The 57671-nt window shown below is 66.6% G+C and carries 48 protein-coding genes and 1 pseudogene (2 of these 49 running past the window's edge); 30 read left to right on the plus strand and 19 right to left on the minus strand.

Annotated elements, in window-relative coordinates:
* The 11 genes and pseudogenes from EJP67_RS11145 to EJP67_RS34200 all read left to right on the plus strand — a co-directional run.
* Positions 1 to 386, plus strand: partial view of an oxepin-CoA hydrolase, alternative type gene (locus tag EJP67_RS11145; protein ID WP_126021779.1) — the final stretch only. Its footprint begins 463 nt before the window's first position; 386 of the gene's 849 nt are visible here — the last part of the coding sequence; its start codon lies beyond the left edge, outside the window; its stop codon occupies positions 384 to 386.
* 98 nt (positions 387 to 484) lie between these two features.
* Positions 485 to 1981, plus strand: coding sequence for a circularly permuted type 2 ATP-grasp protein (locus EJP67_RS11150; protein WP_126021780.1), 1497 nt, complete (start codon positions 485 to 487; stop codon positions 1979 to 1981).
* An 11-nt stretch (positions 1982 to 1992) separates the two neighbouring features.
* Complete coding sequence (locus EJP67_RS11155) at positions 1993 to 2949, plus strand: alpha-E domain-containing protein (protein WP_019656032.1); 957 nt, start codon at positions 1993 to 1995, stop codon at positions 2947 to 2949.
* Positions 2950 to 3233: 284 nt separating this feature from the next.
* Positions 3234 to 13217: a two-partner secretion domain-containing protein gene (locus tag EJP67_RS11160; RefSeq protein WP_240650635.1), complete on the plus strand. Its 9984-nt coding sequence runs from the start codon at positions 3234 to 3236 to the stop codon at positions 13215 to 13217.
* On the plus strand, positions 13214 to 13678 hold the full coding sequence (locus tag EJP67_RS33805; RefSeq protein ID WP_206169488.1) for a hypothetical protein: 465 nt from the start codon (positions 13214 to 13216) through the stop codon (positions 13676 to 13678). Before EJP67_RS11160 ends, EJP67_RS33805 begins: the two co-directional genes overlap by 4 nt.
* Positions 13679 to 13851: 173 nt before the next feature.
* Positions 13852 to 14460 carry a hypothetical protein gene (locus tag EJP67_RS11170; protein WP_126021782.1) on the plus strand — a complete coding sequence of 203 codons (609 nt, stop codon included), beginning with the start codon at positions 13852 to 13854 and terminating at the stop codon, positions 14458 to 14460.
* A gap of 11 nt (positions 14461 to 14471) precedes the next feature.
* Positions 14472 to 16202, plus strand: coding sequence for a ShlB/FhaC/HecB family hemolysin secretion/activation protein (locus tag EJP67_RS11175; protein ID WP_126021783.1), 1731 nt, complete (start codon positions 14472 to 14474; stop codon positions 16200 to 16202).
* A gap of 23 nt (positions 16203 to 16225) precedes the next feature.
* Positions 16226 to 16828, plus strand: coding sequence for a hypothetical protein (locus tag EJP67_RS11180; protein ID WP_126021784.1), 603 nt, complete (start codon positions 16226 to 16228; stop codon positions 16826 to 16828).
* Positions 16825 to 17268, plus strand: a complete 444-nt coding sequence (locus EJP67_RS11185) for a hypothetical protein (protein WP_126021785.1) — start codon at positions 16825 to 16827, stop codon at positions 17266 to 17268. Before EJP67_RS11180 ends, EJP67_RS11185 begins: the two co-directional genes overlap by 4 nt.
* A gap of 59 nt (positions 17269 to 17327) precedes the next feature.
* Positions 17328 to 17918, plus strand: coding sequence for a hypothetical protein (locus EJP67_RS11190; RefSeq protein ID WP_126021786.1), 591 nt, complete (start codon positions 17328 to 17330; stop codon positions 17916 to 17918).
* 85 nt (positions 17919 to 18003) lie between these two features.
* Positions 18004 to 18105 (plus strand): annotated as a pseudogene (locus EJP67_RS34200) (peptide transporter); the annotation flags it as partial.
* Positions 18106 to 18112: 7 nt separating this feature from the next.
* Here the strand turns inward: EJP67_RS34200 and EJP67_RS11195 are convergent.
* Positions 18113 to 19756, minus strand: a complete 1644-nt coding sequence (locus EJP67_RS11195; protein ID WP_165909615.1) for a phosphoethanolamine transferase — start codon at positions 19754 to 19756, stop codon at positions 18113 to 18115.
* Positions 19757 to 19955: 199 nt separating this feature from the next.
* Here EJP67_RS11195 and EJP67_RS11200 point away from each other — a divergent pair, with 199 nt between their 5' ends.
* Positions 19956 to 20417, plus strand: coding sequence for an SH3 domain-containing protein (locus EJP67_RS11200; protein WP_126021787.1), 462 nt, complete (start codon positions 19956 to 19958; stop codon positions 20415 to 20417).
* Positions 20418 to 20432: 15 nt separating this feature from the next.
* On the opposite strand, the gene glpK is transcribed toward EJP67_RS11200, so the two are convergent.
* Together glpK and EJP67_RS11210 are read right to left on the minus strand one after the other, a co-directional pair.
* Positions 20433 to 21932, minus strand: a complete 1500-nt coding sequence (gene glpK, locus EJP67_RS11205) for a glycerol kinase GlpK (protein ID WP_126021788.1) — start codon at positions 21930 to 21932, stop codon at positions 20433 to 20435.
* A gap of 25 nt (positions 21933 to 21957) precedes the next feature.
* Complete coding sequence (locus EJP67_RS11210; protein WP_126021789.1) at positions 21958 to 22728, minus strand: DeoR/GlpR family DNA-binding transcription regulator; 771 nt, start codon at positions 22726 to 22728, stop codon at positions 21958 to 21960.
* 122 nt (positions 22729 to 22850) lie between these two features.
* Here EJP67_RS11210 and glpD point away from each other — a divergent pair, with 122 nt between their 5' ends.
* The 16 genes from glpD to EJP67_RS11290 all read left to right on the plus strand — a co-directional run bounded on the left by glpD (position 22851) and on the right by EJP67_RS11290 (position 38294).
* Positions 22851 to 24515 carry a glycerol-3-phosphate dehydrogenase gene (gene glpD / locus EJP67_RS11215; protein WP_126021790.1) on the plus strand — a complete coding sequence of 555 codons (1665 nt, stop codon included), beginning with the start codon at positions 22851 to 22853 and terminating at the stop codon, positions 24513 to 24515.
* 35 nt (positions 24516 to 24550) lie between these two features.
* Positions 24551 to 25624, plus strand: coding sequence for an ABC transporter ATP-binding protein (locus tag EJP67_RS11220; protein ID WP_126021791.1), 1074 nt, complete (start codon positions 24551 to 24553; stop codon positions 25622 to 25624).
* Positions 25625 to 25626: 2 nt separating this feature from the next.
* Entirely contained in the window at positions 25627 to 26697 is a 1071-nt protein-coding gene (locus EJP67_RS11225; protein WP_126021792.1) for an ABC transporter ATP-binding protein, read from the plus strand.
* Positions 26694 to 27584: a carbohydrate ABC transporter permease gene (locus EJP67_RS11230; RefSeq protein ID WP_126021793.1), complete on the plus strand. Its 891-nt coding sequence runs from the start codon at positions 26694 to 26696 to the stop codon at positions 27582 to 27584. Before EJP67_RS11225 ends, EJP67_RS11230 begins: the two co-directional genes overlap by 4 nt.
* Positions 27581 to 28393, plus strand: a complete 813-nt coding sequence (locus EJP67_RS11235; RefSeq protein WP_093203041.1) for a carbohydrate ABC transporter permease — start codon at positions 27581 to 27583, stop codon at positions 28391 to 28393. Before EJP67_RS11230 ends, EJP67_RS11235 begins: the two co-directional genes overlap by 4 nt.
* A 12-nt stretch (positions 28394 to 28405) precedes the next feature.
* Positions 28406 to 28714: a DUF2160 domain-containing protein gene (locus EJP67_RS11240; RefSeq protein WP_126021794.1), complete on the plus strand. Its 309-nt coding sequence runs from the start codon at positions 28406 to 28408 to the stop codon at positions 28712 to 28714.
* Positions 28715 to 28821: 107 nt separating this feature from the next.
* Positions 28822 to 30555 (plus strand): ABC transporter substrate-binding protein, encoded by a 1734-nt coding sequence (locus EJP67_RS11245; RefSeq protein WP_126021795.1) that lies wholly within the window; start codon positions 28822 to 28824, stop codon positions 30553 to 30555.
* Positions 30556 to 30758: 203 nt separating this feature from the next.
* Positions 30759 to 31760, plus strand: coding sequence for a dialkylrecorsinol condensing enzyme (locus EJP67_RS11250; RefSeq protein ID WP_126021796.1), 1002 nt, complete (start codon positions 30759 to 30761; stop codon positions 31758 to 31760).
* Positions 31750 to 32886 (plus strand): beta-ketoacyl-ACP synthase III, encoded by a 1137-nt coding sequence (locus EJP67_RS11255; protein WP_126021797.1) that lies wholly within the window; start codon positions 31750 to 31752, stop codon positions 32884 to 32886. Before EJP67_RS11250 ends, EJP67_RS11255 begins: the two co-directional genes overlap by 11 nt.
* Positions 32887 to 33018: 132 nt before the next feature.
* Complete coding sequence (locus EJP67_RS11260) at positions 33019 to 33414, plus strand: DarG family dialkylresorcinol biosynthesis protein (RefSeq protein WP_126021798.1); 396 nt, start codon at positions 33019 to 33021, stop codon at positions 33412 to 33414.
* A complete protein-coding gene (gene darH, locus EJP67_RS11265) occupies positions 33411 to 34391 on the plus strand; it encodes a BtrH-related acyltransferase DarH (protein WP_126021799.1) in 981 nt (326 codons plus the stop codon). Before EJP67_RS11260 ends, darH begins: the two co-directional genes overlap by 4 nt.
* On the plus strand, positions 34391 to 35299 hold the full coding sequence (locus EJP67_RS11270; RefSeq protein ID WP_126021800.1) for an ABC transporter ATP-binding protein: 909 nt from the start codon (positions 34391 to 34393) through the stop codon (positions 35297 to 35299). Before darH ends, EJP67_RS11270 begins: the two co-directional genes overlap by 1 nt.
* 13 nt (positions 35300 to 35312) lie before the next feature.
* Complete coding sequence (locus EJP67_RS11275) at positions 35313 to 36470, plus strand: ABC transporter permease (protein ID WP_126021801.1); 1158 nt, start codon at positions 35313 to 35315, stop codon at positions 36468 to 36470.
* Positions 36467 to 36742, plus strand: a complete 276-nt coding sequence (locus tag EJP67_RS11280; protein ID WP_240650604.1) for an acyl carrier protein — start codon at positions 36467 to 36469, stop codon at positions 36740 to 36742. The genes EJP67_RS11275 and EJP67_RS11280 overlap by 4 nt, the downstream gene beginning before the upstream one ends.
* Positions 36739 to 37809 carry a beta-ketoacyl synthase N-terminal-like domain-containing protein gene (locus EJP67_RS11285; RefSeq protein WP_126021802.1) on the plus strand — a complete coding sequence of 357 codons (1071 nt, stop codon included), beginning with the start codon at positions 36739 to 36741 and terminating at the stop codon, positions 37807 to 37809. Before EJP67_RS11280 ends, EJP67_RS11285 begins: the two co-directional genes overlap by 4 nt.
* Positions 37806 to 38294, plus strand: coding sequence for a hypothetical protein (locus EJP67_RS11290; RefSeq protein ID WP_126021803.1), 489 nt, complete (start codon positions 37806 to 37808; stop codon positions 38292 to 38294). Before EJP67_RS11285 ends, EJP67_RS11290 begins: the two co-directional genes overlap by 4 nt.
* 4 nt (positions 38295 to 38298) lie before the next feature.
* Here EJP67_RS11290 and EJP67_RS11295 read toward each other — a convergent pair whose 3' ends face one another.
* Genes EJP67_RS11295 through EJP67_RS11315 form a run of 5 tightly spaced genes read right to left on the minus strand, consistent with a single transcriptional unit; the run spans position 38299 to position 44026 of the window.
* Positions 38299 to 38919, minus strand: a complete 621-nt coding sequence (locus EJP67_RS11295; RefSeq protein WP_126021804.1) for an HD domain-containing protein — start codon at positions 38917 to 38919, stop codon at positions 38299 to 38301.
* The gene (mltB, locus tag EJP67_RS11300) at positions 38916 to 40040 is read right to left on the minus strand and encodes a lytic murein transglycosylase B (RefSeq protein WP_126021805.1); all 1125 of its coding nucleotides are present in this window, start codon (positions 40038 to 40040) and stop codon (positions 38916 to 38918) included. The genes EJP67_RS11295 and mltB overlap by 4 nt, the downstream gene beginning before the upstream one ends.
* Positions 40041 to 40093: 53 nt before the next feature.
* The gene (locus EJP67_RS11305) at positions 40094 to 42118 is read right to left on the minus strand and encodes a transglutaminase TgpA family protein (RefSeq protein ID WP_126021806.1); all 2025 of its coding nucleotides are present in this window, start codon (positions 42116 to 42118) and stop codon (positions 40094 to 40096) included.
* A gap of 13 nt (positions 42119 to 42131) precedes the next feature.
* Entirely contained in the window at positions 42132 to 43109 is a 978-nt protein-coding gene (locus EJP67_RS11310; RefSeq protein WP_126021807.1) for a DUF58 domain-containing protein, read from the minus strand.
* A complete protein-coding gene (locus tag EJP67_RS11315; protein WP_126021808.1) occupies positions 43106 to 44026 on the minus strand; it encodes an AAA family ATPase in 921 nt (306 codons plus the stop codon). Before EJP67_RS11315 ends, EJP67_RS11310 begins: the two co-directional genes overlap by 4 nt.
* Before the next feature lie 80 nt (positions 44027 to 44106).
* On the opposite strand from EJP67_RS11315, the gene EJP67_RS11320 reads away from it, so the two are divergent.
* Together EJP67_RS11320 and EJP67_RS11325 are read left to right on the plus strand one after the other, a co-directional pair.
* Positions 44107 to 45060, plus strand: a complete 954-nt coding sequence (locus EJP67_RS11320; protein WP_126021809.1) for a histone deacetylase family protein — start codon at positions 44107 to 44109, stop codon at positions 45058 to 45060.
* Between the two features lie 40 nt (positions 45061 to 45100).
* Positions 45101 to 46384 (plus strand): mechanosensitive ion channel family protein, encoded by a 1284-nt coding sequence (locus tag EJP67_RS11325; protein WP_126021810.1) that lies wholly within the window; start codon positions 45101 to 45103, stop codon positions 46382 to 46384.
* A 15-nt stretch (positions 46385 to 46399) separates the two neighbouring features.
* Here EJP67_RS11325 and EJP67_RS11330 read toward each other — a convergent pair whose 3' ends face one another.
* The 11 genes in view from EJP67_RS11330 to EJP67_RS11380 are tightly spaced (at most 58 nt apart) and all read right to left on the minus strand, a layout consistent with a single transcriptional unit that may run on beyond the window.
* Positions 46400 to 47674, minus strand: coding sequence for an aspartate aminotransferase family protein (locus EJP67_RS11330; protein ID WP_126021811.1), 1275 nt, complete (start codon positions 47672 to 47674; stop codon positions 46400 to 46402).
* Complete coding sequence (locus EJP67_RS11335; protein ID WP_126021812.1) at positions 47667 to 48761, minus strand: phosphotransferase; 1095 nt, start codon at positions 48759 to 48761, stop codon at positions 47667 to 47669. Before EJP67_RS11335 ends, EJP67_RS11330 begins: the two co-directional genes overlap by 8 nt.
* Positions 48761 to 49789: a histone deacetylase family protein gene (locus EJP67_RS11340; protein WP_126021813.1), complete on the minus strand. Its 1029-nt coding sequence runs from the start codon at positions 49787 to 49789 to the stop codon at positions 48761 to 48763. Before EJP67_RS11340 ends, EJP67_RS11335 begins: the two co-directional genes overlap by 1 nt.
* Before the next feature lie 9 nt (positions 49790 to 49798).
* On the minus strand, positions 49799 to 50503 hold the full coding sequence (locus EJP67_RS11345) for an SDR family NAD(P)-dependent oxidoreductase (RefSeq protein ID WP_126021814.1): 705 nt from the start codon (positions 50501 to 50503) through the stop codon (positions 49799 to 49801).
* 1 nt (position 50504) lies between these two features.
* Entirely contained in the window at positions 50505 to 51197 is a 693-nt protein-coding gene (locus EJP67_RS11350; protein ID WP_126021815.1) for a GntR family transcriptional regulator, read from the minus strand.
* Positions 51198 to 51211: 14 nt separating this feature from the next.
* Positions 51212 to 52150 carry a DMT family transporter gene (locus tag EJP67_RS11355; protein ID WP_126021816.1) on the minus strand — a complete coding sequence of 313 codons (939 nt, stop codon included), beginning with the start codon at positions 52148 to 52150 and terminating at the stop codon, positions 51212 to 51214.
* A gap of 58 nt (positions 52151 to 52208) precedes the next feature.
* The gene (locus tag EJP67_RS11360; protein ID WP_126021817.1) at positions 52209 to 53246 is read right to left on the minus strand and encodes a histone deacetylase family protein; all 1038 of its coding nucleotides are present in this window, start codon (positions 53244 to 53246) and stop codon (positions 52209 to 52211) included.
* Position 53247: 1 nt separating this feature from the next.
* Positions 53248 to 54621: an aspartate aminotransferase family protein gene (locus tag EJP67_RS11365; RefSeq protein WP_126021818.1), complete on the minus strand. Its 1374-nt coding sequence runs from the start codon at positions 54619 to 54621 to the stop codon at positions 53248 to 53250.
* Positions 54622 to 54651: 30 nt separating this feature from the next.
* Complete coding sequence (locus EJP67_RS11370) at positions 54652 to 55560, minus strand: 2-hydroxyacid dehydrogenase (RefSeq protein WP_126021819.1); 909 nt, start codon at positions 55558 to 55560, stop codon at positions 54652 to 54654.
* The gene (locus tag EJP67_RS11375; RefSeq protein ID WP_126022135.1) at positions 55557 to 57194 is read right to left on the minus strand and encodes an ABC transporter ATP-binding protein; all 1638 of its coding nucleotides are present in this window, start codon (positions 57192 to 57194) and stop codon (positions 55557 to 55559) included. The genes EJP67_RS11370 and EJP67_RS11375 overlap by 4 nt, the downstream gene beginning before the upstream one ends.
* 2 nt (positions 57195 to 57196) lie before the next feature.
* Positions 57197 to 57671: the 3' portion of an ABC transporter permease gene (locus EJP67_RS11380; protein ID WP_126021820.1), read on the minus strand. The gene runs 368 nt beyond the window's last position; only the last 475 of its 843 coding nucleotides appear in the window; its start codon lies off the right edge, out of view — the gene reads right to left on this strand; its stop codon occupies positions 57197 to 57199.

Below are 57671 nucleotides of genomic sequence, written 5' to 3' on the forward strand. Positions count from 1 at the left end.
GCCTCTCGCCCGACGGCGGCGGCACCGATTCGCTGGCCCGTTCGCTGCCGCCGCAGGCCGCACTCGAAATGCTGCTCGACGGCACGCCCTGCACCGCGAAGCGGCTGCATGAGCTGGGCGTGGTCAACAAGGTGGTGCCGCACGGCGAAGCCGGCGCCGCCGCGCTCGCCTGGGCGCAGCAACTCGCGCGCGGACCGTTCGAAGTGCAGGCGCGCATCAAGCAACTGGTTTATGCGGCGCGCGGACGCAGCCGCCGCGAGCAGCTGGAGGCCGAGCGCGAGTCCTTTCTGGCCAGCCTCTACAGCGACGAGAGCGGGGAGCGCATCAAGGAATTTCTCTCGCCCCGCAAGAAGCCGGAAACGACCGGGGAGGGCCCCCCGACCTGAGCGCGGAAAGATCATCCGACCCGTCTCCGGCCTTGGCATCAGGGGTTCTACTGGCCCTGAACTTGCTAAGCTACGAGCTCAAGGAGATTGGTCGTTCCATGCACAAATTTGACGAGATGTACGAGCAGCTTCCCTATGCTGGAGCTGCGATCCGACAGCATTACAAGCGCTACGACCAATGGCTCGCGAAGCAACCCGGTGAGGTGATGCGTTCGCGACGCGAAGAGGCGGAAATGATCTTCCGCCGGGTCGGCATCACCTTCGCGGTGTACGGCGCCAAGGACGAGGACGGCTCCGGCACCGAGCGGCTCATACCGTTCGACCTGCTGCCTCGCATCATTCCCGCCCACGAGTGGGACAGCATGGAAAAAGGGCTGGTGCAGCGCGTGACAGCGCTCAACCGCTTCCTGCATGACGTCTATCACGACCAGGAAATCATCAAGGCCGGCATCATCCCGGCCGAGCAGATCCTGAACAACGCCCAGTTCCGCCCCGAGATGATGGGCGTGAACGTGCCGCACAACGTCTACTCGAACATCTCGGGCATCGACATCGTGCGCGCCCCCGACGCACAGGGCAACGGCGAGTACTACGTGCTCGAAGACAACCTGCGCGTGCCCAGCGGCGTGAGCTACATGCTCGAGAACCGCAAGATGATGATGCGGCTCTTTCCAGAGCTCTTCAACCAGAACCGCATCGCGCCGGTCGCGCACTACCCCGACCTGCTGCTCGAAACGCTTCGCGCCAGCGCGCCGCCGGCCACGGCCGAGCCCACGGTGGTGGTGCTCACGCCCGGCATGTACAACAGCGCCTACTTCGAGCACGCCTTCCTCGCGCAGCAGATGGGCGTGGAGCTGGTCGAGGGGCAGGACCTGTTCGTCAAGGACAACTTCGTCTACATGCGCACCACGCGCGGGCCGAGGCGCGTGGACGTCATCTACCGCCGCGTGGACGACGACTTCCTCGACCCCGAGGTATTCCGTCCCACGTCGACGCTGGGCTGCTCGGGCCTGATGCGCGCCTACCGCGAAGGCAACGTCGTCATCTGCAATGCGGTGGGCACCGGCGTGGCCGACGACAAGTCGATCTACCCCTACGTGCCGAAGATGGTGGAGTTCTACCTCGGCGAGAAGCCGATTCTGAAGAACGTGCCCACCTACATGTGCCGCAACAAGGACGAGCTGCAATACACGCTCGACAACATGAAGGACCTGGTCGTCAAGGAAGTGCACGGCGCCGGCGGCTACGGCATGCTGATCGGCCCGGCCGCCACGCAGGCCGAGATCGAGGACTTCAAGAAGGCCGTGATCGCCAAGCCCGACGGCTACATCGCCCAGCCCACGCTGAGCCTGTCGACCTCGCCCACCTTCGTCGACGCCGGCATCGCGCCGCGCCACATCGACCTGCGCCCCTTCGTGCTCTCGGGCAGCGAGGTGCAGATGGTGCCGGGCGGCCTCACGCGCGTGGCGCTCAAGGAAGGCTCGCTGGTGGTGAATTCGTCGCAGGGCGGCGGCACCAAGGACACCTGGATTCTCGAAGCCGACCGTGTGCCCAAGTCCAAGGCTCCCGCACAGTCGCAAAGCCAATCGCAGTAGGAGCACGAACGATGCTGTCCCGCACCGCAGACCACCTCTATTGGATGTCCCGCTACACCGAGCGCGCCGAGAACACGGCGCGCATGCTGGACGTCAACTACCAGACCTCGCTCCTGCCGCAGTCCGCCGAAGTCGCCAAGTACGGCTGGCAGGGCGTGCTCTCCATCAGCGAGCTGCTGCCCTGGTACAACCAGAAGTACGACCAGATCGCGCCCAAGGAGGTGATGGAGTTCATGGTCAAGGACGAGAGCAACGCCTCGTCCATCGTCTCCTGCCTCAAGGCCGCCCGCGAGAACGCACGCGCCGTTCGCGGCGCCCTCACCACCGAAGCCTGGGAAACGCAGAACACCACCTGGCTCGAAGTCAACCGCATGCTGCGCTCGGGCGACTTCGAGCGCGACCCCGGCCAGTTCTTCGAATGGGTCAAGTTCCGCTCGCACCTGTCGCGCGGCGTCACGCTGGGCACCATGCTGCAGGACGAGGCCTTCTACTTCTCGCGCCTGGGCACCTTCCTTGAACGCGCCGACAACACAGCGCGCCTGGTCGACGTGAAGTTCCACGCGCTCAACAGCGAGTTCTTCGGCGCTGCCACCGAGGAAGACCAAGAATACGACTTCTACCACTGGAGCGCGATCCTGCGCAGCGTCTCGGCCTTCGAGGTCTACCGCAAGGTGTACCGCGACGTGATCAAGCCCGAGCGCGTGGCCGAACTGCTCATTCTCCGGGCCGACATGCCGCGCTCGCTGCATGCGAGCCTGGTCGAGGTGGTCAACAACCTGGCGAAGGTTCAGAACGAGCAGAGCGCAGAAACGCAGCGCCGTGCCGGGAAGCTCCTGGCCGATCTGCAATACGCGCGCGTCGACGAAATTCTGGCGACGGGGCTGCATGCATATCTCACGCAATTCCTCGATCGGGTGAATGAGTTGGGGGTGCGGATCAGCCAGGATTTTCTGGTTCCGGCGCATTGAAATGCGAAAGCGTCATCTCTCTTGCGGGAGATGACGCCCGCTCCACTCAGCGCGAAATTTTGACAATTGTTGACGCAACTAAATTAGCAAGATCAAAAGTAAACAATAAGAATTAACTTGCCGGAATTGAATGTTTTCAGACGTTTAAAAGCGTGAATTAATACCTTGTAAGCAAGCGCCGCGCTCCCATAATCGCGCTCCTCAGTTTTCATTTGGTCACAAATGAAGCTGCGGCATGACAACTGTGAGGGAGCGTAAGAGCGATGAATCGGCACTTGCACCGCGTGGTCTTCAACGCGGCCAGAGGGATGCGCATGGTGGTCCAGGAAACGGCCGCCAGCACTGGAAAGGGCGCCAGCAGGGCGACGACCGCCGCAGGTGCTGCAGCCCTCGCGGGTGTGCTGATCGCAGGAGCCGCACACGCCCAGATCGTCGGTGCCCCCAACGTTCCCGGCAATCTCCGCCCGACCGTGCTGACAGCGCCCAATGGCGTGCCGCTGGTCAACATCCAGACGCCTTCCGCCGCGGGCGTCTCGCGCAACGTCTACAACCAGTTCAGCGTCGGTTCGAACGGCGCCATCCTGAACAACAGCCGGGTGAATGTGCAGACCCAACTGGGTGGGTTCGTTCAGGGCAACCCCAATCTGGCCACAGGCCCGGCACGCATCATCCTCAACGAGGTCAACGGCGGAACGCCCAGCCAGCTTCGCGGCTACATCGAAGTGGGCGGCCAGCGCGCAGAAGTGATCATCGCGAACCCGGCGGGCATCAGCGTCGACGGCGGCGGCTTCATCAATGCCAGCCGCGCCACGCTCACTACCGGCACGCCGCAGTTCAACGCCGTCGGCGGTCTCGACAGTTTCCTGGTTCGTGGCGGAACCATCACCATCGACGGCGCGGGCCTCGATGCCAGCAAGACCGACTACGCTGCCATCCTTGCGCGTGCTGTGCAGGCCAACGCGAGCATCTGGGCCAGCGAACTCAAGGTGGTGACCGGTGCGAATCAGGTCAGTGCCGACCATACGCAGATCACCCCCACGACAGGAACGGGCGCAGCACCGACCTTCACTCTCGATGTGGCGGCCCTCGGCGGCATGTATGCAGGAAAAATCACGCTTGTGGGCAATGAGGCCGGCTTGGGCGTACGCAATGCCGGCAACATCGGCGCGAGCAACGGCAATCTCATCGTCACAGGAGCGGGGCGTCTTGAAAATACTGGCACCCTCGAAGGCACACGCGTCGAAATCTCCAGTGCCAGCGACATAGACAACCGGGGCGGTACGATCCGCCAGACCAGCAGCGTGGGCCTCGGCATCACTGCACCGGTCCTTTCGAACACCAACAGCGGAATCATCGGTATCGAGCCGGCACCAGCGCCGATCGCTGGCACGGAAGGTAGCACGAGCAACGGGAGCGACACCGGCACAAGTGGCACCGCCAGTCCAAGCGTTTCCCCCACGGGAACCAGCTCCGGAACGGGTTCAGGCTCCAGTAATGCGGCTTCCCCGGCACCGGCACCGTTTGTCCCTACATCGCCTGGCACCATCACCGCGGCGGCAACGATTCTGAACGACGGTGGCCGCATCTACACTGGTGGTCCGATCGCGCTGCAAACACCGCAGATCAACAACGCGGGTGGCACGTTGTCGGTCGCCAGCATGGCGGTCACCGGGCCCAATTTCTCGAATGCTGGTGGCACTCTGAACGTCAGCCAGAGCTTCGGCGCAAACGTCGGCACCTTCGACAACACGGGCGGCAAGCTCAATGCGGGCAGTCTGACCATTGCCACCAGCGGCGACCTGATCAACACCGACGGCGTGCTGACAAGCGCTTCCGATGCCAACCTCACGGTGGGTGGGAGGGCTGAGAACACTCGCGGCACGATCTCGGCCACTGGTGTACTGACTGCGAACGTTGTAGGCGCCACCACCAACAACGGCGGCACGCTGACTTCAAATCAGACGCTGAGCCTGAACACCGGCTCGCTGGAGAATACTGGCGGTAGCGTTCAGTCTGCACAAGCCGGTGTACAGCTTGGCGTAGCCAACGCGCTGACCAACGGCAGTGGCGGCAGTATCAGCGCGGCTACCGATCTCAGTATCCAGACCGGTTCGCTCACCAACGGTGGCAGCCTGCGCGGGAGCAACGATGCCAACATTGCGGTTGGTGGCGCATTGACCAACGACGGCAGTGTCACGGCGGGCCGCAACACGACGATCACTGCTGGCAGCGTGCACAGCGGTACGTCCAGCGTGCTCGGAGCTGGCGCCCAGGGCGACGGCAAGCTTGGCGGTGTGGGTGACCTGCGTGTGACCTCCTCCGGCGCCTTGGTCGCCAACGGCTCCAACATCGCGGCGGGTAATGCCGCGCTGCAAGGTGCGAGCATCGATCTGTCGACCAGCCAGACCAGTGCGATCAATATCGCAGTCACGGCCACTCAGGGCAATGTGACCACCAGCAACGCCACGGTCGTCACGCCAGGCACTTTGAGCATCACGGCCAATAGTCACGCGGCGCAGACCCTCGTGAACGACGCTGGCAAGCTCAATGCTAGTCAGTTGCAAATCGATGCCTCGAACCTCGCCAATACGAACAAGGGCGAGATCGTGCAGACCGGCACAGGTGCGACGACCATCGCGACCAGCGGCACGCTGAACAACGACGGTGGCCGCATCGCCAGCAATGGGCAAGACCTCACGCTGCAGGGCATGGCGATCACCAGCAACGTGGGCAAGATCGAGCACGCGGGTCCCGGAACTCTGACCATCACAGGTGGCAGCTTCAACGGTGCCGACGGTCAGATCACAGCGAACAACGCTTTGGTGGTCGCCGTGTCGGGGGCATTCAACCAGGACGGCGGTAAGGCGACAACCAGCGCCAAGCAAATCTCCATCGACGCAGGCTCGCTGAGCAATCGTGGTGGTCAGATTGTGCAGACCGGCTCTGACGCCACCCGTATCACTGTCGTGGGAGCGATCGACAATACATCCGGCACCATCGCGAGCAACGGCAACACGACCATCGCAACCGGCAGCCTGACCAACCAAGGCGGCTCCGTTCGTGCCGCAGAAACTTCCAGCCTCGGTCTGACCGTTGGCGGCCTGCTTGACAACAGCAACAAAGGATCGATTGGCGCGGGTGGTAACACCACCGCCACGGCGGGCAGTCTCAACAACGATGCCGGCAGTGTGACGGCAGTGGGCGACTTGAGCGCCACCATTGGTGGAGCTGCAATGAACGTCGGCGGGACATTGGCTGCCAATGGCAGCACAACCCTTCTTGTAGACGGAATGCTGGACAACAGCGGTGGGACTGCCGCTGCGGTCAAGGGGAATTTGAGCGTCACCACATCCGGAGCGACTACCAACACCGGAGGAACGCTGCAAGCGGGCGCCAACGTGGCCTTGACGAACGGGGGCTTGATCAACAGGGGCGGCACCGTCTTTGGCGAAAGCCTGAGCGTGGATACCCACAAGAATGCTCTGGACAACAGCAAGCAGGGAACATTGGCGGCGGCTACCACCGTCGACATCAAGTCGGGCGCCCTCAACAACGACACCGGCCTGATTCAGTCCAATGGCGGTGCAATGACCATTGATACCGATGGCCAGAAACTCACCAACTCCAACGCCGCGAACTACACCACCAAACAGGGCGGCATCACCAGCGCTGATACGTTGACCCTCAAGAATGTCGGCGACGTGGACAATGCGGCGGGCTTCATCGGCGCGAAGAATGCGCTCAACGCCGACACCCGGTTGTTCACGAACACAGGCAATGGCCAAGTGATCGGGCAGTCTGCGGTTGTGATCAACACCAACGGTGCGCGCTACGACAACGGCGGCGGTCAGACGCTGGCTGTGGGCAACTTGGATATCAATGCCGGCAGCATCGCCAATACGAGCGGTTTGGTCCGCTCGGCAGCGACAACAACGCTAAACGCCGGCAGCATTGGCAACAAAGACACTCTCGGCGCCAACCAGGGCATTGAAGGAAAGTCCGTTGCCATCGGCACTGGCGAGCTGGACAACACCTCTGGTGCTATCCGTGCCGATGTCGATACGACCATCACCAGCGGTGGCACCGTGACCAACACCAATGGTCTGATCTCAGCTGGGAATGAGCTGAGCATTCGCGACCCCAATCGCGCGAATCCCGGTGCCAAGACGCTGAACCTGGTCAATACCAATGGCACGCTGGTAGCAGACAAGAGCCTCAAGATCGACGCAGCGACGTTCAGCGGCGACGGCAAAGCTGTTTCGGGGCAGGACCTGAGCCTCGCGCTCACACAGAACGTCACCAACAACGGCGAGGTGGCCGCCAACGGGAACCTGAGCTACACCACCACTGGCAACTTCACGAATAACGGCAAGCTGCTGGCGGGCCAGACGCTCACGGTCGGTGGCAACAACGTCGACAACTCGGCCAATGCGGAGATGTCGGGCACGAACACTACGATCAACACCAGCGGCACGTTGACCAACCGTGGCCTGATCGACAGCAAGAACGACACGCAGATCAATGCAGGAACAGGGACCCTGAAAAACATCGGCACGGGTCGCATCTACGGCAATGCGATCTCCATTGCCACCGGTACGCTCGAGAATGACGCAGAGACTGTCGGCGGCTTGACCAAGGCAGGGACCATTGCCGCGCGCAGCACCCTCAACATTGGTGCGACCACCATCACAAACCGCGAGCATGCATTGATCTTCAGCGGCGGAATGGGCGCGGGTGCGATGAGCATCGGCGGCTCGCTTGACGCCAACCGCAAGGCCACGGCGCAGGGCTCCGTGCTCAACAACCTAAGCGCAGACATCGAGTCGCTGGGCGACATGTCCATTTCGATGGCGAACGTCAACAACCGCGACGTACACATTCAGAGAGGGCCCCAGACGGTCACATTCGGCCTTCAGATTGGTATTGCGCCCAACACTCCCCTAGGAAGCGGGATCGGCAGGACCACCACCTACCGCATGGACGAAGTCACCCTCGACGCCGCCAATGGCCTGGTCTTCCTCCAGAAGACCGGTGAACTCGTCGGCATGGGAGGCTACGGCGTCTGGAACAACCTCATCACGACCACGGAAGATACGGCAATCAACATCGATCCTGCCCATCTTGTTGCGGGCGGAAGCATGAGCGTCAACGGTCGTCTGTACAACGAGAACAGCCAGGTGCTGGCAGGCGGGACTATCACTTCCACTGAGTATGTGTCCTCCCAGTTGTCGGGTACGCGAACGGTCACAGGGTCGGCAACAGTGGTCAATAACGAAGGGCAGTCGCAGACACCCATTCCGATACCGATCATCACTGCGCCGGAGACGATCACACTGGGCGCCTACAAGTACCAGGAGAACATCAACGCCACCACTGGCTACGATGCAGGATCTGCACCGGTCGGTAGCGCGGCGGGGAGCGCGGGCGCTGCCGGTGGGACGAATGGCGGTAACCGCCCGGACACCATCGTGCAAGTAACGGCCAATGTCGGTGCCGTCATCAAAACTTCGGGAAGTGCCGCAGGTTCAGCCGATGCTGCCGCTGGCGCCGGAGACACCGATGCGAGCCAGACCGTACCGATGGTCGTGCGTACCAGTGGCCCGAATACGCGCATCCCTACCGCCAGCTTGTTCAGCATCCGTGCGGGCGGCGGCTACCTGATCGAGACCGATCCGCGCTTTGCCAACTACCGCAACTGGCTCAGCAGCGACTACCTGCTGAACAGCCTCGGCCTGGACCCCAACAACATCCTCAAGCGCTTGGGCGACGGCTTCTACGAGCAGAAACTCATTCGCGAGCAGGTCGCCCAGCTCACGGGGTATCGCTATCTGGATGGGTACAGCAACGACGACGATCAGTACGCTGCGTTGATGGACGCGGGAGCGACCTTTGCGAAACAGTACGGTCTGCGCCCAGGCATAGCTTTGAGCGCGGCGCAGATGGCGCAGTTGACCAGCGACATCGTTTGGCTCGTGGAGCAGACGGTGACGTTGCCAGATGGCAGCACCCAGCGTGTCCTCGTGCCTCAGGTCTATGTGCGTGTACGCCCTGGCGACATCGATGGCTCCGGGGCGCTCCTGAGTGCCGATGCGACTGTCATCAAGAGTTCGGGGGATGTCGTCAACACCGGCACCATTGCTGGGCGCTCTCTGGTGTCTATCACCGCCGACAACGTCAACAATCTCGATGGTGGGCGGATTGCGGGAGGCAGCGTCGGGATCAATGCACGCAACAACATCAACAACATCGGTGCGAGCATCACGGCCAGGGATGCCGCTGTTCTGACGGCCGGCGGGGACATCAACGTGGAGACAACCACGCGCTCCCGTGGCACGAGTACTGGTATCGACCGCGTGGCAGGGGTCTACGTCACCGACCCGGGCGGCACGTTGATCGCCTCCGCCGGCCACGACGTCAATCTGATCGGTGCGGCCCTGGTCAGCGCGGGATCTGCGGCCGTTGGCGCCGGGCGCAATATCAACCTTGGCACCGTGTCCGAAGGGCATACGCTCGTGTTCAACGCACCGGGCGCGGCGGGGATTTCAACGAAGAGCCGTGAGGTGGGCTCCGTCATCCAGGGACAGGACAGCGTGCGCATGGTGGCTGGTCATGATGTCAACGTGCGTGCGAGTGCCGTGCAGAGCGTGAATGGCGCATTGATCGTCACTGCAGGCAATGACATCAATGTCACCTCGGGCGAGGCCACGAGGAATTCTGCGTCAGCTACGCAGACATCCTCCAAGAACCTGTTCAGGAAGAGCAGTTCCAGCACGGCGGACACCAGCGCTACCACCGAAGTCCTCTCCAGCAGCCTGAGCGGCAAGAGTGTCGCGCTGGTGGCGAACAATGACATCAACCTGCAGGCCGCACAGCTTCGCTCTGCCGACGCGATGAGCCTGTCGGCAGGTCGTGACATCAACCTCACGACAGCCAACCAGACCGACCTGGAACTCCATGCTGCGCAAAGCAAAACCAGCGGCACTGCGTTTGGCATGGGCTTGGCAGCAGCCACGTTCATGGGCGATGTCACGGCGGTCGCCATCGCGGGCAACAAGAAATCCTCCAATCACGCCGACGCCAGCATTTCCACCCAAGCGATCGGGACTAGTATTTCGGCCGGAAGGCTGCAAACATTGAGCGGGCGGGACACCACGTTGAAGGCGGCCACTGTGGTCGCAGACAGCGACATCATCATGATGGCGGGACGCAACCTGACCATCGAGAGCGCTCAGAATCAGCGGATTTCGAGCAGGTACGACGCCAACAGCAAGTCGGGGATGGTGGGTGAGTGGTACAACCCGGCCATCGGCAACGTCAAGGGCTCACAGGCCAATGCCGAGATCCGCACGACGCAGCAGGCCAGCCAGGTCGCCAGCCTTGCGGGCAATGTGACGATGATTGCGGGCAACGAGTACCGCCAGACGGCCAGCAGCATCATGGCTGCAGGCCAGGCCGGCCCGGAGTTGGGTGGGAACGTCAACATCCTCGCCAAGAACGCCCTCATCAACGAGGCATACAACACCACGCAGTCGATCTCTCTCGACAAGAGTTCCAGCACCATCGTAGGCGGCAGCGCGAACTTCATGGGGGTTGGCACTGATACCCTCAAGGGAGGCTCCAGCACGATCAAGGCCATGGGCGACATCGGCGGCGACGGCCGTATGCAGGCCCTCGGTGCCATCAATTTGGCCATGAGCGGCAAGCAAGCCTATGACGCCGTGCAGGCGATCGGCGGCACGGGGCCGCTGAGCTATGGCGTCAGCGTGAACGTGAGCCGCAACAGCAGTCAGAGCACAAGCTTCACCAACACCAGCGCGGCGGTAGGTTCCAGCGTGGTAGGTGCGAACAACGTCAACATCGTGGCCACGGGCGGCAGCAAGGATTCGAACATTCGCGCCGTGGGCTCCACTATCGCGGCGGGCAATACCGTCAACATGGCGGCGGACAACGATGTCACTCTGGAGGCCAGCAAGAACACGAGCGTGACGGTAGGCCAGAACTCCAGCCGTGGTGCCAATGTGGGCGTGACCTTCGGTGCAGGTGCCCAGAACGGCTTCAGCATCCAGTTGGGCGTGCAAAGCGGCAAGGGCAGCAACAACCAGAACGACACCACGTACAACGCCACCCAGGTCTCCGGTGGCAAGGCGGTGAACGTGTCCACGGGTCGCAACCTCACGCTCGATGGAGCGACGATCGAAGGCAACCGCGTGACGGCGGATGTTGGAGGTGACCTGAAGATCACCACCTTGCAGGATGTGAGCGTGGGCCAGAGCCGGCAGTCCAGCGGCGGTTTTGGAGTGAGCTTGTGCATTCCGCCGATCTGCTACGGCGCGGTGGCCTCTGTCAGCGGCAGCGCGGCAGGAGCGAAAGCGGACGGGATCTTCATCAGCCCGGCCGTGCAATCGGGCATCAAGGCCGGAGATGGCGGCTTTGATGTGAAGGTTGCCGGCAACACCGACCTGAAGGGGGCGGTGATCGAGAGCACGCAGGCAGCCATCGACGGCAAGAAGAACAACTTCAGCACGGGCGGTACGCTCACCATGACCGACTTGCAGAACGTGAGTCAGTCAAGCGGCAGCAGCTACTCGGTCAGTGGAGGCCTGAGCGTGGGCTATACCACGGCGCCGACCGCGGCCACGGAGACGGCACCCGCCAGAGACATGACTGCATCGTGGACAGGACCAAGCAATCGGCCCAGCGGGGCTGCGGGTGTGGGCAGCTACAGCGGCAACAACCAGGCCAGCGTCACGAAATCCGGCATCTCGGGCATTGCGGGCGATCAGAGTGTGCGAACGGGGGACAACAGCAGCGCCGGCACGTTGATCAAGGACTGGAACACCCAGACCATCATCAAGGATGTGCAGGCGCAGGCGCAACTCTCGGCGCAGTTCGGACAGAACGCCAGCAAGGCAGTCGGCGACTATGCAAATGGCAAGCTGAAAGAGGCCAACGATCTGTACAACTTGGCGGCCGCCGAAACCGACCCGACCAAGAAGGCTGCACTGTATTCGCAGGCCGACCAGTTGGAAAACGACTGGAAAGAAGGTGGTGCCTATCGCATTGCAGCCCATGCCGCTGTCGGCGGCCTGACGGGCGGTGCCGGGGGCGCCGCTGGGGCGGCTGCCTCCAGCGTGGCCATTCCCGCGATTGGAGAACAGATCGCAAACCTCGATATGCCTGTTCCAGTCAAGCAGGCATTGGTGATGGCAATGGGGACTGCGATCGGTGCCGCAACTGGAGGAGCAGCAGGTGCAGCGGGCGCCTTCAATGAAACTTCGAACAACTACCTGACGGCGACCGATCTGCGCAATCGGCAGCAGAAGCTTGAGGGCTGCCGTGCGAGGAAGGATCCTGCCTGCGAAGTTGACGTCTTGCGGGCTTACGACCTCAAGAGTGCCAATAACACCGGTGAGTTGAAGGGGTCATCGCTCATTGAAAAGATGGGTCTGGAGAGTGTTCGTGCCGGTTTGGAGCAATTGCTGTCCGACCCTACAACAAGCGAGGAGACTAAAGCGCAGGCTCGCAAGAGCATCAAAGAAATCAACACAGCGATCAACGTAATTGACCGGGCTCCTGTCATCAAGGAGGCCCTGCAGCTAGGATTGATGGCGGCAGATATCTATACGTTGGGAGAACTCACGGCAGCCAGGTTGCTGACGACCTCAATCGTCAAAGAGACGGTTCTTGCTCGCACCGGAAAATCACTATCCGATGATGCAGCAGAACGAATTGCCGGAAATTTTTATGCCGACAATGCTGCCGCCACGGCCGCAAAAAATCCATTGCTTGTTGATTCAATACCAAGAAATGGAAATAGATTGGTATTGGATCAAGGGATGGCGCCAACTTGTGGGCACAATTCCTGCGGCATGGTGCTCGATACGCTCGGAAATTCAGTCGATGTCGCCAAGCTCATCGAAAAAGTACCTCCGGGCGATTTGGGTATTTTTCCTAAGCAGGTTGAGGCTCTGATGAAGGCGGAAGGGGTCGATGCTGTTGCCTTGGGGAGACGAAATGTTGATGATCTTGCACGTTACACTGCTGACGGAGTTCCTGTGGTTGTGCGCATTGTTGATAAAACAGGGGGCACAGATTTTTCGCACTTCGTCGTGGTGGATGGGGTTACGACAAGAAATGGTGTTCGAGTGGTGGCTATACGCGATCCGCAGGGAAAACAATATTTCAGTCAACAATATTTCAGTCCAGCTGGCACATTTCAAACTAATTTTACCGGTGATGTGATTTTGCCTAAACCTAAGAAGCCATGAAACTAGATTTAAGAATCTCTCTCCCGCGCAATCTCACTGTGACGAGTTTGCTTGAACAAAGAAATATTCCTTGTTTTTGCAAGATCGGCGGCAGTTTTTTTGAGTTGGCATTTCAAGCTCCCCTTCCGGCAGTGGCGGGTGAGGTGATCGGATGGAATGCTGAAGTGATAGATGAACGTGCCCCAGCACGGGGTGGCGGCTCTTATACGCATTACTGCTTTGCGATGGTTACGCTAAAGCAGCTGGGTACTGATATTTATCGAATTTTTGATCTGTCTTTTTTTAATGAAATTTCAGGATGGTGTCCGATTATTATTGATGGGGCGCTGACTCTTCCTTGGCAAGATAATTTTCAGGAAGAGATTGATGAAATTGAGTCTCTATTCAAAGATAAAAAGCTTAGCAAGAAGCAAAAAGGCATCGTGGGATCAAGGAGTGACAAGGAAGATGGGGAGGCTTGATTGTCACTCAGTCATGATCGCATTGATAGATGTTGACTGAGGATAAATTGAGTGAAGACGTTAAAGAGGATGTGTAGGTATCAATCAATTTCCTTGTTCGATCATGCAATCGGAAGATTGCTGAACTGCGATTTTTAGAAGTACGAATTGGATTTTGATATTCCAGGGGCAGAATGAAAACGTCAAGAGGAGGGCGCTGCGCCGCTTTAGCGCTGGGTGTGGTCGTGATTGCAGTCGCCGGCTGCACTTATTCGCAAATCAACCCGGAAGCTGCAGCGGCAGACGCGCGCGCCAACACCGGTTACAACGAATTGAAGGACATCGAGCCTGGTACATCCAAGTTGGTTATGCGTACCTCCGGGACTTCGGCCAATGCTCAGTTCGCCGTCAGCACTGCTGAGTCGCCGTGCCAAGGCTTCCAGCATCTGGGTGCAGCAGCCTATACGGGCAGCGGGGTGGTCTATCCTTGGATCGCGAGCGCTTTGCGCGCCGGAACGCGCGCAAGCCCTTATCTGGTTCACGAGGCCACATCCGGGCAAACCATCCATGTCCGGGGCATCGGCAACTGGAGCACAGGTGGAGCGAACGTGGCCTACCGCGCTGGCAGTTGTGGCCCGGTGACCGTGAGCTTCACCCCCGCGGAGAGCCATGCCTATACGGTGGAATTTGTTTGGGGCGAAAAGATGTCTTGCCGTCTCGCGGTCATGGATGCGACCAACCCCGACGTACCCCAGCCGGTTGAAGTACGGAACGTCGCAGGCTGTCCTGCGCCTTCGCGCTGAACGTCCTCGAAATGAAGTGCTATGTACTGGCGGTTTCGGCCGTCGCAGTGCCGCTATTTGCGGCTGCCCAGCAATCTCCAACAACGCCGCAACCCTTCGTCGAGCAGCAACGCCAGCAAGAACGCGAGCGCGCGCTGCGCGAGCAGAATGAGCGCACCGTCGACCAACGCCCACAGGCGGCTCCGCCGCCGCCCATGCAGCGCATTCCCGACTCCGAGTCGCCATGCTTCCGTATTGATCGCGTGCTGTTGGTCGGCGAGCAATCCGAGTCCTTCCAATGGGCCGTCGCCGATCTGTCGGGGCCTAATGGCACTGATTCACCTACCGGCCGGTGCCTCGGCACGGCTGGCGTCAACGTGGTCCTCGCACGCGCGCAGCAGGCCGTCATCGCTCGCGGCTTCGTCACCACCCGAGTCCTTGCTGCCCCGCAGGATCTGTCCACTGGCATGCTGACACTCTCCCTGGTGCCTGGTCGCATCGCAGCCATTCGGACGACGCCCGATTCTTCGTCTACGCTGCTCGGCAGTTCTGCCTTGCTGGCCACGGCCATTCCCGCGCGCCCAGGCGATCTCCTGAACCTGCGCGACATCGAGCAAGGCCTGGAGAATCTGAAGCGTGCCCCAACCGTGGAAGCCGACATCCAGATCGAACCTTCGACCGCCCCCAATGCCAAGCCCGGTGACAGCGATCTGGTCGTCAAGTACGTCCAATCCAAGAAGTGGCGCGCCACCCTGAGCCTGGACGACAGCGGCACCGAAGCCACCGGCCGCTACCAGGCCGGCGCCACACTGTCCCTGGATAACCCCTTCGGCCTGAACGACCTGTTCTACGTCAGCGCCAACCACAACATCAATAACCACCTCTTCGGCGATCCGGCCAAGGGCACCGAAGGCCAGACCGTTCATTACTCGCTGCCGTATGGCTACTGGCTGCTGGGCCTCACTGCCTCCAACAGCCAGTACCACCAGAGCGTGGCCGGCCTGAACCAGGACTACGTCTACGCCGGCAAGACCAACAACGCCGAGGTCAAGCTCTCGCGTCTCGTCTACCGCGACCAGAGCCGCAAGACGAGCATTGCGATCAAGGGCTGGCGCCGCGAGTCGCGCAACTTCGTGGACGATACTGAGGTCGAGGTGCAGCACCGCGTGGTTGGCGGCTGGGAGCTCAGCCTCAATCACAAGGAGTACATCGGCGAGGCGACGCTCGAAGGCACGCTGGCCTACAAGCGCGGCACCGGCGGCTTCGGTTCGCGCACCGCGCCGGAAGAGGAGTTCGGCGAAGGAACCTCGCGACTGAAGCTCTACACCGCCGACATCAGCCTCAACGCGCCGTTCAAGCTCGGCGAGCAGAAGCTGCGCTACTCCGGCCTGATCCGCGCCCAATGGAACCGCACGCCGCTGACGCCGCAAGACCGCTTCGCCATCGGCGGCCGCTACACGGTGCGCGGTTTCGACGGCGAGACGAGCCTGATGGGCGAGCGCGGCTGGCTCATCCGCAACGACATCGGGTGGGCCGCGGGGCAGAGCGGAGCGGAACTGTACGTCGGTGCCGACTATGGCCATGTGGGTGGCCGCTCGACGGTCGATCTGCTCGGCCGCAGCCTTGCCGGCGCCGTCATCGGTGTTCGCGGCCAGTGGAGCAAGCTGAGCTACGACTTCTTCGTCGGCGCGCCGATCAGCAAGCCGGAGGGCTATCGGACCGCGAAGGTCACGCTGGGCTTCAATCTCAATGCAAGTTTCTGATCAGAAAAACGAGGAAGAACCGAGTGAACAATCTCATCGATGGCGTCCGCCGACCGATAGCAAGGCCATCTACGACATTCAATGGCCGCGTCATGAGGGCGCTGACAGCCTTGCCTTTGGCCGCAGCACTTTGGGGTTGCGCCTCTCCTGCAGCTCGGGTTCCCGTCGAAACGGTTCGCTCCAACTACCAAAATCAGTTGGTCAAGCCTGGAGAGCCGTTCGCCACGCTGAGCGGCTACCCGTATAGCCACTACATGGATACGGCGTGGGCCGCCTACGTTCCTTCTCGCGTTGATGGCATTGCTACTGGCATCAGACAGTTTGGAGGCGCGAGCGTTGGCCTCTATAGCCCGCAGGTTGCCCTTCTCAGACTCAAGATCCCACCGGGACGGCACAACGTTATGGTTTCTGGTGGGAAGCTCACGGGAGAGCAGACTTTGCTCAAGAACATTGAGTTCAAAGCCGGGGCGAACTACGTGATCACTGAAAAAACAAACGAAAAAGGAAAAAGATTCGTGCTGATATCGGCTTACCGTGCGGACACGCGGTTCTCCATCGATGAGAAGGAGCACTACCTGATCGATTCAGCGGCGCTCGCCGTGGCCCCCTTGGGGAGTACGGAATGAAGCGGTTCTTCCTTCTGCTGCTGGCCGTCGTGCTTGTCGGGTGCACCGCAATGCCGTTGTACAGAAGTGTCGACGAGCTCAAGGCGCGCGCCGAGCACCGCGTGACTCTCAAGACGGATCGCGATTTCGTGTTGGTGTACCGCGACGTCGGGCGTCAAGCCCGTAGAGCATCCGAAACGGTCAACAAAATGCATACCGGCGCTGCAAGTCTTGATATGCGAGAAACATCGGAGCTTGATCGTGCCGGAGGTCGAGGCACCGTGACGATGCTGCAAGGATATACAACGCGCATCGCCCACTATGAGATCACCAAGCTGCCATCGGGCGGCACCGAGGTGAACGCATGGTGGTCCCGTTTCAGCCCTATCTCCATTGAATTCTTGAAATCTGCCATGGAAGGAAAAACACCGCCAGGCGGCACATCAGAGCAGTCCGAGTAGGACGCGGAACCACTCTCGCTTCCGTCAACGGTGGCCGAATCTCTTTCCGCAGATCAAGAATGAAAGTCAAACTGAGAGCACATTGGTTCTCCATCCCGCTTCTCGCCGCTGCGGTGTTGCTGAGTGGATGCCAATTGGCGGGCTACCGCACCCCGGCTGAAGACGAGCCTCACGCTGAGCTCAGGATCGAAACAAGGGATCGCGTTCGCATTCTCTTGCTCGACGAGAAAGGGTGTATGACTCGCTCCCAGGAACTGGCAGACGGGCCATCGCTTCTAGGCACGGTGCCGTCGCGCGCCGATTCGTCAGCGGTGCATTTCCTGCGCGCGGATCAGGAGGCCATCATGGAATACGCGTCGGCGTCAGTTGGCAAGTTTTGTCGAATCCTTTTTGCGTTTCAACCGGAGAACGGCGCGAGGTATCGCTTGTCAGGCAACCGCTTCATCGATCCCAAGGGCGACACCTTCTTTGGCAAAGAAGTCTCGGCAGAGAAATGCGGTGTGTTCATGACGAAGGAGAACGCTGACGGATCGCAGATCCCGGTGCCGCTGCAGGGGCGATCTGCAGACCTTGTATCCCCCCTGTGCACCAGATTCATCACGCCTGAGGAGGTGCGTAGAAAGTATCCCCCGGCAGTTCCTCGGTTCTGACTGGCTCCTATTCGCTCAACACGACTGGCCGGTTCTTTGGAGACCTACGGCCGTGTCCGAGAACATAAGTGCGTGCGGCCAGTGAAGCAAGCTGAGCTACGACTTCTTCGTCGGCGCGCCGATCAGCAAGCCGGAGGGCTATCGCATCGCGAAGGTCACGCTGAGATTCAATCTCAAAGCAAGCTTCCGACCAGCTATCGGGAAAACGACTCCACCGCGACGGGGATCACCGGCGCCTGCCATTGGTAGCTTCCCCCCAGCACATCTCGCTCAGCCCTCTGCCCGTCCCACCGGACCCCAAGCAGATTCATCAAGCTCCACCCCGCCCAATCAGCCCGAAAGGGCTGCTGCGCAGCCTCCGCCGACAACACCGGCGACTGACTATTGCGCCACACGACGGCCGGAATGCGGTAGCCCGAAGCAGTCGATGGACTGTGTCCCGCACGGTCGCTCACATGCCCCACCTCCTGCCCGTGGTCCGACAGATACATCCACGCGCGGTATTCGCCCTGCTTGCCCGGGGCGCGCGTCTGCTGCAGCAACTCCGACACCACGAAATCGTGATACAGCAGCGCTGCGTCGTATTCCTGCCGGAAGCGCCGCACCCAGGCCGAGCGGCCGTCCTTCACCAAACCGCTCTCCACCGCATCGACGTTGTCGTTGAAGGGATTGGCGTTGGCGGGAAAGCGCAGGCTGTAGTGCGGGTGCGCGCCCATCAGGTGCACGACGATGAGCTTGCGGTCGGTACTTGTGTCGGCCAGGGCTTCCTGCACGCAGTCGAGGATCTCGCCGTCGAGCGAGGCGCTCGCGCGGCCGGGGGTGCGGTTGACCATATCGACGACGTCGGCAAGGCGAGCGTGCTGCTGTTCGATGGCGAGGTCGTCGTGGTTGCTGATCCACCAGACCTTGTAGCCGGCGGCGCGCGCGAGTGCGAGCACGTGCGGCGGGCTCTCGGCCTCGGGCAGGCCGAAGTGGAACATGTTGCGCAGCGCTGGCAGGGTGCTGGCGTCCACCGACCACGCGTTCTTCAGCACCGCCATCTGGTCGCCGGTCTGCGCCTTGTGCGCGAGCAGGCGCGGCGTGGTGGGGCGGCCGTAGCCGTAGAGGGCCATGTTGTCGCGGTTGATGCTGTCGGTGATGACCAGCACCACGGTGGAGGGGCCGGACTGCGCGATGACGGGCGCGATGGCCTTGGCCTGCGCCATCAGGCGGTCGCGCTGCTTCTGCTGGCCGGCCCATGCGGAGCGCAGCGTGTGGAGGGAGTCGATCCACTGCGTCCAGAAGATCGCCGGATGCAGCCTGCGCCAAGGCTTGCTGGCGTAGGCCACGCACGAGAGCAAAAGCAGCAGCGCGATCAGCGCCACCATCCATCGCGAAGGCCGGGCTGAGACAGTCGTGCTCGCGACGGCGCCGCGCCGCGCGAACATGCCCACGAGCACACCCGCCACGACCAGCACCGCGCCCCACACGGCGGCGGAGCGCCAGTGCATCCACAGGTATTCGGTGCCTTCGCGTGCATTGGTGTTGGCCGCGGCGCCCAGCACCATCGCGCCGTCTGGCGCGGCCTGGTAGGTGTCGAGCAGATAGGCGCGCACCGCACCGTCGATCGCGAAGCCCATCGCCCAGAGCCACACCAGCAGCGTGCGAACGCGCCGTATGCGTGCACTGCGCAGCGGCCACGCGAGCCACAGCACCATCGGCAATGCGAGCACGGCGAGCTGCGCGATGCGGCGGCCGTCATGGCCGAGTGCGATGAGGGCAAGCAATGTCGCGCCGACCACGCCGCAGGCGAGCAGCGCGTTGCGCGACGGAGAAGCTTGTTGGGGCAGGGTGGTCAAGCAGGCGGCGCGGCGAGGCGAGTCGGGAAGGGCGGGCGCATTCTGCCCCTGGGCTTGCGCGGCAGCCTCCAGTGCCCCGATGCCGGCGAGGCCCTTTGGCCGGAAGGTGCACTCAGGGATATCCCCGCGGAACTTATCGGGCCTCTGGTGCCCAGACGGGCTTTTCACTGTTCTGCATACAGAAAGGAACCTCCGCTCCATGCTCAGATTCAGCCGGCTCTCCGCGCTCCTGCTTGCTTTTGCTCTTTCGTGGGTGGCACTGCCTTCCGCGACCGCCGCGCAGACCCAGATGGTCAGTGCCGCCGTCAAGACGCTGAACATGCGCACCGGCCCTGGCCAGCGCTACGAGTCGCACTGGACGGTGACCAGGGGCTATCCGTTCCGCGTGATCGGCAGGAAGGGCGACTGGCTCAGGGTGAGCGACTTCGAGGGTGACAAGGCCTGGGTCTTCCGCCCGATGACCAACAAGACGCCGCACCATGTGGTGAAGGCCCAATCGGCCAACCTCCGCCGCGCGCCCGGCGTGCGCAGCCCGGTGGTGAAGAGGGCGGGCTATGGCGACGTGCTGCGCACCATCGAGCGGCGCGGCGACTGGCTCAAGGTGCGGCACGAAGGCGGCGCCACCGGCTGGGTGCAGCGGCGCCTCGTCTGGGGCTGGTAGGCCGCAGGCCGCGGATCAGGTCGCCGTGGCCTGGCGCACGGCGCGCTCCCAGCGCGCCATCGATTCCTCGGCCTGTGCGCGGCCCATGGTCGGCATGAAGCGCCGTTCGATCTTCCACAGCTTCGACAGCTGCCGCGCGTCGGTGTAGACGCCGGTCGAAAGGCCAGCAAGGTACGCGGCGCCCAGCGCGGTGGTCTCGATGACCTCGGGCCGCACCACTGGAATGCCCAGCAGGTCGGCCTGGAACTGCATCAGCAGGTCGTTCACGCTGGCGCCGCCGTCCACGCGCAGCTCGGCCACGGGCTTGCCGCCGGCGGCCACCGCGTCGCGGCTCATGGCCTGCAGCAGCGCGGCACTCTGGTAGGCGATGCTCTCCAGCGCGGCGCGCGCGATGTGCGCCACGGTGGTTCCGCGCGTGAGGCCGGTGATCGTGCCGCGCGCGTCGGCGTCCCAGTAGGGGGCGCCGAGGCCGGTGAAGGCCGGCACCATCATCACGCCGCCCGCGTCGGGCACGCTCTCGGCGAGCGACTGCACCTCGGCGCTGCCCTTGATGGCCTTGAGGCCGTCGCGCAGCCACTGCACAACGGCGCCGCCGACGAACACGCTGCCTTCCATGGCGTACTGCGGCTTCGCATCGGTCTGCGCGGCGCTGGTCACCAGCAGCCCGTTGTGCGAAGGCTGGAACTCGCCGCCCGTGTGCATCAGCAGGAAGCAGCCGGTGCCATAGGTGTTCTTGGCCATGCCGGCTTCGAAGCAGGCCTGGCCGAAGAGGGCGCTTTGCTGGTCGCCGGCCACGCCGCCGATGGGCAGCGTGTGGCCCAGCAGCGCGGCGTCGGTGTCCGCGAAGTGCGAGCTGGAGGGCTGCACCTTGGGCATCAGCGAGGCGGGAATGTCGAGCGCCTTCAGCAGGTCGGCGTCCCATTCGTTGCGGTGCACATTGAAGAGCATGGTGCGCGAGGCGTTGCTCACGTCGGTCACGTGCACCTTGCCACCGGTGAGCTGCCACATGAGCCAGCTGTCGACGGTGCCGAAGGCGAGCTCGCCGCGCGCGGCCTGCTCGCGCGCGCCGGGCACGTTGTCGAGCAGCCAGCGCAGCTTGGTGCCGGAGAAATACGCGTCGATCACCAGGCCTGTCTTCTCGCGGATGGTGTCGGTCATGCCTTCGTCGCGCAACTGCGCGCACAGCGGTTCGGCGCGCCGGTCCTGCCAGACGATGGCGTGGTGCACCGGTTGGCCCGTGGCGCGGTTCCACAGCACGGTGGTCTCGCGCTGGTTGGTGATGCCGATGGCGTGGATGTCGGTGGGCTTGAGCTTGGCCTTGACGAGAACTTCGCGCGCGGTGGCGAGCTGGCTGCGCCAGATTTCCATCGGGTCGTGCTCGACCCAGCCCGGCTGCGGGTAGATCTGCGTCAGCTCCTTCTGCGCGATGGCGACGATGTGGCCCTCGCGGTCGAAAACGATGCTGCGCGAGCTGGAAGTGCCCTGGTCCAGGGCGAGCAGGTAGGTGGTCGTCATTCGTTCTTGTTCCTTCTGTTCGTCTTCAGCTCTCGCGTGCGATCTCCAGGCGCACCTGGGCGGCGTTCAGCAGATCGCTGAAGGGCGCGGGCGGCTCGGCGTCGGTGAAGAGCCGGTCGATCTGCGAGAGCGTGCCCAGCTGGATCATCGCGGGTCGGTTGAACTTGCTCGCGTCGGCGGCCAGCCATACCTCGCGCGCCTGCGCGATGATGGTCTGTGCCACCTTCACCTCTCGCAGGTCGAAGTCGCGCAGCGAGCCGTCGGCCTCGATGCTCGACACGCCGATGAGCGCGATGTCGACCTTGAACTGGCGGATGAAATCGATGGTGGCCTCGCCCACGATGGCGCGGTCGCGCGGGCGCACCGAGCCGCCCGCCACGATCACCTCGCACGAGGCGTTGCCGCTGAGGATGGTGGCCACGTTCAGGTTGTTGGTGATCACGCGCAGGCCCGTGTGGCGCAGCAGCGCCTTGGCGATGGCCTCGGTGGTGGTGCCGATGTTCAGGATCAGCGAACAGTCGTTGGGCACCAGCTGCGCCACGCGGCGGGCGATGCGCGCCTTGCCTTCGGCGTGCAGCGTTTCGCGCTGCTGGTAACCGATGTTCTCCGTGGTCGAACTGGGCACGCGCACGCCGCCGTGGAACCGGGTGAGAAGCCCCTCGTCGGCCAGCCGCTGCACGTCGCGCCGCACGGTCTGCAGGGTCACGCCGAGCATGTCGGCCAGTTGCTCGACGGTGACGGAACCGCGCGCGCGCACGGTGTCCAGGAGGTTGATCTGACGGGGATTGGAGTTCACGGAGGCGTCGTGGAATGCGGGAAGACTGAGGCCAAGAGTACTCGGCGCGTCACTTTAAAGCGAACAAAAACGAATCCAACTAAGGGAAAACTCGGAGGAAAATCGCGCCAAAAGGAATCCAAATGAAAAAACTCGAAAATACAATGGCCGCCGTCAGTGACGAAAGTCACGCTTCAACGGACCCATCTTCTGTGAGCGCTATTCCTTCCGCTTCGCCCGCGCCGGCCACCGACTGCGACGTGCTGATCGTCGGCGGCGGCATCAACGGCTGCGGCATCGCGCGCGACCTCGCGGGCCGCGGCTGGCGCGTGGTGCTGTGCGAAAAGGACGATCTCGCCTCGCACACCTCGTCTTCCTCCACCAAGCTGATCCACGGCGGCCTGCGCTACCTCGAGTACTACGAGTTCTCGCTGGTGCGCAAGGCGCTGCAGGAGCGGGAGGTGCTGCTCAAGAGCGCGCCGCACATCATGTGGCCGCTGCGCTTCGTGATGCCGCACGACCCGTCGATGCGACCGGCGTGGATGATCCGCATCGGCCTGTTCATGTACGACCACCTCGCCCGCCGCGAGGTGCTGCCGGGTTCGCGCAGCGTCGACCTCCGCGCGCACGCGGCCGGCAAGCCGCTGAAGGCGCAGTACAAGCGCGGCTTCATCTATTCCGACGGCTGGGTCGACGATGCGCGCCTCGTGGTGCTCAACGCCCTCGACGCCAAGGCGCGTGGCGCCGAGATCCTGACCCGCACCCGCTGCGTGAATGCCCAGCGCGACGCCGGCGGCTGGACCGCCACCCTGCTGGGCACCGACGGCGCCAAGCGCACGCTGCGTGCCCGCGCGGTGGTCAACGCCGCGGGGCCGTGGGCCGAATCCTTCCTGCGCGGCGTGGCCCAGTCGGCCAAGGGCGAGGCGCTCGCCACCAAGAGCCTGCGCCTCGTGAAGGGCAGCCACATCGTGGTGCCGCGCCTCTTCGAGCACGACCACGCCTACATCTTCCAGAACCCCGACAAGCGGATCATCTTCGCCATTCCCTACCAGGACGAGTTCACGCTGATCGGCACCACCGACATCGAGCTCACCGGCGACGACCCCGGCGCCGCGCGCATCGCGCAGGAGGAGGTCGAATACCTCTGCACCCAGGCCAGCCGCTACTTCGAGAAGCCCATCGCGCCTTCGGACGTGGTGTGGACCTACTCGGGCGTGCGCCCGCTGCTGGACGACGACTCGGGCGACCCATCGGCCGTCACGCGCGACTACATGCTGGAGTCGAACACCACGGCCGCGCCGCTGCTGTCGGTGTGGGGCGGCAAGATCACCACCTTCCGCAAGCTGGCCGAGGACGCCGCCGACGAGGTCGGCCGGATGCTGGGCCAGTCCGCCCAGCAGCGCCCGGCCTGGACCGACGGCGCCTTCCTCGCGGGCGGCGACCTGTCGTCCTGGATCGGCGCCGCCAGGCGGCCCGACGACGACTTCGAGCGCTTCGTCGAAGCCGTGCAGGCCCGTCATCCGTGGCTCGGCAGCCACCTGGCCCGCCGCCTCGCGCGTGCCTACGGCGCGCGCATCGCCGATCTGCTGGGCGATGCCAAGGCCATGGCTGACCTGGGCTGCGAAGTCGCACCCGGCCTGCACGAGCGCGAGCTGCGCTTCCTGCAGGACAACGAATGGGCCGTGAGTGCCGAAGACGTGCTCTGGCGCCGCTCCAAGCTGGGGCTGCACTACACGCCCGAGCAGCGCGAACAGGTCGCGCGCTGGCTGCGGCAACAGCCGCAACAAGCCCGCGCCGGCAGCAACTAGGCCGGACACAAGGGAAGAGAAGAGGAAGAGCGCCAATGCAATTGACACTCGAGCGCGTCACCAAGAAGGTGGGAGCGCAGACATGGCTCTACGAGCAGAGCATCGCGCCCAAGAGCGGCGCGGTCACCGTGCTCCTGGGCGCCACGCAGGCCGGCAAGACCAGCCTGATGAGGCTGATGGCGGGGCTCGATACGCCCACCACCGGCAAGGTGCTGGTCGACGGCAAGGACGTGACCGGCATGCCGGTGCGCGAGCGCAACGTCGCGATGGTCTACCAGCAGTTCATCAACTACCCGTCGCTCAAGGTGGCGGACAACATCGCCTCGCCGCTGAAGCTGCGCGGCGAATCGAACATCGACGCGCGGGTGAAGGCGCTGGCCGACAAGCTGCACATCGGCATGTTCCTCGACCGCTATCCACAGGAACTCTCGGGCGGCCAGCAGCAGCGCGTGGCGCTGGCGCGCGCGCTCGCCAAGAACGCGCCGCTGATGCTGCTCGACGAGCCGCTGGTCAACCTCGACTACAAGCTGCGCGAAGGCCTGCGCGAGGAGCTCACGCAGCTCTTCGCCACCGGCGACTCGACCGTGATCTACGCGACCACCGAGCCCGGCGAAGCCCTGCTGCTGGGTGGCTACACCGCCGTGATGGATGCCGGCGAACTGCTGCAGTACGGCCCCACGGCCGAGGTGTTCCATGCGCCGCAGTCGCTGCGCGTGGCGCGCGCCTTCAGCGACCCGCCGATGAACCTGCTGGCAGGCACGGCCAGCGCCGGCCGCGTGCAGATGGCTGGCGGGCCTGCGCTTTCGCTGGCCTTGCCCGAGAGCGTCTCGGGCCCCGTCACCGTGGGCCTGCGTGCGAGCGCACTGAACGTCGACGCGGGGGAGGGCGACATCGCCCTGCCGGGAAAGGTGGAGCTGGCCGAGATCTCGGGCTCCGACACCTTCGTGCACGTGGAAACCGCGGTCGGCGAACTGGTGGCGCAGCTCACCGGCGTGCACCGCTTCGAGCTGGGTGCCTCGCTCACGCTGTATTTCAGCGCGTCACAGGCCTATGTGTTCGATGCCGGCGAAAAGCTGGCACTGGCGCCCGCATGGCGCAAGGGAGACTAGTCATGGCACGCATCGACCTCGACCTGGCTCACGCCTACCGCCCCAACCCCACGCAGGACAGCGACTACGCGCTGCTTCCGCTGAAGATGAGCTTCCGCGACGGTGGCGCCTACGCCTTGCTCGGCCCCTCGGGCTGCGGCAAGACGACCATGCTCAACATCATCTCGGGCCTGCTGGTGCCTTCGCAGGGCACCGTGACCTTCGACGGCCGCGACGTGACGCGCGCGACGCCGCAGGAGCGCAACATCGCGCAGGTGTTCCAGTTCCCGGTGATCTACGACACCATGACCGTGGCCGAGAACCTCGCGTTCCCCTTGCGCAACCGCAAGATGCCGGCCGACCAGATCAAGAAGCGCGTCGGCGAGATCGCCGAGATGCTCGACATGAGCGGCCAGCTCAACCAGCGCGCCGCCGGCCTTGCGGCTGACGCCAAGCAGAAGATCTCGCTCGGCCGCGGACTGGTGCGCAGCGACGTGTCGGCGGTGCTCTTCGACGAGCCGCTCACCGTGATCGACCCGCACCTGAAGTGGCAGCTGCGCCGCAAGCTCAAGCAGATCCACCGCGAGCTGAAGCTCACGCTGATCTACGTGACGCACGACCAGGTCGAGGCGCTCACCTTCGCGGAAGAGGTGGTGGTCATGACCCGCGGCAAGGCCGTGCAGGTGGGCAGCGCCGACGCGCTCTTCGAACGGCCGGCCCACACCTTCGTCGGGCATTTCATCGGTTCGCCGGGCATGAACTTCCTGTCGGCGCAAAGCGGCAACGGCACCATCGAAGTGGCCGGAACGCCGCTGGTGCCCACGCGCGAACTGCCGCAGGGGCCGCTGAAGATCGGCATCCGCCCCGAGTACCTGCGCCTGTCGAACGCGGGCGCTGCCGGCGCCGTGCCGGCGGTTGTGAAGCAGGTGCAGGACGTGGGCACGCACGTGATGCTGACGGTGGAGGCCGGAGGCAGCCTGCTGAAGGTGCGCCTGCATTCGGACGACCGCTCGCCGGCGGTGGGGGACACGGTGTGGGTGAGGGTGCTCGATACCCACACCTGCTATTACAAGGATGAGGAACTGGTGGCATGAACGCAGCCAACAAACCGATCAACCAGAAGGCCTGGTGGCTCGTGCTGCCGGTGCTGGTCTGCGTGGCCTTCTCGGCCATCGTGCCGCTCATGACGGTGGTCAACTACTCGGTGCAGGACATCATCTCGCCCGAGCGCCGCGTGTTCGTGGGCACCGAATGGTTCGCCGCGGTGATGCGCGACGACGAGCTGCACCAGGCGCTGTGGCGCCAGCTGGGCTTCTCGCTGTCGGTGCTGCTGGTGGAGATTCCGCTGGGCATCGGCCTGGCGCTGTCGATGCCGGCCAAGGGCTGGAAGTCGTCCGCCGTGCTGGTGGTGGTGGCGCTGTCGCTGCTGATCCCGTGGAACGTGGTGGGCACCATCTGGCAGATCTACGGTCGCGCCGACATCGGCCTGCTGGGCCATGCGCTGCAGAAGCTGGGCATCGACTACAACTACACCGGCAGCGCCGCCGACGCGTGGCTCACCGTGCTGGTGATGGACGTGTGGCACTGGACGCCGCTGGTGGCGCTGCTGTGCTATGCGGGCCTGCGCTCCATTCCCGACGCCTACTACCAGGCCGCGCGCATCGACGGCGCGAGCAAGTTCGCGGTGTTCCGCTACATCCAGCTGCCCAAGATGCGCGGCGTGCTCATGATCGCGGTGCTGCTGCGCTTCATGGACAGCTTCATGATCTACACCGAGCCCTTCGTGCTGACGGGCGGCGGGCCGGGCAACGCCACCACATTCCTGAGCCAGTACCTCACGCAGAAGGCCGTGGGCCAGTTCGACCTGGGGCCGGCGGCGGCGTTCTCGCTGATCTATTTCCTGATCATCCTGCTGTTCTGCTTCGTGCTCTACAACTGGATGCAGCGGGTCGGCACGCAGGAAGCGGAGGTGGAGAAATGAACGAGAAGAGATTTCACAAGCGCAGCATCTTCCTGGTGCTGTACATCCTGTTCGCGCTGTTGCCCATCTACTGGATGATCAACATGAGCTTCAAGACGAACGAGGAGATTCTTTCGAGCTTCTCGTTCTTCCCGCAGCAACTCACCTGGTCGAACTACGCGCGCATCTTCACCGACGAGTCGTGGTATTCGGGCTACATCAACAGCCTGATCTACGTGGCGATCAACACGGTGATCTCGCTCACCGTGGCGCTGCCGGCGGCCTATGCCTTCTCGCGCTATTCGTTCCTGGGCGACAAGCACGTGTTCTTCTGGCTGCTGACCAACCGCATGACGCCGCCCGCGGTGTTCCTGCTGCCGTTCTTCCAGCTCTACAGCACGGTCGGTCTGATGGACACGCACCTGGGCGTGGCGCTCGCGCACCTGCTGTTCAACGTGCCGCTGGCGGTGTGGATTCTCGAAGGCTTCATGAGCGGCATTCCGCGCGAGATCGACGAGACGGCGTACATCGACGGCTACTCGTTTCCGCGCTTCTTCCTCACGATCTTCCTGCCGCTCATCAAGGCCGGCGTGGGCGTGGCGGCGTTCTTCTGCTTCATGTTCAGCTGGGTCGAGCTGCTGCTGGCGCGCACGCTCACCAGCGTGAATGCCAAGCCCATCGTGGCGACCATGACGCGCACCGTGAGCGCGTCGGGCATGGACTGGGCGACGCTGGCCGCGGCCGGCGTGCTCACCATCGTGCCGGGTGCCATCGTGATCTGGTTCGTGCGTCACTACATCGCGAAGGGTTTCGCGATGGGTCGTGTTTGAGGAGGCACGGAAATGTTCGATTGGATGGTCTGGACCACTCCGGTGGCCGTGTTCTTCGTCTGCATCGCGTTGATGCTGGTCGGCATGACGATCTGGGAATTGAAGTCGCCCACCACGCTGCGGCGCGGCTGGCTGCCTATGGCCACCACGCGCGGCGACAGGCTCTTCATCGGGCTGCTGTCGGCGGCCTACGTCAACCTGGTCTTCGTCGGCCTGGCGGGCAAGTTCCAGGAATGGTTCAGCCTTGAGGCCGAGCCCTCGGTATGGATCAGCTTCGTGCTGTCGATGGGCCTGCTCGCGCTGGTCATGCGCAAGGGCTGAACGGGCACCGCATTTTTTCCTTCTTCCAGAAGCGTTCCGGCTCTCCGCCTCCCCGGAGCCGTGATCGGACACAACACCGGGGAAGCAACAACCGAGGAGACAGTTCCATGAAGATGCGCTACACGGCATTGGCACTTGCGGCGGCGATGTTCGCCGCGCATGGTGCGGCAACGGCCGGCGAGGCCGAAGCCAAGAAGTGGATCGACAGCGAGTTCCAGCCATCGACCTTGTCCAAGGACAAGCAGATGGAGGAAATGAAGTGGTTCATCGAGGCAGCCAAGAAGCTGCAGGCCAAGGGCGTGAAGGAGATCTCCGTCGTCTCCGAGACCCTGACCACCCACGAGTACGAATCGAAGACGCTGGCCAAGGCCTTCGAGGAAATCACCGGCATCAAGGTCAAGCACGACCTGATCCAGGAAGGCGACGTGGTCGAGAAGCTGCAGACCTCGATGCAATCGGGCAAGTCGATCTACGACGGCTGGGTGTCCGACTCCGACCTGATCGGCACGCACTACCGCTACGGCAAGATCATGTCGCTGACCGAGTACATGGGCGGCGCGGGCAAGGAGTTCACCAACCCCGGCCTCGACCTCAAGGACTTCATCGGCACCAGCTTCACCACCGCGCCCGACGGCCAGCTCTACCAGCTGCCCGACCAGCAGTTCGCCAACCTGTACTGGTTCCGCGCCGACCTGTTCGCGCGCAAGGACCTGCAGGACAAGTTCAAGGCCAAGTACGGCTACGACCTGGGCGTGCCGCTGAACTGGAGCGCCTACGAAGACATCGCCGAGTTCTTCAGCACCGACGTGAAGACCATCGACGGCAAGCCGATCTACGGCCACATGGACTACGGCAAGAAGGACCCGTCGCTGGGCTGGCGCTTCACCGACGCATGGCTGTCGATGGCCGGCGCGGCCGACAAGGGCATCCCCAACGGCATGCCGATCGACGAGTGGGGCATTCGCGTGGCCGCCGACAAGTGCACGCCCACCGGCGCCTCCGTGGCCCGTGGCGGCGCCACCAACTCGCCGGCCGCCGTGTACGCGCTGACCAAGTACATCGACTGGATGAAGAAGTACGCGCCCAAGGAAGCCATGGGCATGACCTTCGGCGAAGCCGGCCCGGTGCCCGCGCAGGGCCAGATCGCCCAGCAGATCTTCTGGTACACGGCCTTCACCGCCGACATGACCAAGAAGGGCCTGCCCGTGGTGAACGAGGACGGCTCGCCCAAGTGGCGCATGGCCCCCGGCCCGAACGGCCCGTACTGGAAGCAGGGCATGCAGAACGGCTACCAGGACGTGGGCTCGTGGACCTTCTTCAAGGGCCATGACGCCAACAAGACGGCCGCAGCATGGCTCTACGCGCAGTTCATCACCGCCAAGACCACCTCGCTGAAGAAGTCGATCACCGGCCTGACCTTCATCCGCGACAGCGACATCCGCTCTGACTACTTCACCCAGAACGCCAACAAGTACGGCGGCCTGATCGAGTTCTACCGCAGCCCCGCGCGCGTGGCCTGGACCCCGACCGGCACCAACGTGCCCGACTACCCCAAGCTGGCCCAGCTGTGGTGGAAGAACGTGGCCGAGGCCGTGACGGGCGAGAAGACCCCGCAGAAGGCCATGGACAACCTGGCCGACGAGATGGACAACGTGATGGCCCGCCTGGAACGCGCAGGCATGGCCAAGTGCGCGCCCAAGCTCAACCCGAAGGGCGACCCGGCCAAGTACCTGAGCGACGACCACGCCCCGTGGAAGAAGCTGGCCAACGAGAAGCCGAAGGGCGAGACCATCGACTACAACAAGCTGCTGACCGCCTGGAAGGAAGGCAAGGTGCGCTGAGCGCCGGGCTACCCCAGCACTCTGCTGCAGACAGGGCCGTGCCGCGAGGCGCGGCCCTTTTTTTGTGCCCTTTTCCGCATTGCCGGCCGCTCGACCGTCGTTTGATCGCAATTTGACCGCTTCGAGCGTCTGATTGATGCGACGCCATGACCAATGGCAGATGCGTTTGCAGGGTGCTTCGCTTACATTCGACGGCCCCCGAAATGACCGAGCCAGTGAATTCCAGCCTTTCCAGCCCTTCCGACACGTCTTCGAGCGTCAAGCGCGTCCTCGTCCTGCGCTACTCGCAGTCCGGCCAGCTCGACGAGGTCGCCGACCGGATCGTCGCGCCGCTGAAGGCGGACCCGGCCATACAGGTGCACGAGGAAGTACTGCGGCCCCGGCAGCCGTACCCCTTTCCCTGGCCCTTCCTGAGCTTCTTCGACGCCTTCCCCGAGTCGGCCCACATGAAGCCACAGCCGCTGGCGCCGCTCACGCTCACGGGCGACGAGGATTTCGACCTCGTCGTGCTCCCGTACCAGGTGTGGTTCCTGGCACCCTCGCAGCCGGTGGCGGCCTTCCTCAAGCATCCGGTGGCGGCCCGGCTGCTCAAGGGCAAGCCGGTGGTCACGGTCATCGCCTGCCGCAACATGTGGCTGCTGGCGCAGGAAAAGCTCAAGGGCATGCTCGACGACGTGGGCGCGCGGCTCATCGACAACGTGGTGCTCACCGACCCCGGCCCCACGCTCGCCACCTTCTTCACCACGCCGGCCTGGCTCATCTGGGGCCGCAAGCGCGGCTTCTGGGGCATGCCCGACGCCGGCCTCAGCACCGGGCAGATCGCGGGTACGGCCCGCTTCGGCCGGGCCCTGCGCGACGCGCTGCACAAGAACCTGGAGCGCGGCACGCAGCCGCTGCTGGCCGGCCTGGGCGCGGTACAGGCCAACGCCAGGCTGCTCATCAGCGAGAAGGCCGGCACGCGCAGCTTCTACCTCTGGGGCAAGCTCATCATGGCCGCCGGCGGGCCCGGCGCATGGCAGCGCAAGCCGCTGCTGCTGCTGTACGTGCTGTTCCTGCTGGTACTGATCATCACGGTGGTGCCCGTGAGCCTGAGCCTGCAGGCGCTTCTGCGACCTCTGTTCAGGGGGTGGCTGACTAGAATGACGGCCAAATTCGAGTGCCCGTCGGGCTCAGCCACGGACCGCACCCCTCTCTATGACGACTGATGTCTTCCTGACCCGTACTGCCGCTTTCCTGCCCTTTGCCCCGGTCAGCAATGAAGACATCGAAGACGTCCTCGGTCGCATCGGCGGCAAGGCGTCCCGCGCGCGGCGGCTGATCCTTCGCAGCAACGGCATCCAGTCGCGCCACTACGCCATCGACCGCGCCACCGGCGAGCTGGCGATGACCAACGCCCAGCTCACCGCCAGCGCGATCCGCGCGCTGGGCGACGTGGGGCGCGTCGACTGTCTCGTCACCGGCACCTCGCTGCCCGACCAGCTCATGCCCAACCACGCCGTGATGGTGCACGGCGAGCTCGGCTGGCCGCGGCTCGAAGTGGTGGCCTGCGCGGGCATCTGCCTGGCCGGCGCCGCCGCGCTGAAGCATGCGTGGCTCTCGGTGCGCGCGGGCGACGCCCGGCGCGCGGTCGCCACCGGCTCCGAGCTGGCCTCGGCCGTGATGCGCGGCTCGCGCTTCGAGGCCGAGTTCGAACACAAGATCGAAGCGCTGGAGGCGCGGCCCGAACTGGCCTTCGAGAAGGACTTCCTGCGCTGGATGCTCTCCGACGGCGCCGGCGCCGTGCTGCTGGAGAACGCGCCGCGCGGGCCGCTGTCGCTGCGCGTCGACTGGATCGACCTTTCCTCGGCCGCGCACGAACTGCCGGCCTGCATGTACGCAGGCGCCGAGAAGAACGCCGAAGGTGGCCTCGACGGCTGGGCGCGCAAGTCGCCCGAAGAGTGGCGCAGCGAATCCACCTTTGCTGTGAAGCAGGACGTGCGCCTGCTCAACGAGAACATCGTGCGGGCCACGCTGGCCGAGCCGCTGGCCGAAGTCATCGAGCGGCGCGGACTGAAGCCGGCGGACGTCGACTGGTTCCTGCCGCACCTCTCGTCGCAGTATTTCGTGGAGTCCGTGAGCCGGGCCCTCGAAGAGCTGGGCTTCCCGATCCCGCGCGAGCGCTGGTTCAGCAACCTCGCGACCAAGGGCAACACGGGCTCGGCCTCGCCTTACATCATGCTCGACGAGCTGTTCCGCTCGGGCCGCATCAAGCCCGGCCAGAAGCTGCTGATGTTCGTGCCCGAGAGCGGCCGTTTCTCGAGCGGCTTCATCCACATGGAGGCGGTGGCATGAGGTACTCCCCCAGGCTTGCCCACTTCGTGTGGCCGCCCACCCCCTCGCCGGAGGCAACACCAGCGGCCCGGCAAAGCCGGTTCCGCGGTGTTCCTGGACCAAAACCACTGTTGACGGACGCGGGAGAGTGAGATGGATCTGGATGCAGTACCGCAGGAGGGCAACGCGACCCTCGACGGCCACTCGAAGCTGATGTACGCGCGCGATGCGCAGGGCCGCGTGGTCACCACCACCTCGCGCGGCTGGGAGGCGGAGGAGATCGTCACCAGCCACGCGGTCGACGTGCTGGTCGAGCAGGCCCGCGTCGCGAAGGAGCGCGTGAAGGCCGGCCTGGCCTCGCCGCTCGAATACTGGATGTACGAGCGCCGCATGGACGTGGCACTGCTCTCTCAGACCAGCGGCTTCTGGCAGTGGCGCGTGCGCCGCCATCTGCAGCCGCGCCATTTCGCCGCGCTCTCGCCGGCACAGCTTGCACGCTACGGCGAGGCGCTGGGCCTGCCCGTTTCCACCTTACAGGGGCTGCCGTGAACTTCCAGCACCAACAGGCGGCGCATTGCGAAAGCGGCGTCATCTCCAGCCTCATGCGCCACCACGGCGCGCCGATGAGCGAGAGCATGGCGCTGGGGCTTTCGTCCGCGCTCTCGTTCGCGTACCTGCCCTTCATCAAGCTGTCGGGCCTGCCGCTCATCTCGTATCGCATGCCGCCCAAGGCCATCATCAAGGGCCTCTTGGCGCCGATGGCCGCGCGCTTCCGCTTCGAGACCTTCGCCAGCGCCGAGGCCGGCCAGCGCCGGCTCGACGCGCTGCTGGCCGACGGCAAGCTGGTGGGCCTGCAGACCTCGGTGTACTGGCTGCCGTACTTTCCGCCGAACATGCGCTTCCACTTCAACGCGCACAACCTGCTGGTGTACGGCAAGGACGGCGACGACTACCTCATCAGCGACCCGGTGTTCGAGGAGCCCGTGCGCTGCCCGAGCGGCGACCTCGCGCGCGCCCGCTTCGCCAAGGGCGTGCTGGCGCCCAAGGGCCTCATGTACTACCCGCAGGCCATCGAGCGCAAGGCGGTGGACGCTGCCTCGGTGGTCAAGGCCATCCGCAAGACGGTGCGCACCATGCTCGCGCCCATTCCCATCGTCGGCGTGCGCGGCATGCGCACGCTGGCCGCTCGCATGCAGAAGCTGTCGCCGGCCGATCCGCGAAGCGTGGACTTCATCGGCCACCTGGTGCGCATGCAGGAAGAAATCGGCACGGGCGGGGCGGGCTTCCGCTTCATCTACGCGGGCTTCTTGCAGGAGGCGGCGCAGCTGCTCGACAAGCCGCAGCTGCAGCAGATGTCGGAGCGGCTCATCGCCATCGGCGACGGCTGGCGCGCCTTCGCGCTGAAGGCGGCGCGCATGGTGAAGGGGCGCGAGGCTGTCGATCCTGTCGCGCTGGCCGCGAAGCTGCGCGAGCAGGCCGAGCAGGAGGAAAGCTTCTTCCGCGACCTGAAGGCCGCCGTCGCCTGATGCTGGAGCTGCGCGAGCTCGCCTACCGCTACCCGCATGCCGACGCGCTCGCGTTGGCCGGGGTATCGCTGGCGGTGCCGCGCGGCAGCGTGCTGGGCCTTTTGGGGCCGAATGGCGCTGGCAAGACCACGCTGATCTCGCACCTGTCGGGCGCGCTGGCGGTGCAGTCGGGCGAGATCCGCATCGACGGCCAGCCGTTGAAGGAGGTGCGGGCCAGGGCGCCCACGCGCATCGCGGTCGCGCCGCAGGAGCACGCCTTCTATCCGATGCTGACCGTGGCCGAGAACCTTGCCGTGTTCGCCGCGGCCGGCCGCCTTTCGGCGGCGCGCAAGAGGCAGCGCATCGAGGCCTGCACGCAGTTCGCGCAACTGGAGCAGTTCGCCGCCGTGCGCGCCGAGCGGCTCTCGGGCGGCCTCAAGCGCCGGCTCAACCTGGCCATCGCGCTGCTGCCCGAGCCCGAGCTGATGCTGTTCGACGAGCCCACGGTGGGTGTCGATCCGCAGTCGCGCGCCTTCATCCTCGACGCCATCAAGAGCCTTGCGCAGCAGGGTGCGGCGGTGATCTACGCTTCGCACTACATGGAGGAGATCGAGGCGATCGCCGACCGCGTGGCGATCCTCGACCGCGGCCACGTGCTGCGCGAAGGTTCGTTGGAAGAACTGCTGTCGAAGAGCGCGATGCTGCTCACGCTGGCCGCCGACGGGCTCGATGCCGGCATGCTCTCGCGCTTCGGCACGGTGGAGCAGGGGGGCGTGCACTGGCGCATCCACCTGCACCCCGGCAGCGGCCCGGCGCCGGTGCTGGCCGCGCTGGAGGCCGAGGGCATCGAGGTGCGCCACGCCGAGTTCGGCCGCCATGACCTGGAGCAGCTCTTCATGGCGCTCACCCACCGCTCGCTGCGCGACTGAACAGGCCACAGCCATGCTGCTCGCGCTCATCAAGAAAGAATTGATCGCCCTCACGCGCGACATGCACGGCCTGGCCGCGCTGTTCCTGATGCCGATGGTTTTCATCGTGCTGATGTCGCTCACGCTGAAGGACATCTACCGCCCGCCGCTGGCCGAACTGAGCTATGCGATCGACATGCACGACACCGCGACGCCCGCGCAGTGGCTCAAGCAGCTCTGGCAGCGCGGCCATGGCGCGCCACAGCCGCTGGGCGCCGACTGGCAGGAACGGCTGCGCAACGGCTCGCTGAAGTACGTGATCGTGATGGAGCCTGGTCTTTCCGAAGAGCTGGAGTCGGCCGCGCTCTCGACCGAGGCGCGCATCCGGCTGCTGACCGAGCCGGGCATCGATGCCAACCTGTTCAACGCATTGCGCGCCGAGCTCATCGGCGCATCGGGCGAGCTCAAGGCGCGCCTTGCGCTGGCTGTGCCGGGCACGGCCGGCCCGGCGCCGGAGGCATCCATCCAGGCGATGGTGCATGCCGAGCGTTTCTCCACCGCCGGGCCGCGGCCGACCTCGGTGCAGCAGAACGTGCCGGCCTGGCTGGTGTTCGGCATGTTCTTCGTGGTGGCATCGCTGTCCAGCCTGTTCGTGCAGGAGCGCAGCTCGGGCGCGCTCGGCCGGCTGCAGAGCCTGGGCGTTTCGCGCGGCATGCTGCTGGCGTCGAAGGCGCTGCCATACCTGGGCGTGAACGCGCTGCAGGCGGTGCTGATGCTGGCGGCCGGCATCTGGTTCATGCCGCTGGTCGGCGGCGATGCGCTCTCGCTCGCGGGCATCCACTGGGGCGCGTTGCTGCTGTCGCTGGCGGCGGTGAGCCTGGCGGCCGTGAGCTTGTCGCTGGCGCTGGCCTGCGTGGTGCGAAGCCATGCGCAGGCCGCGACCTTGGGGCCGATGGTCAATGTGCTGATGGCGGCGGCGGGCGGCATCATGGTGCCCAAGTTCGTCATGCCGGGCTTCATGCAGCGGCTGGTCGAGATCTCTCCGATGAACTGGGGGCTGGAAGCACTGCTGACCGTGCTGCTGCGCGGCGGCGGCGTGGCCGATGCCCTGCCGCAGATCGGCCGGCTGGTCGCGTTCGCGGCGCTGATGTTCGTCGTGGCCGTTTTTCTTTTCCGCAGGCGCGCATCGTGAGCATCACCGTCACCCCCGAATTCATCGCCAGCCTCAAGGCCATGGTGCTCGAAGCCGTCGAGAAAGGCGAGCCGGCCGGCGGCCTGGGCGACGACGAGCCGCTCTTCGGCCCCGAGGCCCGGCTCGACCTCGATTCGCTCGACGCCCTGCAGGTGTCGATGACGATCCAGCAGCGCTTCGGCGTGCGCATGCCCGACAGCAAGGAAACGCGCCGGGCCCTGAGCTCCATCGCCCACCTCGCGGCGCATCTCGCGCAAGCGGGCAAGGCATGAGCGGTGTCCATCTGGCCGGCATGGGGCTGGCCTGTGCGCTGGGCGACGACATGCGCTCGGCGCTTGCGTCGCTCAAGCGCGGCGGAGTGCCGACCAGGCCAGTGACCGTGGCCGACGGCATCCGCTGGCCGGTCCATGCGCTGGCTCCGAGGCCGGGCGACTGGACGCAGCGCCTGCGCGACACGGTGCGCGAGGTGGTCGCGCAGACCGGCGACTGGGGCGATCGCACCGCGCCGCTCTTCGTGGCGTCGTCCTCGCTCGACATCGGCTTCATGGAACACGAGAAGCAGGACCTGCGCCTCGGCGGCGACCTGCAGGACTTCGCCGACGTCGTGGCCGGTTCGCTTGGCTGGCAGGGGCCGGTGTTCACCGTGTCCACCGCCTGCACCTCGGCGCTGAATGCGGTGCTGGCTGCCGCCGACCTGATCCGGGCCGGCGAAGCCGATGAAGCGCTGGTGATCGGCGCAGAGATGGGCAACCGCTTCACGGTGGCCGGCTTCGGCGCGATGCAGCTGCTGTCGCCCGCTGGCGCCCGGCCCTTCGGTGAAGGGCGCGACGGACTGGTGCTCGGCGAGGCGGTGGCGGCGCTGCGGCTGGGCTCGCGTCCGGCGCGCTGGCAGATTGCCGGAGGCGCCAACGTGGTCGACGGACGCAATCCCTCGGGCACCGAGGCCAGCGCCGTGCATGCGATGTGCCGCGGCGCGCTGGAGCAGGGCGGATTGCAGCCCGGCGACATCGATCTCATCAAGGTACAGGCCGCCGGCAGCCCTGTCAACGATGCCATCGAGGCCGAGGCGCTGAAGCAGGTGTTCGGACCGCTGCCGCCGCTGGTGTCGCTCAAGCCGGCGCTGGGGCATACGCTGGGCGCCTCGGGGGCGGCGGAACTGGCCTTGCTGGTCGGCTGCATCGAAGGAGGGGTGTGGCCGATCGTCGGCTATCCGATCGATACCTCGCTCGACATCGAACTCAGTACCCAGCTGCCGCAGAGGCTGCGCAACATCCTGCTGAATTTCGCCGGCTTCGGTGGCGGACATGCCTCGCTGGTGTTGAAGGACACGGCGCCATGACTGCGTGGCTCACCGTTGCTCACTTCGTGGCGCATCCGCCGCCCGCCGACTGGCGCGAGGATCTGGCACGCCGCATCGGCCGCAAGCCGCGCCGCGTCGGCATGTGGACCGAGCTGGCGATGTATGGCGCGCGCTGCTGTCTCGACGCCGCTGGCGAGGCGGCGTTGCCGGCCGACGCGCGCATCCGCGTCTCCAGCCAGCGCGGCGCATGGGGCGCGACGCACGCGGGGCTGACGCAGCTCGATGCCGGGTTGCCGATGCCTTTCACCTTCATGCAGAGCCAGCCGGCGTTGATGCTGGCGGAGGTCGGCCGCTGCCTCGGTTGGCAGGGCGACGCCAGCTTTGCGCTGTGCCGCGAACCGGAGCGCGTGCTGCAGCTTGCGAAGCTGGGCGCCTCGCGCGACGGGCTGCTGTTCGGCATCGTGGAAGAGGAGCGCAACGGAGAACCGGCGCGCTCGGAGTGGTGGCGGCTGGTGCCGGCCTGAAGCCTCAGCCTGCGATGGAGCGCTGCAGATTGGCGCGTGCACGTGCTTCCAGCTGTTCGTGCATGCGCGGCGTGGCGTAGATGGCGTCGCGGTCCAGGAAGCGCTGAAGGATCGCACGGCGACGCGGCAGCCGCACTTCATCGGGAACGAAGGCGTATTCGGCCTGCACCTGCCGCTCGTATTCGTCGAATCGCGCGCGCTCGGCGCCGAGGATCGACAGGTCGATGTCTATCAGCAGTTCGGCGTCGCGGCCCTGGGGCACGGCGTCGTGGCGCGTCGCCATCACGAGCGCATGGACGCGCTCGGCCGCATCCGCCGCGGCGCCGGCTTCGAGCAGGGCCTGCCGCGCCCAGTCCGCGCTGCGCGCCTCGTTGTCATGTGCATGCACGTCGTAGATCGCGTCGTGGAACCACAGCGCCAGCGCGACTTCGCCGGGGTGCTCGGCCAGCGCCTTCTCGCGCTCGAACCACGCGAGGCATTCGCCCAGGTGCTGCATGGTGTGGTAGTGGCGCTGCGGCTCGGCGTAGCGGCGCTGGAGTTCGTCGCATAGCGCGTCGTCGGGCGAGGCGACGCCCAACGCCTGCCACGCGCCGTTCCAGTTCGCCAGCAGCGCCTCGGGCGTCATCGGGCCGCCTGTTGCTGCTGCTCCATCGCCGCCTTGACTTCCTGTCCCAGGTCGAGCACGGACATGGCGTAGTAGCTGCTCCAGTTGTAGCGTGTGATCACGTAGAAATTGCGCGTGCCGGCCACGTAGGTCGGCGGCATGTCCAGGCCGTTCTGCAGCTCGACCAGCGCGAACAGGCCCTTGTGGTTGATGCCGTCGCCCTCGGGCACCGCGCCCGCGGCCACGAAGCTGTCGGCGCTGAAGGTCGGCAGGATGTCTGGCGCCAGCAGCAGCGCCTTCTGCAGCCGTGCCTCTTCGAAGTGCACGGGGTAGATGGCGGGCACGCCCGGCTGCCAGCCGAAGGCCTTGAAGTAGTTGGCGACCGAGCCGATCACGTCGGCCGGGTTGTTGACGAGGTCGATGCGGCCGTCGCCGTCGAAGTCGACCGCGTACTTGGCGATGCTGCTGGGCATGAACTGCGGCATGCCCATGGCGCCGGCGTAGCTGCCCACGGGCACCAGCGGGTCTTCGGCGGTGCGGCTCTCGGTGCTCAGGAAGCTTTCGAGCTCGCCACGGAAGAAGGCCCGGCGGTCGGCCGCGCGTGGATGGCCGTCAGGAAAGTCGAACGAGAGCGTGGCCAGCGCGTCGATCACGCGGAAGTTGCCCATGTTGCGGCCGTAGATGGTCTCCACGCCGATGATGCCGACGACGATCTCCGGCGGCACGCCGTACACCTGCTCGGCGCGCGCCAGCGTGTCGGCATTGGCGCGCCAGAAGCGCACGCCGGCGGCGATGCGCACCGGGTCGATGAAGCGGCCGCGGTAGGTCTGCCAGTTCTTCACTGTGCCCACCGGACCCGGCAGCATCAGCCGCGGCACGTTGGGCAGGAAGCGCGCGCTGCCGATGGTGGCGCGCACCCATTCGCGGTCGAGGCCGCGGCGCTCGGCGACGTCGTCGGCGAACTGCATCGCGTCGTCGCGCGTGGCGTAGGGCGTGCTGCCGCGCACGGGGCTGGCGGCCCCGGCGCGGCCGTTGATGGACTTCTGGGCCAGGGCCCCCGTGGACCATGCGAAGCCGCAGGCGGCCAGGAGGACTGCGGCCGCCGTGGCGGTGCGCGAAGGCTTGGGAAGAAGGAATCGCATGGGCCCATTGTGCCGTCCGCCCGCACGGGCCTTCTTCAGCGACACATGTGGTTTCAGCCCCTTGCCGGATTGGCGCTGGGCCAGGCGAGCCGGCGGAACTCGGTGCGCAGCGCAGAAAGCGACTGCGGCGAGGCCGGCGCATAGCGCTGCGCCTCCAGCTTGAGCAGCCAGTCGCGCACGGATCGGGCGGCGGGGCCGAAGCGGGCGTCGGCCTCCTGCGCCATCTGGCGCGGCGGCGTGGTCTCGGGCAGCTTCAGTCCGGCCTTGGCCAGGCGTGCGCGGGCCTGGCCCAGCAGGCGCAGCCACGGGTCGTGCCGGCTGCGCTCCCACAGCGTCCAGCCGGCACCGGCCAGGCTGGCGGCCACCAGCAGGTAGAGCAGCACATAGGCCAGGTCTTCGAGGCTCGGCGCATCGAAGCCGATGTTCTTCAGCAGGTTGAGCTGGCGGCTCTGCGTGTAGTTGAGCACCCACTGGTTCCAGCCGTTGTTCACGGCCTCCCAGGCGGCGCGCAGGTTCTGCGCGAGCGTGGGGCTCATCGAGCCGATGGCGCCCGCGAACAGGCCGGGTTGCGGGGTCAGGCGCTGGAACTGGCCGATGCGTCCCGGCGCGACGGAGCCGGTGGGGTCCACGCGCATCCAGCCGGTGCCTTCCTGCCATATCTCCGCCCAGGCGTGGGCATCGCTCTGGCGCACGATCCAGTAGTTGTCGACGTTGTTGAGCTCGCCGCCCTGGTAGCCGGTGACGATGCGCGAGGGGATGCCCAGGTTGCGCATCAGCACCACGAAGGCCGAGGCGATGTGCTCGCAGAAGCCTTCCTTGCGGTCGAACCAGAACTCGTCGGCGGTGTCGTTGCCGTAGACGCCCGGCTCCAGCGTGTAGCTGTAGCCGCCGGTGCGCAGGCGGCGCAGCGCGGCCTGCACGAAGGCCTGCGTGTCGGCCTGGGCCAGCGCGGGGTCGGCGCGCATCTCGGCGGCCAGCGCGGCGGTGCGCGGATTGGTGCCGGGCGGCAGCGAGAGGTAGGCCTGCAGCTGGCCGCCGGTGCGCTTGAGCGGGCCGCTCTGGAACTGCGTGTAGCTCTCGGCGCTGTAGCGCACGAGGTCGTTGATGGGGCGGCTGGCGAACCACTGCAGGTCGGGCGTGCCGCTGACCTCGAAGCCGGGCACCTCGGGCGCTTGCTGCGCGACGTCGAGCGTCAGCAGCCAGGGGCGGTTGCTGGCTTCGAGCGTCACTTCGTAGCGCACCGGTGCGCCGCTCACGCGCAGGTTGGAGGCCCACTGCGAGCCGCGCGCCCAAGAGGGCAGCGCGGTCCACTCGCGGCCGTCGAACTGCGCCAGCACCGGTCCGCGGAAGTACAGCTGGCTCTGCGGCGGCGCGCGGCCGTCCTCGAACTTGATGCGCGCGGCGATGCGGTCGTCGAGTGCCAGTTCGGCGATGGTGCCCACGCGCATGGTGTTCGACAGGCCGCTGCGCCCCATCATCGCGTCGCTGGGCGTTCCCCACAGCGGCGCGAAGCGCGGGAACAGCAGGAACAGCGCGAGCATGATCGGCGCGCCCGCCAGCGCCATCCACCCGGCGGTGCGCGCGGCCTGCATCAGCGGCGGCCGGCCCACGGGCATGTGCGCGTTGACCAGCGCGGTCAGCAGGCCCAGCAGTGCCAGCAGCATGGTGAAGGCCGTCAGCAGCGACTGCGAGTAGAAGAAGTTCGTGAGCATCGCGAAGAAGCCCAGGAAGAAGACGACGAAGGCATCGCGCCGCGCGCGCAGCTCCAATGTCTTGAGCGCGAGCAGGCTCACGATCAGCGTGACGCCCGCGTCGCGGCCCAGCAGCGTGCGGTGGGTGGCGTAGGTGGCGCCCAATATCAGCGCCAGCAGGGCGAGGCGCCACCACCGGCCGGGAAGCGGACGCGCCTGCACGGCAAGCGAGGCGCGCCACAGCAGCACCATCGCGGTGAGGGACGAGCACCACCACGGCAGGTTCTCGATCTGCGGCAGCAGGATCAGGCCGATCACGCAGAGAAGAAAAAGGGTGTCCCGCGCGTCGCGCGGCAGCGAGGCGAGTTCGCGCATCACTCTGTTCATGCGGCGCTTCCGTTCAGCAGAGGGCCAGGGCCTCGAGGCAGGCCCGGCGGTGGGCCTCGCCCTGGGAGGGCTTCACGACCCGGCCGGCCACCCGCAGGCCGTAATCGACACCCAGGCGGTCGGCCATCAGCACCCAGGCGCACAGGCGCGAGAGTCGGCCTTCGGTGTCGGCGAGGCCGGTGGCCTGCGCATCGAGCCAGAGCTGCTCGCGCTGGGCCTGCTGGGTATCGCGGCTGACCAGGTCTTCGGAGCCGGTCGCCTGCGCGCGCGCTGCCTTCTTCCAGACCACGAGCTTGAGCGGATCGCCGCGGCGGTAGGCGCGCACGCCGTCGTATTCGCCGGCGCTGTGGGCGCGCATCGAGGCGGTCAGCGCGGCCGGCCCGGAAAGGGGCTCGCCCGGCGGCAGCGGCGGCGGATGGGCTTCGGGCGTGGGGTAGACCAGCATCTGCGCGGCCGGCCGCCAGACCGTCCACACACGGAAGGTGCCGAGCGGAAAGCGTGTTTCGGCCGTGAGCGGCGGCACCGGGTGCAGCCCGCGCCGCTCGGGCTGGAAGGCGATCTCGACGGTGGAGGTGCCTTCGGCCGGCACGTCGGTCCAGGCCCATTGCCCGCTGCCGCGCACCGCCATGCCGATGCCGTAGCGCACGCGCCGCCTTGTGTTGTGGAGCACAACCCGGAAGACGGCAGCGGCGCCTGCGTAGTGCGCCTCTGGCTGGACCATGTGCATCGCCAGCCCGCGCAGCGTGCCGTGGCACACGTGCATGCCCACGGCCACGCTGCCGGCCAGAAGAAACGTCAGCAGGTAGCCCAGGTTGAGCTGGTAGTTGATCGACGCGATCAGCAGCACCAGCAGCGTCGCCCCCAGCGTCCAGCCGGCCCGCGTGGGCAGGATGTAGACGTTGCGCTGGGTGAGTTCCAGCGTGTCGGAGGGCGCGCGGCGCGACAGGAACCAGCCGTCGATGCGCGCGCGAAGGGCGCCTGCAGGGTTCACGGCAAGGGCACGGCGGCGATCATGGCGCGCACCTGTTCGACGGCGCCCCGTCCGGCATCGCCCACGGGCGTAAGGCGGTGGGCGATGGTCTGCGGCAGCACGGCCTGCACGTCGTCGGGCGCGACATAGTTGCGGTTGGCCAGCAGCGCCTGCGCCTTGGCCGCGCGCAGCACCGCGATGCCGGCACGCGGCGACAGGCCCTGCATGAACCATCGGCCGGAGCGGGTGGCGGCGATCAGGTCCTGCACGTAGTTGAGCAGCGCGTCGGCCGCGTGCACCTGCTGCACGCGCTGCTGCAGCGCGGTGAGCTCGCCGGCGGTCAGCATCGCGGGCAGGGTGGCCAGCATCTCGCGGCGGTCGATGCCGGCGAGCAGCTGGCGCTCGGCGGCACGGTCGGGGTAGCCGAGCGAGATGCGCATCAGGAAGCGGTCGAGCTGCGACTCGGGCAGCGCGAAGGTGCCGAGCTGGTCCTGCGGGTTCTGGGTGGCGATCACGAAGAAGGGCGAGGGCAGGGGGCGGGTTTCGCCCTCGACGGTGACCTGTTTCTCTTCCATGGCCTCCAGCAGCGCGCTCTGGGTCTTGGGGCTGGCGCGGTTGATTTCGTCGGCCAGCAGCACCTGCGCGAAGATCGGCCCGGGGTGGAAGGTGAAGGCCTGCTGGCCCCGGTCGTAGATCGCCACGCCCGAAAGGTCGCCCGGCATCAGGTCGGCGGTGAACTGCACGCGGGAGAACTGCAGCCCGAAGGTGTGCGAGAGCGCGTGGGCGAGGGTGGTCTTGCCCACGCCCGGCACGTCCTCGATCAGCAGGTGGCCGCCCGCCAGCAGGCAGGCCACGCAGTCGCGAACCTGGGCCTCTTTGCCCACGATCACCGTGTTAAGCTGAGTTAACAAAGTGGCTAGCTTTGCGGCAACGTCCATATTTGTATCCATATGCAAACGATACCGTAAGACCCGCCGGCCCCATGCTGCGTGAGGTCTAGACGTGGCGATAGAGACACATGGGCAAGACAGGCTACTTCACACACCGGGACTTCTGGAAGCACGACATGGGCGCAGGGCATCCCGAGTGCCCCGGCCGGCTCGATGCCATCGAGGACCGCCTCCTGCTCACCGGCGTGGGCGACGCGCTGGAGCACCGCGAGGTGCCGCTGGCCACGCTGGAGCAGCTCACCCGGGCGCACAGCGCGGAGCACGTCGAGTTCCTGGAGGCCCTGCACCAGCGCCTCGTGGCCGACGAGCCCGCCGGCGGCCCCGACCACGCGCAGGTCGACCCCGACACCACGCTCACCCGCTACACCCTGCTGGCCGCGCGCCGCGCCGCCGGTGCTGCGATCGCCGCCACCGACGCCGTGATCGCCGGCGACCTGGAAAACGCCTTCTGCTCGGTGCGCCCGCCCGGCCACCATGCCTGCCGGGAGCAGGCGATGGGCTTCTGCTTCTTCAACAACGTCGCCATCGCCGCGCGGCACGCCATCGAGGCGCACGGCATCGAGCGCGTGGCCATCGTCGATTTCGACGTGCACCACGGCAACGGCACCGAGGACATTCTTTCCAACGACCCGCGCGTGCTGATGGTCGGCTTCTTCCAGCATCCGTTCTACCCGTACAGCGGCACCAGCCACCCGGCGCCGAACATGCTCAACCTGCCGATCCCGGCGTACACCCGGGGCATGGATGTGCGCGAGATGATCGAGGCGACCTGGATGCCGCGGCTGGAAGAATTCAAGCCGCAGATGATCTTCGTCAGCGCCGGCTTCGACGCGCACCGCGAGGACGACCTGGGCCAGTTGGGCCTCAACGAGAACGACTTCGCCTGGATCACGGGCCGCATACACGATGTTGCCAGGCGGCATTCCAAGGGCCGTATCGTCTCGATGCTCGAAGGCGGCTACAACCTCGACGCGCTGGCGCGCAGCGTGGAAGCCCACATCCGCGTGCTGGCGGCGCTGTGACGCAGCGGGCGCTGTCGGCGCCCGTTTCTTCTCTCAATAGATGAATTTCAACGACTTCCTCCAACGGCTGAACCAGGTCGACGCGCGCGGCCTGGGCATCGAACTGGTCGCGCTGGTGGCCTGCGTGGCGCTGGCCTGGGCCATCTGCAAGTGGTTCGGCCGCGACCAGCCCAAAGACTCGATCTGGTTCGGCGAGAGCACCTTCGACGGGCTGCTGTTCCCGCTGCTGGCGCTGGTTTTCACCGACCTGGCCCGGCGAGCGGCGCTCGACTTCCAGACCGTGCTGGTGCTGCGCATCGCGGTGCCGGTGTTCCTGTCGCTGGCGGTCATCCGGCTCTTTGCGCGGGTGCTCAGGGCGGTGTTCCCGGCCTCCAACCTCGTCAGGCTGATCGAGCGCACCATCTCCTGGCTGGCCTGGATCGCGGCGGTGCTCTGGATCGTGGGGCTGCTGCCGCCGGTGCTGGCCGAACTCGACGACATCACGCTCGCCTTCGGCAAGACGCGGGTGAGCCTGCAGACCATCTTCCAGGGCGTGCTGTCGGCTGGCGTGGTGCTGATGATCTCGCTGTGGATCTCCAGCACCATCGAGAAGCGCATCCTGCGCGAGGCGGTTTCCGACCTTTCGATGCGCAAGGTGGCCTCGAACGCGGTGCGCGCCTTCCTGCTGCTGGTGGGCCTGCTGTTCGCGCTCTCGGCGGTTGGGGTGGATCTCACGGCGCTTTCGGTGCTGGGCGGCGCGCTCGGCGTGGGCCTGGGCTTCGGCCTGCAGAAGCTGGCGGCCAACTACGTGAGCGGCTTCGTGATCCTGCTGGAGCGCTCGATCCGTATCGGAGACAACGTCAAGGTCGACACCTTCGAGGGCCGCATCACCGACATCAAGACCCGCTACACCCTCATCCGCGCGGGCAACGGGCGCGAGGCCATCGTGCCGAACGAGTCGCTCATCACCAGCCGGGTCGAGAACCTCTCGCTGGCCGACCGCAAGTTCAACATCACGACCACCATCGTGGTCGGCTACGACAGCGACGTGGCGCAGGTGCAATCCATCCTCTGCGAGGCCGCCAAGGCCCAGCCGCGCGTGATGACCGACCCGGCACCAGTGGCCTTTCTCATGAACTTCGCGCCCGACGGGCTGGAGTTCACGCTCAACTTCTGGGTGGCCGACCCCGACAAGGGCAAGGACAACCTGCGCTCGGCGATCAACATCGCGATCCTCGACGGGCTGCGCGGGGCGGGGATCGACATTCCGTATCCGCAGCGGGTGGTGCGGGTGGAGTCGCTGCCGGCCGGGGCGGAGTCCGTGGCAGTGCCCACGGAAAAATAGCCGCCCTCGGGGGCGCTAACCGAGCGTGCCCAGCACCCCGTCCAGCCGCTCGACCAGCAGGTCGGCGTGCTCTCGCGTGAACACCAGGGGAGGCCTGATCTTCAGCACGTTGCCCTGCGGCCCCGTCGCGCTCAGCAGCACCTGCCGCTGCCGCAGCCCGTTGACCACCTTGGCCGCCTGCGCGGTGGCCGGCGCGCGCGTGGCGCGGTCGGTCACGAGTTCCAGCCCGATGAAGAGCCCGGTGCCGCGCGCTTCGCCGACGAGTGCATGGCGCTTGCCGAGCGCGGCCAGGCGCTCGCGCAGGTAGTTGCCGACCTGCAGTGCGTTGTCCTGCAGGCCGTTGCGCTGAATCACGTCGAGCACGGCCGAGGCCGCGGCCATCGAGACGGGGTTGCCGCCGAAGGTGTTGAAGTAACGGCTGGCCTGGCCGAAGGCCTTCATGACCTCGGGGCGCACCGCCAGGCCGGCGACGGGGTGGCCGTTGCCCATGGGCTTGCCCATGGTCACGATGTCGGGCACCACGCCGTGGCGCATGAAGCCCCAGAAGGCCTCGCCGGTGCGGCCGAAGCCGGGCTGTACCTCGTCGGCGATGAACACGCCGCCCGCGGCGTGGATCGCCTCCACCGCTTCGCGCAGGAAGCCGGTCGGGGCGGTGAACACACCGTCGCTGGAGAAGACCGTGTCCACGAGCAGCGCGGCGGGCGCGATGCCGTGCGCCTTGAGGTCAGCCACGGCCGCGCGTACGCCGTCGGCGAAGCGCTGGCCCGTCGTGGCATCTCCGCCCTCGGGCGCATCCACCAGCCGCACGTGCTCGCCCACGCGCACGTACTGGCCCAGCGAGGGCGAGGCGCAGGCGAGGGCCGAGGTCACGCCGTGGTACGCGAAGCGCGTGACGATCAGGCCGGTGTTGCCGGTGTGCGCCGTGGCGATGCGCATGGCCAGGTCGTTGGCCTCGCTGCCGGTACAGGTGAAGGTGGCGTGGCCGAGCTCGGGCGGCATGGTGGCCAACAGGCGCTCCGCATAGTCGAGGATGCCTTCGTGCAGGTAGCGCGTGTGGGTGTTGAGCACTGCCGCCTGTCGCGCGATGGCCTCGACCACCTCGGGCCGCGCGTGGCCCAGCGGCACCACGTTGTTGTAGGCGTCCAGCCAGGGCGTGCCGGCGGCGTCGTAGAGCCACACGCCTTCGCCGCGCACGGGGTGGAAGGGCTCGTCGTAGAAGAGCCTGTAGGCCGGCCCGAGCAGGCGGGCGCGGCGCGCGAGCAGGTCGTCGGTCGTTTTCTTCTCAGTCATGGATGGCTTCCGTGGTGCGGCAGGCGGCCTGGATGGCGGCCTGCACCTGTTCGGGCGTCAGCGCGGCGCAGGCCTGCAGCCTTGCCCACGAGACGGCGTTGTTGCGCATGAGGTAGGCGGCGTTGTCGGGCTGGCGCGCCGCGCGCCAGCCGCTGATGGCGACCACCATGGCCAGCCGCGCGCGCACGAGGTCGAGCAGGGCGAGGGTCTCACCATCGGTCAGCGGCGAGACCGTGTGGTAGTCGGCTGCGAAGCGCGCGATGGTCGCGAGGGCATCGCCCTGTTCGTCGATGTGGTACGAGGTGGCGACGGCCAGGTCGTCCACGAGCGGCGCATGCACCATGTCGCCGAAGTCGAGGATGCCCGCCACGCGCGCCGGCTCGTCCGTATCGACCAGCAGGTTGTAGAGGTTGAAGTCGTTGTGGATGGGCTGGCGGCGCAGCATGCCAAGGCGGGGCTTGGTGCGCTGCACGAAGCCGTCGAGCGCGGTCTCGGCCAGCGCGCGGCGGGCGGGGTCGGCCACGTGCACCAGCAGTGCGCGCACGCGGTCGGCGCGCTGGATGTCCCAGGGCAGTTCGCGCGCGCCGGCAGGGTGCTCGAAGCTGGCCAGCGCCAGGTCCAGCCGCGCCAGCATGCGGGCCACGCTGCTGCGCTGCGCCGCCGAGCGCGGCGCCTGCGGCATGGGCAGGCCTTCGAGGTAGCTGAAGAGGCGCGCCACGCGCGTGCGGCCCTCGGCGTCTTCGATCTGCACCGAGGCTGCGCCGGAACGGTCGGGCAGCAGGCGCTGCACCGGCAGGCCGGGGTCCGTGCGCGCGAGGTGCAACAGCGCCTGCGTCTGGAAGTCGGCGACCAGCGGATCTTCGTCGGGGTGCGAGAGCTTGAGCATGCAGCGCGCGCCGCCGCCTTCCGGCTCCAGCAGGAAGTTGGCATCGCGCTCGCCCGTGAGCGGCTTGAGGCTGCCCTGCATTCCGTACAGGCGCTGCAGCAGGTCCGCCGCCCAGTCCGTCTCAACGGGTGCGGGCGGCGCAGTCAGCACCGCCGCTTCGGGCAGGGCAGCGCGGATGGCGGCGTCGAGGTCGTGCGTCATCAGGCCGCCTTCTCGAAGCCGCCTAGCGCGCTGGCGAGGTTGAGGCCCAGGTCCTCCGACAGGTAGCCGCCTTCCTGCACCAGCACCGTGGGCAGCCCCAGGCGCGCGATCTCGCCGAGGATGCGGCCGAAGCCCGCGGTGCTCACGGCCAGCGCCTGGTAGGGATCGTTCTCGTGTGCGTCCAGGCCCATGGCCACGACCAGCGCGCCGGGCGCGAAGGCGCGGATGGTCGCGTGCGCGGTCGCCAGCGCGGCGAGGAAGCCCTCGTCCTGCGTGCCGCGCGCCAGCGGGAGGTTCAGGTTGTAGCCCAGGCCTTCGCCTTCGCCGGTCTCGTGCGCATGGCCGGTGAAGAAGGGCGTGCAGAAATGCGGGTCGCCGTGCTGAGAGACGGTCAGCACGTCCTTGCGGCGCCAGAAGATGCCCTGCGTGCCGTTGCCGTGGTGCACGTCGATGTCGAGGATGGCCACGCGGTCGTGCCTGCTGCGCAGGTGCTGCGCCGCGATGGCCGCGTTGTTGAGGTAGGTGAAGCCGTTGGCGCGGTCGGCGTAGGCGTGGTGGCCGGGCGGCCGGCACAGCGCGTAGGCCGCGCGCTCGCCGTCCAGCACAAGTTGCGCGGCATGCGTGGCCACGTGGGCCGACCAGGTCGCGGCATGCCAGGTGTGGCGGCCGATGGAGCAGGCCATGTCGCCCATGTGGTAGCCGGCCTGGCCGACCAGGCTGTCGGGGTAGGTGAAGGGCTGGCCCGGAAACGGGTGCACATTGGGCATGACCTCCTCGGAGGCGCCCTCGAGCTGCTGCCAGCGCTCCCAGGCGGTCTCCAGGAAGCGCAGGTACTGCGGCGTGTGGATCGCCGCGCGCGGGCCGGGCCCGTGGTCCTCGGGCGCGACGATGTCGTGGCCCTGCGCACGCGCGGCGTTCAGCAGCAGCGTGCCGCGCTCGGGCTGCTCGTTGCTGCGCTTCATGCGCCCGCGCACGATGAACTGCTGCGGATCGTGGCCGGTGTGCTGGTCGCTGTAGATGACTTTCATGTCGGGCTTTCAGTATTGGGGTTCGACGGTCCAGCTGATGGGAATCTCGGCGACGCTGGCCGAGGCCGGCAGTTCGAGCACCATCCGCGCGATGCGGGCCACGTCCTCGGGCCGCGTGGCCTGCCGCTGCTGCTCGGGCGGCAGGCCGGCAGCCATGTCGGTGGCGACGAAGCCCGGGCACAGCGCGGTGCAGCGCACGCGCGATTCGGCGCCGCAATGCCGGATGCCGTGCGCCAGCGAAAGCACCGCCGCCTTGCTCAGCGCGTAGAGCGAGGCATCGGCCGTGCGCACGCGCTTGGCCGCGAGCGAGGCCATCACCAGCACCTTGCCTTCGTCGGCCGCCAGCAGATGCGGCCAGGCCCTGCGCGTGAGCCGCAGCGGCGACTTCACGTTGACTTCCAGCAGCCGGTCGACCTCCGCGTCGTCCGCATCGATGACCGAGCGCGTGCTGAGGATGCCGGCGTTGTGCACCAGCGCGTCGATGCCGCCGAAGTCGCGCACGGTCGCGGCCACCCAGTCGGTCTCGCTGCGCGCGTCCTCGGCGTCGAAGCGGTAGCTGCGTACCCGGGCGGGCCCGTACTCGGCAAAGGCATCGGTGGCACCGCGCGCGCCCACGCTCACGCGCCAGCCACCGGCCAGCAGCTCGCGCACGATGGCGAGGCCGATGCCGCGGTTGCCTCCGCTGACCATGGCGACGCGGGGCAGCGCGCTCATCTCAGGGTTTGGTGAAGAGGCCGCGCACGTGGTCCTTGGCGGTCTCGAGGTGGTAGCGCAGCGCGTGCTCGACGGCGCCGACGTCGCGCGCCATCATCGCCTTGGCGATCGGCCTGTGCGTCTCGGCCAGCGCCTTCAGGTCGCCGTAGCTGTCCTCGCTGAGCGCGAGGAACATGCGCACCTCGGTCTGCATGTTGTCGAACAGCCGGTGCAGGTAGTGATTGCCCGACAGCGCGCTGATCGCGAAGTGGAAGTCCAGGTCGAGCGCCACCCGCTCGGGTGACGACAGGATCTCGGCGCGCTCCACCATGTCGTCCACGCGCGCGTCGAGCTGGGCCAGCTCGGCATCGGTGGCGTGCGTGCAGGCCAGCGAGGCGCCCAGCAGTTCGAGCTGGATGCGCACCTCGTACAGGTCGTTGACCTGCTTGGGCGAAACCGTGCGCACCGCGAAGCCATGGCGCGGACGCGAGATCAGCAGCCCCAGGCTTTCGAGGCGGCGTGCGGCCTCGCGCACGGGCGCGCGGCTCACGCCCATCTGCCGGGCCAGCTCGGCCTCGACGATGCGTTCGCCGGGCGCGATGCGGCCCGACAGGATGGCTTGCTGCAATTGCGCCTCCACCACGCCGACCAGGTCGGGCACCTGGATCGATGAGAAGGCGGGAGGGGTGGCGGCTTCGGCCCGGCTGGTGGTCATCTGAGTTCCTTGTCTCAATCTCTTGTGCGTATCATGCCGGCCGCCTTGGGGCTGCCGCCGCCCGCGCGCGCCAGGTACACGCCCGCCACGGCGATCAGCGCCATGCCCGCCAGCGCCGGCGCGTCGGGCGGGCGCTGGAACCACAGCGTGCTGATCAGCACAGCCAGCAGCAGCTGCACGTAGTTCAGCGGTGCCAGCGTGGCCGCGCCGACGCGGCGGAACGCGGCAAGCAGCAACAGCTGCGCGCAACCGCTGACAGCGCCGCCAGCGACCAGCAGCGCCATCTCGGGCCAGGGCGGCAGCGTGACGTGCGGCATGAACAGCACCGGCAGGTTCGTGACGACCAGGCAGGCCAGCGCCATGTGCGCGAACTGCACGGGCGCCGGCACCAGCCCCGAGAGCCGCCGCGTGAGCACCTGGAAGAGCGCATAGCAGACGGCCGACACCGCCATCAGCAGCGTGCCCGCCAGCGGCAGGCTGCCGCCCGGCCGCACGATGCACAGCATGCCGACGAAGCCCAGCAGCACGGCAGTCCACTGCGCGCGGCCCACGCGCTCCCCGAGCAGCCATGGCGACAGCGCGACCATGATCAGCGGGGCGGTGAAGTAGATGGCCGTGGCCTCCGCCAGCGGCATGGTGACGAGCGCCGTCATGAAGCAGGTGGCCACGATGGCCAGCGCCACGCTGCGCGCGGCCAGCAGCTTCTGGTGCGGCTGGCGCCACAGCCGCAGGTCGCCGTGGCGCACCAGCAGCACCAGCGCGATGGCGCCGATGGCGCTGTAGCGGCCCAGGTTGACGACGGCCGGCGCATGCGTGGCCACCATCTGCTTGGCGAAGGCGTCGTACACCGCGAAAAGCACCAGCGCGCAGAGGAAGAGGGCGATGCCCGCGCCCGCGCTGTTGCTGCCCTGGTCGGCACGCGCGAGTGAAACGGAGGTGGGGGCTGTGCTCATGCCGCCCGCTGCGACAGCATCGCCCACGCAAGCAGGTCGCCGCCCGGCGTCGAAACACTCACGCGCGCAGCCCCTCCAGAAACGCATCGAGCGCGGCGCCGATGGCCCCGACCATGTAGCCGCCTTCCTGCACCACCACCGTTGGCAGGCCCAGCGCGCGCACGCGTTCGCCCGCGAGGCGGAAGGCCTCCATGTCGAACTTGAGCACGCTGATCGGGTCGTCCTTGTAGGTGTCGAAGCCCAGCGGCAGCACCAGCGCCTGCGGCTGGAAGCGCTCGATGGCGGCGGTGGCCTGGTCCAGCGCCTGCGCGAACTCTGCGTTGCCGCTGCCGTGCGCGAGCGGCAGGTTGAGGTTGAAGCCTTCGCCCTCGCCGTTGCCACGCTCATGCGAGTAGCCCGTGTACCAGGGGTAGTAGCCGGCCGGGTTGGCGTGCGTGGAAATTGTCAGCACGTCGCCGCGCTCGTAGAAGATCTGCTGCGTGCCGTCGCCGTGGTGGGCGTCGATGTCGAGCACGGCCACGCGCGCATGGCGCCGTCGCAGCGTGGCGGCCGCGATGGCGCTGTTGTTCACGTAGCAGAAGCCTGCCGCGCGTGCACGCTGCGCATGGTGGCCCGACGGGCGGCACAGGGCATAGGCGATGGAGCCGCCGTCGAGCACCGCCTCGGCCGCCGCCAGCGCCGCATGCGCCGAGCGCAGGACGGAGCGCCAGGTGTTCGGGCCGATGGGGCATGACAGGTCGCCGACGTACCAGCCCGTCTGCGCCAGCACCGAGGGCGAAGGGCAGGGCCCCACGCGCGGTCCGTGCGGCGACATGTTGGGCAGCACCTCGATGCCCGGCTCCAGCCCGAAGCTCTCGACCTTGCGCCAGCGCTCGAACGCGGTCTCCAGGTAGTCGAGGTAGTCCGTGCTGTGCACCTGCTCCAGCGCGGCGCGCCCGGCGTCCGGTGGCGCACTGACCGCGATGCCGCGTGCGGCCAGCGTTGCCATCAAGGCCTCGGCGCGCGTGGGCAGGTCGGCGGGCTTGCAGATGCGGCCCACGCGCATGTACTGCTGCGGATCGTGCAGCAACTGGTCGTCGCTGAAGAAGGCTTGCATGTCAGTACTCCTTCTCGAAGCGGTCCATGGCGCGCGCCAGGCGCGCGAACAGGTCGTCCAGCTCGGCTCGCGTGATGATCAGCGGCGGGCACAGGCCGATGCTGTCGCCCATGGCGCGCACGATCAGGCCTTCTTCCAGCGCCAGCGCCGCGAAGCGGTAGCCGGCCTTGCAGTCGGCGGCGAAAGGCGTGCGCGCGGCCTTGTCGGCCATGAGCTCGATGGCGCCGATCAGGCCCACGCCGCGCACGTTGCCCACCCAGGGGCGTTCTACGAAGGTGCGCAGCCCGGCCTGGAACGCGGGGGCGAGCTCGCGCACGTGGTCGAGGATGCGCTCGTCCTCGTAGACCTTGAGCGTCTCCAGCGCCACCGCGCAGGCGACGGGATGGCCCGAGTAGGTGTAGCCATGGCCGAAGCTGCCGAGCTTGCCGCTGTTGGCGGCGATGGCGCTGTGCACCTTCTCGTTGACCATCACGGCCGAGATCGGCACGTAGCCCGAGGACAGCGCCTTGGCACAACTCAGGATGTCGGGCTGGATGCCGAAGGTGGTGGAGCCGAACATGTTGCCCGTGCGGCCGAAGCCGCAGATGACCTCGTCGGCGATCATGAGCACGCCGTACTTGCGCAGCACGGCCTGCACCTTCTCGAAGTAGCCGGCCGGCGGCACCAGCACGCCGCCCGCGCCCATCACGGGCTCGGCGATGAAGGCGGCCACCGTCTCGGGCCCTTCGGCCAGGATGGTCTGCTCCAACTGTTGAGCAAGGCGGCTGGAGAAGTCCTGCTCCGTCTCGCCGGGTTCGGCGTAGCGGTAGTGATGCGGGCAGTCGACGTGCAGGAAGCGCGCGGGCGCGGTGGCGATGGGCAGGTCGAAGTCGCGGTGGTTGCCGTCGAGACCGCCCATGCTGGCGGCGGCCACGGTCACGCCGTGGTAGGCGTTGCGCCGCGCGATGATCTTCTTGCGCTGCGGCTGGCCGATGGCGTTGTGGTAGTACCAGACCATCTTCACCGCGCTGTCGTTGGCCTCGGAGCCCGAGTTGGCGAAGAACACTCGGGCCATCGGCACAGGTGCCAGCGCCAGCAGCCGCTCGGCCAGGTCGGCCACCGCCACGTTGGTGCGCTGGTTGAAGGTGTGGTAGTAGGGCAGGGTGTTCAGTGCCTTCGCCCCGGCCTCGGCCAGGCGCTTGTTCGAGAAGCCCAGCGATGCGCACCACAGGCCCGACATGGCCTCCAGGTAGCGCCGGCCGTTCTCGTCGACGACGTGGATGCCGTCGCCCTCGACGATGACCAGCGGCGGCGTCTGCGGGAGCGCCGCCAGGTTGGTGTACGAATGCAGGTGGGTGGCGACGTCCTTGTCGCCGGTGCCTAGGGGTTCTGCCATGGGGTTCCTCCGTGGATGGCGGGCGGCGTTCTACAGCCGCGCCAGGTTGTCGTGGGTCTGCCGCGCGATGGCCTCGGGCCGGGTGCGTGTCGCGATGTGCGGCGTGACGGTGATACGCGGATGGCGCCAGAACGGGTGGCCTTGCGGCAGCGGCTCCTCGACGAAGGCGTCGAGCACGGCCGAGGCGATCTGGCCGCTCTGCAGCGCGGCCAGCAGGTCGTCCTGCACGAGGTGGGCGCCACGGCCGGCGTTGACGAGGCGCGCGCCGCGCGGCAACTGCGCGAACAGTCCGGCGTTCAAGATGCCGCGCGTGTCTTCGGTCAGCGGCAGCAGGCAGACCAGCGTGTCGCAGCCGGCCAGGAACTCGGCGCGTGCCGCGTCGCCGTGGAAAGCCTCGATGCCCTCGGGCAGATCGCTCTTGGGGCTGCGGCTCCAGCCGCGCACCCGGTAGCCGATGGCAAGCAGCGCGCGCGCGGCCGACTGCCCAAGCACGCCCAGGCCCGCGATGCCCACGCGGTGCCGGCCCGGTGGCTCGATGGGCGCTTCCTCCCAGGCCGCGCGTCGCTGGCTCTCGAGATAGGCGCCCATGTGGCGCTGGCCGTGCACCACGGCCCACGCCACATAGGCGTTCATGCCGTCGGCCATGTCCGGGTCGACGATGCGGCGCACCGGCACGTCGGGAAGGGCGGGGTCGCGCGTGATGTGGTCGGTGCCCGCGCCCACCGACTGCACCAGCCGCAGGCGCGGCATGCGCGCGAGCAGCCCCGGCGGCGGCGACCAGCAGACCACGGTGTCGATGCGGTCGAGCGCGTCCAGCTCCTGCACCTCGGTGTCGATGCGGTGCAGCCGGGCCTTCGGAAAACGCTCGCGGAAGGCGGGCTGCAGGTAGTCCATGGCGATCTGGTCGGAGACCAGCGCGATGTCGAGTTCGTGCGTCATGCGGCCACCGCCTGTTCGGCTGCCGCCGCCGACAGCCTCGGCTGCGCCTCGATCAGCGTGCGCGTGTACGCATGCTGCGGGTTCGCCAGCACCCTGGCGGTCTCGCCGTACTCGACGATCTCGCCGCGCTGCATCACTGCGATGTGGTCGCACATCTCGCCGGCCACGCGCAGGTCGTGCGTGATGAACACCATCGCCAGCTGGAAGCGCTCGCGCACCTCGGCGAAGAGTTTCAGCACCTGGGCCTGCACCGACACGTCGAGCGCGGAGACGGGCTCGTCGGCCACCAGCAGTTGCGGCTCCATGGCCAGCGCGCGCGCGATGCCGATGCGCTGGCGCTGGCCGCCGGAGAACTCGTGCGGAAAGCGCTCCGCCGCGTCGGGCTTGAGGCCCACCAGCTCGAGCAGTTCCATCGCGCGGGCCATGGCCTGCGCCTTGGGCACGCCCTGTGCGATCGGGCCGGCGGCAATGGCCGGGCCGATGCGGTGGCGCGGGTTGAGCGAGGCATACGGGTCCTGGAACACCATCTGGATCTTTCCTTGCGACTGCGCCCGGAACTGCGCGCCCGACTGCAGCGCACGGCCCTTGAACAGCACGCGGCCGCTGTCGAAGGGCGCGAGCCCCACGATGCAGCGGCCCACGGTCGACTTGCCCGAACCCGATTCGCCGACCAGCCCCAGCGTCTCGCCGCGGCGCAGCTCGAACGACAGGCCCTTGGCCGCTTCCACGCGCCGGCCCTTGCTGAACAGCCCGCCGCCTGTCACGTAGGTCTTGCGCAGTTCCTGCACCTGCAGCACGTGCTCGACGGGGCGCTGCCCGGAAGGCGCGCGCACCTGGCCGTTCGGAATGGCCGCGATGAGCTTGCGCGTGTAGGCATGCTGCGGCCGGGCCAGCACGGCGGAGGCCGGGCCGGCCTCGACCACCTCGCCGGTCTGCATCACGACGACCTGGTCGGCGATCTCCGAGACCACGCCGAAGTCGTGCGTGATGAAAAGCACCGCCGTGCCCTTGCGCTGCTGCAGCTCGCGGATGAGCTTCAGGATCTGCGCCTGCGTGGTCACGTCCAGCGCGGTGGTGGGTTCGTCGCAGATCAGCAGGGCCGGCTCCAGCACCAGCGCGCAGGCGATCATCACGCGCTGGCGCTGCCCGCCGGACAGGCGGAACGGATAGCTGTCGATCAGCACCTCGGGCTCGGGCAGGCCGACGTCGGCCAGCGCCGCGAGGATGCGCTGGCGCTTCTGCGCGGCCGACAGCTTCACGTGGGCGTCGAACACCTCGGCGATCTGCTCGCCGATGCGCATGACCGGGTTCAGCGCCGTCATCGGCTCCTGGAACACCATGCCGATGCGCCGGCCGCGCAGCGTGCGAAGCTGCGTCTCGTCGAGCTGAAGCAGGTCCTGTCCGTCGAAGAGGATGCGGCCGGCCACGGGCTCCACGTGCGGCCGCGGCAGCAGGCCCATGATGGCGTTGGCGATCATCGATTTGCCTGAGCCCGATTCGCCGACCACGCACAGCGTCTGGCCCGGCAGCAGCTGCAGCGAAGCGCCCCGCACCGCCAGTTCGCGGTCGGCGCCCGGGGGCAGGCGGATGTCCAGGCCCTGGACGTCGAGCACGGGAAGAACGAGCTTTTCCATTTTCATTTGCCCCTCCCGTCGGCGCGCGCGTTGAGGCCGTCGTTCAGGCCTTCGCCCACCAGGTTCAGCGCGAGCACCGTGAGCAGGATGGCCACGCCCGGGAACACCGCCATCCACCAGGCCTGGCGCAGCACCGTGCGCGCCGAGCCGACCATGTAGCCCCAGCTCATCTGGTTCGGGTCGCCCAGGCCCAGGAAGCTCAGGCTGGACTCCAGCAGGATGGCCGTGGCCACCATCAACGAGGCCATCACCACGATGGGCGAGGCGGCGTTGGGCAGGATCTGCGTGAGGATGATGCGCGGCGTGGACTGGCCCGCCAACTGCGCCGCCGCCACGAAGTCGCGCTGGCGCAGCGTCAGGAATTCGCTGCGCACCAGCCGCGCCACCGGCGGCCACGACACGATCGCGATGGCCGTGACGATCGACTGCACCGAGGGCTGGAAGATGGCCACCAGCACGATGGCCAGCGCGAAGCTC

Source organism: Variovorax guangxiensis (genome assembly GCF_003952165.1).
GTDB classification, from domain to species: Bacteria; Pseudomonadota; Gammaproteobacteria; order Burkholderiales; family Burkholderiaceae_C; genus Variovorax; species Variovorax guangxiensis.

Coding starts and splice junctions, on each gene's coding strand:
- EJP67_RS11150 (WP_126021780.1), top strand. CDS start 485: ATGCACAAATTTGACGAGATGTACGAGCAGCTTCCCTATGCTGGAGCT.
- EJP67_RS11155 (WP_019656032.1), top strand. CDS start 1,993: ATGCTGTCCCGCACCGCAGACCACCTCTATTGGATGTCCCGCTACACC.
- EJP67_RS33805 (WP_206169488.1), top strand. CDS start 13,214: ATGAAACTAGATTTAAGAATCTCTCTCCCGCGCAATCTCACTGTGACG.
- EJP67_RS11170 (WP_126021782.1), top strand. CDS start 13,852: ATGAAAACGTCAAGAGGAGGGCGCTGCGCCGCTTTAGCGCTGGGTGTG.
- EJP67_RS11175 (WP_126021783.1), top strand. CDS start 14,472: ATGAAGTGCTATGTACTGGCGGTTTCGGCCGTCGCAGTGCCGCTATTT.
- EJP67_RS11185 (WP_126021785.1), top strand. CDS start 16,825: ATGAAGCGGTTCTTCCTTCTGCTGCTGGCCGTCGTGCTTGTCGGGTGC.
- EJP67_RS11190 (WP_126021786.1), top strand. CDS start 17,328: ATGAAAGTCAAACTGAGAGCACATTGGTTCTCCATCCCGCTTCTCGCC.
- EJP67_RS11200 (WP_126021787.1), top strand. CDS start 19,956: ATGCTCAGATTCAGCCGGCTCTCCGCGCTCCTGCTTGCTTTTGCTCTT.
- glpK (WP_126021788.1), bottom strand. CDS start 21,932: ATGACGACCACCTACCTGCTCGCCCTGGACCAGGGCACTTCCAGCTCG.
- glpD (WP_126021790.1), top strand. CDS start 22,851: ATGAAAAAACTCGAAAATACAATGGCCGCCGTCAGTGACGAAAGTCAC.
- EJP67_RS11220 (WP_126021791.1), top strand. CDS start 24,551: ATGCAATTGACACTCGAGCGCGTCACCAAGAAGGTGGGAGCGCAGACA.
- EJP67_RS11225 (WP_126021792.1), top strand. CDS start 25,627: ATGGCACGCATCGACCTCGACCTGGCTCACGCCTACCGCCCCAACCCC.
- EJP67_RS11230 (WP_126021793.1), top strand. CDS start 26,694: ATGAACGCAGCCAACAAACCGATCAACCAGAAGGCCTGGTGGCTCGTG.
- EJP67_RS11235 (WP_093203041.1), top strand. CDS start 27,581: ATGAACGAGAAGAGATTTCACAAGCGCAGCATCTTCCTGGTGCTGTAC.
- EJP67_RS11240 (WP_126021794.1), top strand. CDS start 28,406: ATGTTCGATTGGATGGTCTGGACCACTCCGGTGGCCGTGTTCTTCGTC.
- EJP67_RS11245 (WP_126021795.1), top strand. CDS start 28,822: ATGAAGATGCGCTACACGGCATTGGCACTTGCGGCGGCGATGTTCGCC.
- EJP67_RS11250 (WP_126021796.1), top strand. CDS start 30,759: ATGACCGAGCCAGTGAATTCCAGCCTTTCCAGCCCTTCCGACACGTCT.
- EJP67_RS11255 (WP_126021797.1), top strand. CDS start 31,750: ATGACGACTGATGTCTTCCTGACCCGTACTGCCGCTTTCCTGCCCTTT.
- EJP67_RS11260 (WP_126021798.1), top strand. CDS start 33,019: ATGGATCTGGATGCAGTACCGCAGGAGGGCAACGCGACCCTCGACGGC.
- EJP67_RS11270 (WP_126021800.1), top strand. CDS start 34,391: ATGCTGGAGCTGCGCGAGCTCGCCTACCGCTACCCGCATGCCGACGCG.
- EJP67_RS11275 (WP_126021801.1), top strand. CDS start 35,313: ATGCTGCTCGCGCTCATCAAGAAAGAATTGATCGCCCTCACGCGCGAC.
- EJP67_RS11285 (WP_126021802.1), top strand. CDS start 36,739: ATGAGCGGTGTCCATCTGGCCGGCATGGGGCTGGCCTGTGCGCTGGGC.
- EJP67_RS11290 (WP_126021803.1), top strand. CDS start 37,806: ATGACTGCGTGGCTCACCGTTGCTCACTTCGTGGCGCATCCGCCGCCC.
- EJP67_RS11295 (WP_126021804.1), bottom strand. CDS start 38,919: ATGACGCCCGAGGCGCTGCTGGCGAACTGGAACGGCGCGTGGCAGGCG.
- mltB (WP_126021805.1), bottom strand. CDS start 40,040: ATGCGATTCCTTCTTCCCAAGCCTTCGCGCACCGCCACGGCGGCCGCA.
- EJP67_RS11305 (WP_126021806.1), bottom strand. CDS start 42,118: ATGAACAGAGTGATGCGCGAACTCGCCTCGCTGCCGCGCGACGCGCGG.
- EJP67_RS11315 (WP_126021808.1), bottom strand. CDS start 44,026: ATGGACGTTGCCGCAAAGCTAGCCACTTTGTTAACTCAGCTTAACACG.
- EJP67_RS11320 (WP_126021809.1), top strand. CDS start 44,107: ATGGGCAAGACAGGCTACTTCACACACCGGGACTTCTGGAAGCACGAC.
- EJP67_RS11325 (WP_126021810.1), top strand. CDS start 45,101: ATGAATTTCAACGACTTCCTCCAACGGCTGAACCAGGTCGACGCGCGC.
- EJP67_RS11330 (WP_126021811.1), bottom strand. CDS start 47,674: ATGACTGAGAAGAAAACGACCGACGACCTGCTCGCGCGCCGCGCCCGC.
- EJP67_RS11335 (WP_126021812.1), bottom strand. CDS start 48,761: ATGACGCACGACCTCGACGCCGCCATCCGCGCTGCCCTGCCCGAAGCG.
- EJP67_RS11340 (WP_126021813.1), bottom strand. CDS start 49,789: ATGAAAGTCATCTACAGCGACCAGCACACCGGCCACGATCCGCAGCAG.
- EJP67_RS11345 (WP_126021814.1), bottom strand. CDS start 50,503: ATGAGCGCGCTGCCCCGCGTCGCCATGGTCAGCGGAGGCAACCGCGGC.
- EJP67_RS11350 (WP_126021815.1), bottom strand. CDS start 51,197: ATGACCACCAGCCGGGCCGAAGCCGCCACCCCTCCCGCCTTCTCATCG.
- EJP67_RS11355 (WP_126021816.1), bottom strand. CDS start 52,150: ATGAGCACAGCCCCCACCTCCGTTTCACTCGCGCGTGCCGACCAGGGC.
- EJP67_RS11360 (WP_126021817.1), bottom strand. CDS start 53,246: ATGCAAGCCTTCTTCAGCGACGACCAGTTGCTGCACGATCCGCAGCAG.
- EJP67_RS11365 (WP_126021818.1), bottom strand. CDS start 54,621: ATGGCAGAACCCCTAGGCACCGGCGACAAGGACGTCGCCACCCACCTG.
- EJP67_RS11370 (WP_126021819.1), bottom strand. CDS start 55,560: ATGACGCACGAACTCGACATCGCGCTGGTCTCCGACCAGATCGCCATG.
- EJP67_RS11375 (WP_126022135.1), bottom strand. CDS start 57,194: ATGGAAAAGCTCGTTCTTCCCGTGCTCGACGTCCAGGGCCTGGACATC.